The organism is Ferrimonas sp. YIN67, assembly GCF_057219095.1.
In genome coordinates, this window is the sequence record NZ_JBXVVJ010000003.1 from 142,342 (window position 1) to 200,012 (window position 57,671).

41 protein-coding genes and 1 pseudogene (1 of these 42 running past the window's edge) are annotated in these 57,671 nt (G+C 57.0%); 14 read left to right on the forward strand and 28 right to left on the reverse strand.

What is annotated here, in order from left to right; genetic code table 11:
* Positions 1–917: 917 nt before the first annotated feature.
* The 4 genes and pseudogenes from AC2D8U_RS07875 to AC2D8U_RS07890 all read left to right on the forward strand — a co-directional run bounded on the left by AC2D8U_RS07875 (position 918) and on the right by AC2D8U_RS07890 (position 4,217).
* Positions 918–2,068 (forward strand): IS3 family transposase gene (locus AC2D8U_RS07875; protein ID WP_484618498.1). Its coding sequence is split into 2 segments (ribosomal slippage): positions 918–1,149 and positions 1,149–2,068, totalling 1,152 coding nucleotides; the frame shifts between segments, so codons are not numbered across the junction.
* Between the two features lie 31 nt (positions 2,069–2,099).
* Positions 2,100–2,281 (forward strand): annotated as a pseudogene (locus tag AC2D8U_RS07880) (IS3 family transposase); the annotation flags it as partial.
* 164 nt (positions 2,282–2,445) lie between these two features.
* Positions 2,446–3,297, forward strand: a complete 852-nt coding sequence (locus AC2D8U_RS07885) for a hypothetical protein (protein ID WP_484618499.1) — start codon at positions 2,446–2,448, stop codon at positions 3,295–3,297.
* A 92-nt stretch (positions 3,298–3,389) separates the two neighbouring features.
* Positions 3,390–4,217: a hypothetical protein gene (locus tag AC2D8U_RS07890; RefSeq protein ID WP_484618500.1), complete on the forward strand. Its 828-nt coding sequence runs from the start codon at positions 3,390–3,392 to the stop codon at positions 4,215–4,217.
* A 123-nt stretch (positions 4,218–4,340) separates the two neighbouring features.
* Here the strand turns inward: AC2D8U_RS07890 and AC2D8U_RS07895 are convergent, their stop codons facing one another.
* The 7 genes from AC2D8U_RS07895 to AC2D8U_RS07925 all read right to left on the reverse strand — a co-directional run bounded on the left by AC2D8U_RS07895 (position 4,341) and on the right by AC2D8U_RS07925 (position 18,754).
* Complete coding sequence (locus tag AC2D8U_RS07895) at positions 4,341–6,083, reverse strand: hypothetical protein (RefSeq protein WP_484618501.1); 1,743 nt, start codon at positions 6,081–6,083, stop codon at positions 4,341–4,343.
* Positions 6,084–6,245: 162 nt separating this feature from the next.
* Complete coding sequence (locus tag AC2D8U_RS07900; protein ID WP_484618502.1) at positions 6,246–9,344, reverse strand: discoidin domain-containing protein; 3,099 nt, start codon at positions 9,342–9,344, stop codon at positions 6,246–6,248.
* Positions 9,345–9,487: 143 nt separating this feature from the next.
* On the reverse strand, positions 9,488–10,816 hold the full coding sequence (locus AC2D8U_RS07905; RefSeq protein WP_484618503.1) for a hypothetical protein: 1,329 nt from the start codon (positions 10,814–10,816) through the stop codon (positions 9,488–9,490).
* 101 nt (positions 10,817–10,917) lie between these two features.
* Positions 10,918–13,344 (reverse strand): beta-glucosidase BglX, encoded by a 2,427-nt coding sequence (gene bglX / locus AC2D8U_RS07910; RefSeq protein ID WP_484618504.1) that lies wholly within the window; start codon positions 13,342–13,344, stop codon positions 10,918–10,920.
* Positions 13,345–13,458: 114 nt separating this feature from the next.
* Positions 13,459–15,312, reverse strand: coding sequence for an alkaline phosphatase PhoX (locus tag AC2D8U_RS07915; protein WP_484618505.1), 1,854 nt, complete (start codon positions 15,310–15,312; stop codon positions 13,459–13,461).
* A 72-nt stretch (positions 15,313–15,384) separates the two neighbouring features.
* A complete protein-coding gene (locus tag AC2D8U_RS07920; protein WP_484618506.1) occupies positions 15,385–16,872 on the reverse strand; it encodes a hypothetical protein in 1,488 nt (495 codons plus the stop codon).
* 73 nt (positions 16,873–16,945) lie between these two features.
* On the reverse strand, positions 16,946–18,754 hold the full coding sequence (locus AC2D8U_RS07925; protein ID WP_484618507.1) for an alkaline phosphatase PhoX: 1,809 nt from the start codon (positions 18,752–18,754) through the stop codon (positions 16,946–16,948).
* Between the two features lie 808 nt (positions 18,755–19,562).
* Between AC2D8U_RS07925 and AC2D8U_RS07930 the strand changes: the two genes are divergently transcribed.
* Positions 19,563–22,319, forward strand: coding sequence for a TonB-dependent receptor (locus AC2D8U_RS07930; RefSeq protein ID WP_484618986.1), 2,757 nt, complete (start codon positions 19,563–19,565; stop codon positions 22,317–22,319).
* A 12-nt stretch (positions 22,320–22,331) separates the two neighbouring features.
* The gene (locus AC2D8U_RS07935; RefSeq protein ID WP_484618508.1) at positions 22,332–24,215 is read left to right on the forward strand and encodes an alkaline phosphatase PhoX; all 1,884 of its coding nucleotides are present in this window, start codon (positions 22,332–22,334) and stop codon (positions 24,213–24,215) included.
* A gap of 444 nt (positions 24,216–24,659) precedes the next feature.
* Here AC2D8U_RS07935 and AC2D8U_RS07940 read toward each other — a convergent pair whose 3' ends face one another.
* The 9 genes from AC2D8U_RS07940 to AC2D8U_RS07980 all read right to left on the reverse strand — a co-directional run bounded on the left by AC2D8U_RS07940 (position 24,660) and on the right by AC2D8U_RS07980 (position 35,295).
* A complete protein-coding gene (locus AC2D8U_RS07940) occupies positions 24,660–25,166 on the reverse strand; it encodes a DUF2878 family protein (protein WP_484618509.1) in 507 nt (168 codons plus the stop codon).
* Positions 25,163–26,401: a class I SAM-dependent methyltransferase gene (locus AC2D8U_RS07945; protein WP_484618510.1), complete on the reverse strand. Its 1,239-nt coding sequence runs from the start codon at positions 26,399–26,401 to the stop codon at positions 25,163–25,165. Before AC2D8U_RS07945 ends, AC2D8U_RS07940 begins: the two co-directional genes overlap by 4 nt.
* On the reverse strand, positions 26,398–27,153 hold the full coding sequence (locus AC2D8U_RS07950) for a DUF1365 domain-containing protein (RefSeq protein WP_484618511.1): 756 nt from the start codon (positions 27,151–27,153) through the stop codon (positions 26,398–26,400). The genes AC2D8U_RS07945 and AC2D8U_RS07950 overlap by 4 nt, the downstream gene beginning before the upstream one ends.
* Positions 27,150–28,439 (reverse strand): NAD(P)/FAD-dependent oxidoreductase, encoded by a 1,290-nt coding sequence (locus AC2D8U_RS07955; RefSeq protein ID WP_484618512.1) that lies wholly within the window; start codon positions 28,437–28,439, stop codon positions 27,150–27,152. Before AC2D8U_RS07955 ends, AC2D8U_RS07950 begins: the two co-directional genes overlap by 4 nt.
* Positions 28,436–29,167, reverse strand: coding sequence for an SDR family NAD(P)-dependent oxidoreductase (locus tag AC2D8U_RS07960; RefSeq protein WP_484618513.1), 732 nt, complete (start codon positions 29,165–29,167; stop codon positions 28,436–28,438). Before AC2D8U_RS07960 ends, AC2D8U_RS07955 begins: the two co-directional genes overlap by 4 nt.
* A complete protein-coding gene (locus AC2D8U_RS07965) occupies positions 29,164–29,619 on the reverse strand; it encodes a nuclear transport factor 2 family protein (RefSeq protein WP_484618514.1) in 456 nt (151 codons plus the stop codon). The genes AC2D8U_RS07960 and AC2D8U_RS07965 overlap by 4 nt, the downstream gene beginning before the upstream one ends.
* Positions 29,620–29,992: 373 nt before the next feature.
* Positions 29,993–31,711, reverse strand: a complete 1,719-nt coding sequence (locus AC2D8U_RS07970) for a sulfatase family protein (protein WP_484618515.1) — start codon at positions 31,709–31,711, stop codon at positions 29,993–29,995.
* 340 nt (positions 31,712–32,051) lie between these two features.
* Positions 32,052–34,094, reverse strand: coding sequence for an FUSC family protein (locus tag AC2D8U_RS07975; protein WP_484618516.1), 2,043 nt, complete (start codon positions 34,092–34,094; stop codon positions 32,052–32,054).
* A gap of 31 nt (positions 34,095–34,125) precedes the next feature.
* Positions 34,126–35,295, reverse strand: coding sequence for an FAD-dependent oxidoreductase (locus AC2D8U_RS07980; protein ID WP_484618517.1), 1,170 nt, complete (start codon positions 35,293–35,295; stop codon positions 34,126–34,128).
* A 263-nt stretch (positions 35,296–35,558) separates the two neighbouring features.
* On the opposite strand from AC2D8U_RS07980, the gene miaB reads away from it, so the two are divergent.
* The 5 genes from miaB (at position 35,559) to lnt (ending at position 41,176) form a co-directional block, all read left to right on the forward strand.
* A complete protein-coding gene (gene miaB, locus AC2D8U_RS07985) occupies positions 35,559–36,989 on the forward strand; it encodes a tRNA (N6-isopentenyl adenosine(37)-C2)-methylthiotransferase MiaB (protein WP_484618518.1) in 1,431 nt (476 codons plus the stop codon).
* Between the two features lie 211 nt (positions 36,990–37,200).
* Complete coding sequence (locus AC2D8U_RS07990) at positions 37,201–38,295, forward strand: PhoH family protein (RefSeq protein ID WP_484618519.1); 1,095 nt, start codon at positions 37,201–37,203, stop codon at positions 38,293–38,295.
* A complete protein-coding gene (ybeY, locus tag AC2D8U_RS07995) occupies positions 38,285–38,740 on the forward strand; it encodes an rRNA maturation RNase YbeY (RefSeq protein WP_484618520.1) in 456 nt (151 codons plus the stop codon). Before AC2D8U_RS07990 ends, ybeY begins: the two co-directional genes overlap by 11 nt.
* A 34-nt stretch (positions 38,741–38,774) precedes the next feature.
* Positions 38,775–39,659 carry a CNNM family magnesium/cobalt transport protein CorC gene (gene corC / locus AC2D8U_RS08000; RefSeq protein ID WP_484618521.1) on the forward strand — a complete coding sequence of 295 codons (885 nt, stop codon included), beginning with the start codon at positions 38,775–38,777 and terminating at the stop codon, positions 39,657–39,659.
* Positions 39,656–41,176, forward strand: coding sequence for an apolipoprotein N-acyltransferase (gene lnt / locus AC2D8U_RS08005; RefSeq protein ID WP_484618522.1), 1,521 nt, complete (start codon positions 39,656–39,658; stop codon positions 41,174–41,176). The genes corC and lnt overlap by 4 nt, the downstream gene beginning before the upstream one ends.
* A 246-nt stretch (positions 41,177–41,422) precedes the next feature.
* On the opposite strand, the gene AC2D8U_RS08010 is transcribed toward lnt, so the two are convergent.
* Complete coding sequence (locus AC2D8U_RS08010; RefSeq protein ID WP_484618523.1) at positions 41,423–42,235, reverse strand: enoyl-CoA hydratase/isomerase family protein; 813 nt, start codon at positions 42,233–42,235, stop codon at positions 41,423–41,425.
* Between the two features lie 154 nt (positions 42,236–42,389).
* Here AC2D8U_RS08010 and AC2D8U_RS08015 point away from each other — a divergent pair, with 154 nt between their 5' ends.
* A complete protein-coding gene (locus AC2D8U_RS08015) occupies positions 42,390–43,352 on the forward strand; it encodes a LysR family transcriptional regulator (RefSeq protein WP_484618524.1) in 963 nt (320 codons plus the stop codon).
* A 246-nt stretch (positions 43,353–43,598) separates the two neighbouring features.
* Here the strand turns inward: AC2D8U_RS08015 and AC2D8U_RS08020 are convergent, their stop codons facing one another.
* Complete coding sequence (locus AC2D8U_RS08020; RefSeq protein ID WP_484618525.1) at positions 43,599–44,252, reverse strand: DUF1349 domain-containing protein; 654 nt, start codon at positions 44,250–44,252, stop codon at positions 43,599–43,601.
* Between the two features lie 305 nt (positions 44,253–44,557).
* Entirely contained in the window at positions 44,558–45,925 is a 1,368-nt protein-coding gene (radA, locus tag AC2D8U_RS08025; RefSeq protein ID WP_484618526.1) for a DNA repair protein RadA, read from the reverse strand.
* A gap of 94 nt (positions 45,926–46,019) precedes the next feature.
* On the opposite strand from radA, the gene AC2D8U_RS08030 reads away from it, so the two are divergent.
* Positions 46,020–48,365, forward strand: a complete 2,346-nt coding sequence (locus AC2D8U_RS08030) for a PilZ domain-containing protein (RefSeq protein WP_484618527.1) — start codon at positions 46,020–46,022, stop codon at positions 48,363–48,365.
* A 12-nt stretch (positions 48,366–48,377) separates the two neighbouring features.
* Here the strand turns inward: AC2D8U_RS08030 and serB are convergent, their stop codons facing one another.
* Positions 48,378–49,298 carry a phosphoserine phosphatase SerB gene (gene serB, locus AC2D8U_RS08035; RefSeq protein ID WP_484618528.1) on the reverse strand — a complete coding sequence of 307 codons (921 nt, stop codon included), beginning with the start codon at positions 49,296–49,298 and terminating at the stop codon, positions 48,378–48,380.
* Positions 49,299–49,377: 79 nt separating this feature from the next.
* On the opposite strand from serB, the gene AC2D8U_RS08040 reads away from it, so the two are divergent.
* Positions 49,378–50,040 (forward strand): AhpA/YtjB family protein, encoded by a 663-nt coding sequence (locus AC2D8U_RS08040; RefSeq protein ID WP_484618529.1) that lies wholly within the window; start codon positions 49,378–49,380, stop codon positions 50,038–50,040.
* On the opposite strand, the gene deoD is transcribed toward AC2D8U_RS08040, so the two are convergent.
* From deoD to AC2D8U_RS08080, 8 genes are all read right to left on the reverse strand, one after another.
* Positions 50,015–50,719 carry a purine-nucleoside phosphorylase gene (deoD, locus tag AC2D8U_RS08045; protein ID WP_484618530.1) on the reverse strand — a complete coding sequence of 235 codons (705 nt, stop codon included), beginning with the start codon at positions 50,717–50,719 and terminating at the stop codon, positions 50,015–50,017. The genes AC2D8U_RS08040 and deoD overlap by 26 nt on opposite strands.
* 24 nt (positions 50,720–50,743) lie before the next feature.
* Positions 50,744–51,958 carry a phosphopentomutase gene (locus tag AC2D8U_RS08050; RefSeq protein WP_484618531.1) on the reverse strand — a complete coding sequence of 405 codons (1,215 nt, stop codon included), beginning with the start codon at positions 51,956–51,958 and terminating at the stop codon, positions 50,744–50,746.
* 17 nt (positions 51,959–51,975) lie between these two features.
* Positions 51,976–53,298 carry a thymidine phosphorylase gene (gene deoA / locus AC2D8U_RS08055; RefSeq protein WP_484618532.1) on the reverse strand — a complete coding sequence of 441 codons (1,323 nt, stop codon included), beginning with the start codon at positions 53,296–53,298 and terminating at the stop codon, positions 51,976–51,978.
* Between the two features lie 54 nt (positions 53,299–53,352).
* Positions 53,353–54,123 carry a deoxyribose-phosphate aldolase gene (gene deoC, locus AC2D8U_RS08060; RefSeq protein WP_484618533.1) on the reverse strand — a complete coding sequence of 257 codons (771 nt, stop codon included), beginning with the start codon at positions 54,121–54,123 and terminating at the stop codon, positions 53,353–53,355.
* A 270-nt stretch (positions 54,124–54,393) separates the two neighbouring features.
* Complete coding sequence (locus AC2D8U_RS08065) at positions 54,394–55,170, reverse strand: outer membrane protein OmpK (RefSeq protein WP_484618534.1); 777 nt, start codon at positions 55,168–55,170, stop codon at positions 54,394–54,396.
* Between the two features lie 302 nt (positions 55,171–55,472).
* On the reverse strand, positions 55,473–56,240 hold the full coding sequence (locus AC2D8U_RS08070) for an outer membrane protein OmpK (RefSeq protein ID WP_484618535.1): 768 nt from the start codon (positions 56,238–56,240) through the stop codon (positions 55,473–55,475).
* A gap of 277 nt (positions 56,241–56,517) precedes the next feature.
* Positions 56,518–57,303 carry an outer membrane protein OmpK gene (locus AC2D8U_RS08075; protein ID WP_484618536.1) on the reverse strand — a complete coding sequence of 262 codons (786 nt, stop codon included), beginning with the start codon at positions 57,301–57,303 and terminating at the stop codon, positions 56,518–56,520.
* Positions 57,304–57,585: 282 nt separating this feature from the next.
* Positions 57,586–57,671, reverse strand: the final stretch of a protein-coding gene (locus tag AC2D8U_RS08080) for a NupC/NupG family nucleoside CNT transporter (protein ID WP_484618537.1). Its footprint extends 1,162 nt past the window's final position; only the last 86 of its 1,248 coding nucleotides appear in the window; its start codon lies off the right edge, out of view; the stop codon is at positions 57,586–57,588.

Genomic DNA, 57,671 nt, shown 5'->3' on the forward strand with positions numbered 1-57,671 from the left:
TCCAGCTCCCGCAACCACATTCAACGAAAGAGCCAGCCTTAGCGCTGGCTTTTTTGTTGCCTTGAGAAAGGCATCAAAGGGAATTTGAGCTGCCTCGTAGCTCGTCGGGCTCAGCTCTTCATAAAAGCCGTGAAGGTCGTTACATCAAATCCAGCTCCCGCAACCACATTCAACGAAAGAGCCAGCCTTAGCGCTGGCTTTTTTGTTGCCTTGAGAAAGGCATCAAAGGGAATTTGAGCTGCCTCGTAGCTCGTCGGGCTCAGCTCTTCATAAAAGCCGTGAAGGTCGTTACATCAAATCCAGCTCCCGCAACCACATTCAACGAAAGAGCCAGCCTTAGCGCTGGCTTTTTTGTTTCCTTGAGAAAGGCATCAAAGGGAATTTGAGCTGCCTCGTAGCTCGTCGGGCTCAGCTCTTCATAAAAGCCGTGAAGGTCGTTACATCAAATCCAGCTCCCGCAACCACATTCAACGAAAGAGCCAGCCTTAGCGCTGGCTTTTTTGTTGCCTTGAGAAAGGCATCAAAGGGAATTTGAGCTGCCTCGTAGCTCGTCGGGCTCAGCTCTTCATAAAAGCCGCGAAGGTCGTTGGTTCCCTATGTTGAAAAGCAGCGGCTTCCACAACCACATTCAACGAAAGAGCCAGCCTTCGGGTTGGCTTTGTTGTATCTGCAAGAAAAGACTACAAAAGCTCTATCGGCTCGCAATCGGTTCCCCCCCCACAACGTTTCCTCGACTTCTCGTGAACTATACGAGTTTTCCCCTTCGGGCAGTTCGGTCACACAGACCACAAAATGCTCACCGGTTTTCTCGCCTAAGAAACGACACCAAAATTTCCTCACTAAGGACGGCTACTGAATAGCTATCACTTCCATAGACACCTCAATGCCGTACTATGCGGCTCGCAATCGGAGGTGTTATGTCCAGCAATCGTTACCCAGAAGAATTCAAGAAAGAAGCCGCCAAACAGGTCATCGGTCGGGTCCGCAGCGTCGCTGACGTTGCCCCGTCTCTTGGAGTGTCAAATCACAGCCTGTATGCCTGGGTAAAGCGCTACCGCAAACCAGAACCACAGCTGCAAGAAGACAACCGCCTCCAAGCTGAGATCCGGAAACTTCGGGCTGAACTACGCCAAGTAACTGAGGAGCATGACATTTTAAAGGAGGCCGCCACGTACTTTGCAAGCGAGTCAAGGAAGGGTATGCGTTCATAAAGTCTCGACTCGAGCGCTTCGGCGTCCTTCCCTTGTGCCGAGCCATGCAGGTCAATCGCAACGGTTTCTACGCCTGGATGAAACACCCCAAGTCGGCACGTGAGCAGGAAGACGAGCGACTCCTTAGTCACATCAAGCAGTTCTGGCTGGAGAGCGGCGGCGTATACGGATATCGGAAATTCTACGACGATCTTCGTGATGAGGGCGAAACGTGCCGGTGTAACCGCGTTTACCGCCTCATGAAGCAGGAAGGCCTGCGCTCTCAAACCGGCTACAAGAGGCGCAAGGGGCACTACGGTGGCAGATCCACAGTTGTTGCGCCCAATACTCTGGAGCGACAGTTCAATGTCGACGAACCCAACAAATATTGGGTAACGAACATCACCTATATCCGCACCAGCGAAGATTGGATTTATCTAGCAGTGGTGCTCGACTTGTTTTCCCGGCAAGTTGTCGGGTGGTCGATGAAATCCCAGATGACCGCTGACTTGGCGACAGATGCACTGCTGATGGCAGTGTGGGGACGACGACCGAAGTCAGAAGTGCTGCTCCACTCGGATCAGGGCAGCCAGTTCACCAGCGATGAATGGCAGCGCTTCCTGAAACAGCATAACCTGGTGAGCAGTATGAGCCGCCGTGGAAATTGCCACGACAACGCCGTTGCTGAGAGCTTTTTCCAGTTGCTGAAGCGGGAAAGGATCAAGCGTCGAATCTATCGAACCCGGGATGAAGTGCGAAGTGATGTGTTCGATTACATCGAGATGTTTTACAACCCCAAACGCCGGCAAGGTTCCAATGATGGCCTGTCATCGGTAGAGTTTGAGGCCCAGTATTTTTCTAACCAATCGAGTGCCTAGAAAGCTGGGGGCTATTCAACATAGGAGCGTCAACGCACCTATGGAGCGACTGCTCCGGAGCCTAAAGACAGAATGGATCCCATCAACAGGGTATATGACCGAACGCGAAGCCCGTCTTGACGTCGCCGCTTACCTGATGGATTACTACAACTGGCAGTATTCCATCAACATAATGATGGAATACTGCCTGCGGAAACCGAGAATCGCTCTTAGCAGGTCTCCGAATAAAATTGACCGCTACACACGCCAGTGCCTCAGCGCTAACCACTTGTGATTCCATCACGCTTTTGGGGTTGAATAATCAGAGTTTGAACACTAACAAAAATTTATAAAGTATGTTTCAATGCCCACTTCCGAACCAGTCATTAAGCTAAAAAGTGATAAAAATAAAACAGCTGGCAGGACTCGTTATCGTTGGTGGCCTAATTGGGGTCGCCGTTGCTATCGCCTTGGTTGGTCACCGGGAGCAACAAGTGTGGCGCTGCCCGCACGGACACCTTATAACCGCCCACCAGCATGATCCCAATCCAACCCTTTTTGGCGGGCCCTATCACCACTATATCGGTCGCCCGGTCGATGCGGATACCAGTGATCTTAAGCCCGGCAGTGCCATCATCAAAGGCACGGCGACGCTTGATGGTCAGCCCTTGGCGGGCTTACCCCTACGCCTGAACCTGAATCTGTCACTGCTTAGCCACTGGGCCATCACCGACGGCCAGGGCCACTATCGTATCCAGGTTCCACCGGGCGAATACGACATCAACGGCTTTGAATTGGACCGCGAACATGCGGATGCGCTGCTCGCAGGCCGGGTACATCAACGCCTTCATGAGTTTCGCCGGGGCGTCATTGCGACGGAACAACAACCCAGTTCTGGGCCCGACTTTAGTTTTGTCCGCTCACTGCAGCCCACCATGAGTCAGCAAAACTTCGACAAAGATGACACCATTATGCTGAGTTGGGAGGCTTACGATGAAGCTGACCACTATCGGGTGCAAGTCTGGGAGATCATCGATCCCTTTGAGCATCACTCCCCGCGGCAGGTCTTTCAGTGGGATCAGCGACTGACCAGCACCGAGCCCTTTGTCGCACTGTCCGATCACTTCCGCGACTTCAAACCCGGCTACTTCTACTCTTACAGCATCCTGGCCTATGACCACAACAACCGACCGCTCACAGAGTATCATCGAGACCATCTGTCGGTTCAGTTCCGCATTAACCCGATCTAGCCCAAGCGTGTTGCGAGGTTGAGTGCTTTTGCACATCCAATCTCCGGTTACGAAGGAAATCGTCACGCTGTTGCCAAGGATCCCCCAAAGTTATGTTTAAGCAGATCACCTTAACCCTAATGTGCGCCGGACTGAGTCTGGGACTGTACTTCTATGCCCAGCCTGCGCCTTGGCGCTGTCCTCACGGACACCAGGTTAACGCCTATCAATATCACCAATATCCACGCTACTTTCTCGGCCCTTATGCCCTGTTTGACGGCAGCGCGATCGATGCCAGCACACATCTGGTGCAATCCGGTCCCGCCAAGATCCACGGCAGTGCGATCCTGGATGGACTCCCCCTGGCCGGACTCAAGTTGCGATTGAATTTGGACCGCACTCACATCACGCAGTGGGTCGAAACCGATGAGTTAGGGCATTACCAGATCCCGGTGCCAAAGGGGCAATACCAGCTCACTGGCTTCGAGCTGGACCGCGACAGCGCCAACCGCACGCTGGCAGGGATGATCCACTGGCACAACCACGCCTATCACCGCACGATTGATGCCAAGGCGGAAACCAGTGCATTCGCAATGGACTTTAACTTTATTGCGCCTGTCGAGCACTACTTGGATAAGCAGGAATTCCAACTGGGGGAGCCCATCCGGCTGTACTGGGATCCCTACCTGGATGCCGCTTACTATCAGGTGCAGCTTTGGGAGATGAACGATCCCTTTGAACACTCAGAGATGAAACGTCTGTTCAGCTGGGCCTCGCCAATCGAAACCTTCCTTATCGAGGTGGATCTGGCCGAGCATTACCAGGATTTCAAGCCCGGTTTCTTCTATGCCTACAGCGTCATCGCCTTCGACAAACTGGGCAATGCCATCACCAATTACCATCGCGATCATCTGGTGGTGAACTTCCGCATCATCGAGTAGGACGCCTGCACCGGAACCGGTCAAAACAAGGGAGGCGCATCTCGCGCCTCCCTTTCTCATGATGCCGCGCCCCATCTGCCGGCACGGCTTCGCAGCCTGACGATACCGTGGCGCCCCACAAGCCTAATCCCTGTCCACACTCACCTGCTCGAGGGTCATGGGGTTAAAGCCATTTTGAGCAAACAGATACCAGGCGGCGACTGAGGTAAAGCCCCGGCTTGGATCGACCCACTCATAGCCCCCCCGGTGGTTGGCCGTGTAGGGCAGCGCACGGGTAGCGACCCCACCGATCTCTCTGTCCATCAACAGCTTGCCCAACTGGTTGGTGTAGAAGTAGCCGCGCTGCTTATCGCCGTAGAGCAGGTAAGCACAGGCAATATGCCCGGTGCCATCGAGCCAGATGTTGTCGATCTCGATGTCGGGCCCATGATAGAAGCCACGGATGGTCTGGCCGTTGTGCTTGATGGTTTTGCGAAAGCGCAAGTCGTACTCCGGCACATTGAGCAGCGCTGCCGCCTCGGCGCCGTATGCCAGCACCCGCCAGGTGTAGAGATCCAGCGGCAGATTGTTATTGCCATCCAGTTCCGAGTCCAGCCAGATCCGGATCTTGTTGGCCATCTCCGGCTTATCCACCAGATGCATTACGGCATAGGCGTCGATGTTGCCTTCATGGTGCCCTCGGTCCTCGTGCAGATAGCTGTCTCCGCGCCGCCAGCCATGGCCGAGGTAGCCGCCCGAGCTGGCCTCATCGTCGATGTACCATTCGACCAGCAGATCGGTCAGTTTGCCCACCATGGTCTCGTAACGCTCGCCGCCAAACACCTTTTCATAGTGCTTGTAGGCCATCAGCAGCCAGGTGAGATCCCCCATCCAGCGATCAGACATCGTGGTTTTATAGGGGGCGACACCATCTTGCTCGACAATGCGCACCGACTGGTAAAACCCGCGCGCTTCACCGTTGAGGTAGAACTGCTGCAGGTGCGGATCATCGTTGTCGCGATCCGTCGCTAGGGCAAAGAAATCGAGGATCCGCTGCGCCCGCTCCTGCTCATCCTCGACGATAAAAGCCATTGCCGCCAGGGCGTTGTTGAAGGTGTGGTATTCGTTATCCAGTCCCTCCTGCGAGGCCAGCAGCGCCTGCTCCGGAGAGAAGCTATCCTGCACCTGCTTCAGATAAGCCAGAACACCGGGATCCTTGGGATCCATGGTGGTATCTCGGCGCTGACGAAAACCGATCCCTTCCAACTCGCGATCCGGATCCAACTGCGGCCCGGCCGGTGGGAAGGTGGCAGGCAAACCCGAATGAGCCAATCTTGGCTGCGTCAATCGCGCCATGCCCGCATCCTTTTTACCGGCGATCACCACCTCGACACGGCGGATATCCTGCAGCAGATCGTCCTCCCCGCCCCAGGCGTAATCCATGCTGTCAGCGTAGATCACCAAAGGCTGTGGGCTTGAGTAACGGTCTTGTAGGTCAAACACCTTCCAGAACACCGAGCCGTCAGAATCGACGAACTTCACCTCCATCTTGCTGTGGGAGTCTGCCTGCAGATCGAACACAAACGGTCGCTCCCGTGACACCGGCTCGGCCAGATCGGTGGCCATCATGATCCAGCCCTGGTGGGTCTCAGACATCAGTTGGTAATCCATCAAGACGCCAGGCTTGCCAGCGACCTTATCCTCAAACGCAGCCAGCGTGAGTTGGTTGACGCTGTCGGTCTCCACCTGCCAGACAGAGGCGTCTAGCATCAGTGGACCCGTCGCTGGCTCGGAGCCCAGCCCTCCACAACCACTGAGTAGCAGCGCCACGCTCCCCAACAAAGCGCCGCCTAGGCCTTTGTAGGTCAGATTCTTATTTCCCACCATATTTTTTATTCCTTACTATCTCTATGAACTGCTTTGCATCCAATAAAGCGTTAGGGCGGACTCGCGGATCACTCCACGAGTCCGCCCCAATCCATGCAAACGCTCTGGTCACTGCACCCATCTTGGAGGCTGGAGACCGGCCCCTTAATGGCTGTCAGGGCGTTACCAGCGCGCTTTTACCTCGGTCACGTCGGCCGCCAGCAAGATCTGGCTATCGTTGTAGTCGCTGACCGCCTTACCGTTCACCCATACCTGGCTGGGACGGCTATCCACCGGCCAGTTAAGGGTGATCCCGTTGAGATCGGCAAACCGGTTATCCAGCACCACGGTCAGGGTGCTGTCGACATACTCCATGGTCATATTCACCGGGCCAAAATGAGACGGCATATCGGTCAGGCTAATCCCGCCGTTCTCCAGCCAGTGCAGCGGTGCGGCACTGAGCAGCTCGATACGATGGTCGACATCGTTCTCCATAAAGATCAGGCCGCGCACCGAGTTGACGTAGCCAGAGCCCACCCAGGTGTGGGGCATGTCACCAATGTAGCTGCCCAAGCGCTCACGGCTGGCCACCAGCTCCACCCAGTGGTTCCAGCCCGCAGGGCGGCGATCGGCGAACACCACATCGTGGATCTCCTGCGCCTCTTTGCGCATCCCCAACTTTGCCAGCGCCAGGATGTTGCGGTTCTCATAGGGCACATAGCTGTAGGTGCCGCCGCTGGCCATGCGCTCACGCACGCTGTCCACGTATTGGGTAAAGGTTTGCACCACCAGATCGCGCGGCACCACATCCAGTGACTCACAGGGGAACAGGCCGATGGCGATGGAGGTCGGGTCAAAGTCACCGAGATCCGCCGAGCCGGGGATATAGTCTATGTCAAAGTGCTCCGAGGTCGCCCGCATCGAGCCGGAAAGGCTCACCGCCAGTTTGTCGTACTGGCTCTGCCCCCATTCGGCCACTTCCTCGTTGTCCAGCTCCATGGCAGCGTAGATCCCATCGAGCCAGCCGCGCAGCGACCAGAAATCATCCCAGTAGGAGTGGGTCGGAATGGAGTAACCCTCGTGGCTGATGGAGGGCGGGATGATCCCGGCGAAGCGCTCCGGGTTCGTCTGTTCCGCCATGTAGCCCGCTTCCAGGGTCTGATCCCGCAGCACCACCATGTACTCCATAGAGCCCTTGATGGCGTCAAAGTGCTTGCGCAGGAACGCCTCATCCTTGGTGAAGCGGTAGTACTCCATCAAGCCGTAGATCAGTTGCCCCTGGGCATCCCACTCGATATCGGCACCGAAGCCACTGTAAGTGCGGCCATCGTTATACAGAATGGGCGGCACCATGCCGTTTTCGTAGACCCGCTCGGCATACCACTCCAGGTATTCCTTGGCCTCGTCAAACAGGCCCATCCGCATCATCGCCGAGGAGGTCATGGCACCGTCGCGGATCCAGGTGCGGTTATAGTTACGCGAGCCCGGCTGGATCACCAACCCATCCTGGTTTAGCAGGATGTAGGCCATCTGCGATTTGACCGTGTGCTCGACTTCCTTGTCACCCAAGCTGAAACCGATGCGGTCCAGCTTGTCGTGCCAGAGCTCGGTCAGTTCGCTCTGACGCTGCGCAAAACTCTGAGCAAAAGGCGCCTGCAGCGGGCTGTCATCGTGCAGCGGCAGCACTACGCTCAGCGGCTGGGACGCGGCACCGGCCTCGGCCCGCACATTAAACGCCATGGCACCGGACAGCAGCCCATCTTCGCTGTTGAGACTGTGCTGCTCGGGCAATTCGCCCTTGAGCAGGTGCTGAACGATGGGCTCCTGCGCAAACAGGACGCCGCCCATGCGCTGGGGGGCCTGATCAAACAGGAAGGTGCGACGACCATTAATGACGATCTCGCTTTGGCCGTTATCGGCCCGGTAATCAAGCTCGTGGATCGGTGCCAGGCCGCCAAACTGCCAAGGTGGATTGATCTGCACCGGGTGGGTTACCAGCAGCAACTCGGCATCCAGCGTGGTATCACCATGGTTGTGCAGCTGATAGCGCAGCTGACCCAGAGACTGGTTTACCTCGCCATAGGCTAAGCCGTCGATCACCAGCTCAAAATCATCAAATACCCATTTCACTTGGGGCAGCGGCAAATAGCCACTGACCAAGCTCTGCTCCAGGCGCACGGCGTCAAAGGCGGAGTAAAGCTTGTCACCCACTTTCAGCAGCGGCATCAGGATGTTGCCACCGGTAAAGGGCTCGACGTTGCCGTATTCGTCAAACAGCGCTTCTTCGTCGTCCACCGGCAGACCCAGCAGGGTCCAGTAGGACTGCATATCACGCAGCTGTGTCGGGTATAGTCCCACCGGCATCTTGCGGGCAAATATCTCATATTGGCCGTAGGGGGTCAGCTCGGCTTTCGGACCGTACAGGCGAATATCATTGATGGTGAACTGAGGCTGGCCTGCCACCAAGTCGTCCATTTCCAGCTTAAGGAAACGGGCATCGCGGCGCTCATGTTTAAGGATCTCAAACTCGCCGATCCCCTGCTCCACCACGGGGCCGGCTTGCCACTGTTCACCGTCGTTTGAAGTGTAATAGCGCAAGGTGTGGGCATAGCCTTCACCCCAGTCCAGATGAATGCCGGACAAGGCGTGCGGGCTGCGCAGATCCACTACCAGCTCAGTGGCTGCATCGGTCTGACTGTACCACTGGGTTTGAGCTTCCTCATCCAGCAGGACCAAGGCGTTTTCCACTTCACTGCCGTTTTCCACTGCGATCACGCGGTCATCACTGCCCTTGAGCATGATGTCCTTGATGGAGAAGCCCCAACCGGTGGCGCGCACCGCCAGGTCAAACTTCACATAGCGGGCCGCATGCGGCTCTATGAAGATCTGCTGCAGCCCGCCGGGCGCATCGTCGGTAACATACACGGTCTGCCACTGCTCACCGTCCACCGAGGTCAGGATGCTGTATTGGCTGGCGTAAGCCGCTTCCCAGTCAATGGCCAGGCCCGTCAGTTCAAACACCTCACCGGTGTCGATCTGCAGCCAGTGATTGTCCTGTTCGCTGGAGCTCCAGCGAGTCTCCCCCTTGCCATCAATGGCGTATTGGGCAGCAAAACGGATCTCCTGGATCTCCGACGAAGTGGCCCGCCATTCACCCTTAACAGGCACGATGGAAGATACGGGGTTCGAAGAGAGGTTACAGGCGCTTACCCCCAGTGCCAGCAAGCTTGCGCCTACCGCCTTGGAGTAACGGAAAAAGGGAAAGTGCTTCATGGTTGTCATTGGCTTGTTCTTCTTGCTGACTTGGTTCGGCCCAAACTGGCGTGGGAGCCATCGTCACTCTGATGGGATGCATGTGGTTGTCATGCCCCGTCACCGCTGGTCATCTCGTTCAAGGGCTAAGGGGCACAACCCGGCGCAGTCGATCAGATCTCTTCACCGAAGTAGTTGTTATGCTTACGGAAGAACGCCATCCCCAGATGCTCATCCATGGCGGCGAGGCCAAACAGCATGGAAGAGTAGTCCACCGCTTCGATCGCTCGGGCACGCCACTTCGGGTCCTTTAAGCTGTAGCGCCACAGCAGGGTGTGCCCCTCCTTCATCTCGTAACGCGCCAGCCCCCGCTCATCCCGGTACATGGCGATCAAGTCATCCTTGGCATGCTCGGAGTAAGGCAGGAAGCCCGCCACAATATGCGGCGTCACTACGTGAAAGTCGTTTTGGATTGGATTGCCATCCAGAGTGATGCGATCGACGCAGTAACCGCGCTGACAGGCCCCGGCACCGCTGCCCCATTCATAGCGGCGCTGGCCCCAGTCACGGTCCTGCCACCAGGCGTAGTCCGCCCCTGCCGCATTGCGGATCGCCTTCTGGTAGATCGGCGAACTGGCAAAGTGATGGATAAGGAAGTTGTTGAATTGGTGATTAAACTTAGACACGAACCACTGTTCATTTTCCGACGGCACGGCATAGCCCTGATAGGTCGCCTTGGCCACGCTCTCCATGTCGGCGTACCAGGTATCCCAGAAGCGACGGGCATCGTGCTCTGGCCCAAAGCCCTTATCGATCGCTTGCTGGTTGGCCAGGTTGGCGACGATCATGTACTCGTTGTAGGCCTTGGTGCGGTGCTCCTTGAATCGGCCATCCGCATGGGTTGCCAGCCAGATCCAGCCGTCGTCGGCATCGGCGATAAACTGGATCATATCGGTGGTGTCATACACCTCGTCCGCCAAGGCGGCGATCTCAGCATTGGCTGGCCAGTAGTTGGCGGCAAACAGCGCACCGGAGATCATGATGGCACTGTCGATGGGACTCCAGTCGTCACCGACGGTCTCCCCGGTGACGGTATCGTAGAAGTGGATGTAGGTCCCCGACTCAGTACGGGGCACACTGATATCGGGGTCTTTGCCCGCCATCACCCGCAGAGTCTGCAGCGCCAACTGCTCCGCCTGTGGCTCCCAGCCCATGGCATGACCTATGGTCAACGCCACCAGCCCCATGCCGGCATTGGCGATGGAACCCCGGGGGGAGCCCCCTTCCAAAAAGTAGCCATCCAGATAGGTGCCATTGGGCTGACGGATCGCCTGCCAGAAGTGGTAGTTGTTCTTGAACTGCTCGGCGATGATCTGTTGATCGCTCATGGCAGTGCTGTCCACGGCGGGCACCGCCTGAGCGGGCGCCTTTGATCCCATGGGATCACAGCCAGCCAGCAAAGCCACTGCCAAGGTGATGGCCACCTGTGTTTTGTTAAACATTGTTGAAGCACCTTTCTCGGATTAACGCGCTGCCTCAGCTCAGGCAGCGAAAGATCGGAGCAGCAGCACCGCTCCGACGGTCTTAAGCGGTCAAGCTCGGCTTACCAAAGCTTCCACCAGGGCTTGGCGGCGGCGATGGGCTCTGCCACCTCCAGCACAAAGTCTTTACGTTGAACCTGATTGGAAGCGGTGCCCACCATCACCTGGAAGTCACCGGCTTCGGCACCCCAGCTCATGTCGGCGCGGTAAAAGGCCAGATCGTCCTCGCTCAGGGTGAAGCGGATGGTCTTGGTCTCGCCCTTGTCGAACGCCACCTTCTGGAAGCCCTTCAGCTCCTGTACCGGACGGGTGATGGAGCCCACCAGCTGACGGGTGTACAGCTGGATAACCTCTTCACCGGCAACGTCACCGACGTTGGTCACGTCGACGGAAACCGTCAGCTCACCGCCAGCGGCCAGAACGTCGGAAGACAGTTTCAGCTCGCCGTATTCGAAGTTGGTGTAGCTCAGGCCGTGGCCGAAGGCGTACAGCGGCGAGTTTGGCGCATCGTTGTAGCGGGTGGTGTACTCCTCACCCCACAGGTTGTCGCTCCACTCCTGGTGTGGACGACCGGTGTTTTTGTGGTTGTAGAACACCGGCACCTGTCCGACGTTATAAGGGAAGGTCATTGGCAGCTTGCCGGACGGGTTGTAGTCACCAAACAGCACATCGGCAATGGCGTGGCCGCCGGAGGTGCCCGGATACCAGGCATGCAGGATCGCATCCAGATTTTGGCTTTCCCAACGCAGATCGTTCGGACGACCGGATTGGATCACCGCCACCATGGGCTTGCCCAGCGGCTTCAGCGCCTTCATCAGCTCGATCTGGTTGCCCGGCAGTTTCAGATCGGTTCGGGAGGCGGCTTCGCCAGAGAAGGCTTCCTGCTCACCGATGGCCAGCACGATCACATCGGAGCGCTTTGCCACCTCAATGGCCGCATCGATCTGCTGCTGCAGCGCCGCATCGTTACGGGTTTCACGGGCCACGTAGTTGAAGCGATCGTGAGCAAACGGGCTACCCTCTTCACGCATAAAGGCGTAGGTGGCACCCTTGGCCACGTTGACCTTCACCTTGCCTTCCAGGCGCGCTTCCAAGCCCTGCTTCATGGTAATCACATGGTCCAGGTGAGCCGGGCCAGCACCCGCCCAGTTACCGATCATGTCACGCTGACTGTCCGCCAGCGGGCCAATCAGCGCGATGGAGCTCAGTTCATCCTGGTTCAGCGGCAGTGCTTTGTTGTCGTTCTTCAGCAGTACCATGGAGCGACGCGCCGCGTCACGAGCCAGTTCCTTGTTCTTGTCGGACAGGATCTCTTTCTCGGCGCGTGCGGTGTCGAAGTAGCGGTACGGATCTTCAAACAGACCCAGACGCCACTTCATCTCCAGGATCAGGCGTACAGAGTGGTCGATCTTCTTCTCATCAACCTTACCTTCGGCAACCAGCTCTTCGAGGTAGTCGATGTAGGTGCGGCCAACCATATCCATATCGGCACCGGCATTAAAAGCCAGTTCCGCCGCGTGCTTATCATCACGGGCGTAGCCATGGGGCACCAGTTCGTTGACAGCGGTATAGTCCGTCACCACAAAGCCTTCGAAGCCCCACTTATCGCGCAGCACGTCGGTCAACAGGAACTGGGAGCCGGTGGCCGGCGTGCCGTTAAGATCGTTAAAAGAGGTCATAAAGGTGGCGACACCGGCATCGACCATCGCCTTAAACGCCGGCATCTGGCTGGTCCACAGCTCATGCTCGGAGACGTCTGTGGTGTGGTAATCACGCCCGCCTTGAGCCAAGCCATAGCCGACAAAGTGCTTGGCAGTGGCCAGCATGGTGTCGTGCTTGGACAGGTCCTCACCTTGGAAGCCCTCAACCCGGGCCACCGACATCACGGCGTTGAGGTAGACGTCCTCCCCCGTCGCCTCAGATACCCGGCCCCAACGCGGATCGCGCACCAGATCCGCCATTGGCGCAAAGGTCCACATAATGCCATCTGCCGTGGCTTCTCGGGCAGCCACTTGAGCGCCCTTTTTCACCAGTTCCACATCCCAGGAAGCCACTTCACCCAGAGACTGGGGGAAGATGGTCTTGTGACCGTGGATGATGTCGTGAGCGATCATCAGCGGCACACCCAAACGGGTCTCGTTTACCGCCATCTCCTGCAGGGAGCGGGCAAAATCAGCACCGTAAGAGTTGAATACCGCACCAACCTGGCCACGTTTGATCTGGTTCTCGTAGTCTTCGTTGACGAACGGGCCTGTGTTGTTACGGAAACCCGACTGCAGATCCAGCTGACCGATCTTCTCTTCCAGCGTCATCTTGCTGATAAGCTCAGAGATAAAGGCGTCCATTTTGGCGCTGTCATCGTTCCAGTGGGCCACAGAGGCAGGTTGCTCCGCCTTGTGTGGGTTGAGGTAGTGGCCAGCGTCAGCGGCCAGGGTGGCAGGCATCGTCAGGGCGGCGGCGACCGCGATGGAAAGTAGATGTTTGTTCATAGTCAGTATCTTTTTTCTGAGGTTAAAAAGGGGGACAAGAAGAGCGGGCGGCCAGCCTGGGCAGGCCACCACGCACTTTGCGTCTAAAGGATTAAGGGTTAACTGAGAGAAACCTTAGCGTCGGCTCGGATCAAACAACCACATGGCGGCGTGTTGATCCTGACGGTGTTCCTCATTGCCGCTGTAGGATTCGGTGATCACCAGGCGGCCATCATCCAACACCAGCAGGTTATTGGGCTTAACGACATGGTCAGCAGAGCATTGCCCATCCACCATCTCACCGGTCAGCACCGGCTCCACCCGAAACACATCGTAGTCGGCCTCCAACTCCATCCGGTACACACCACCGCAGAACAGGGCAGAGTGATCCATCCACATGTTGGCCCAGTCACCCCATACCATAAAGCCGTCGTACTGCTCCAAGGTGAAGTAGACGTAGGCTTTGGCCACATCGTCGATATCGCCAGTGCCATCCACCGCCTTCGCAGCGCGGGACTGGTTTACTGCCAATCCGCGAATGCCGCCCCATTGGGTGGCATCGGTCAACCGCTTGGCTGCACGGCGGGTCTCCAGGAAGGCAGCACGATCATCAATGGGCAAACCGGCGGTGATGGGGTTGCCTCCCTCCATCACGCTGGGGAAGCGGCCGTCGGCTGTGCCATTAGCCCAAGCAGCAATGTCGGCATCGGTGAGGTAACTGCTGTCGCGACGGCTGTTGTCGTTGCTGTAGTTCCAGTTGTAATCGAAGGTATCGATGTTGTCCCAATCGGCGATCCAGGACTCGATCTGAGCATCACTGGCGGTGGCCAGCGGCAACCACTCCATCCGCAGCACCGCGTTTAACGGGTGACCACCCCGAGTCAGCGGCGACTCGTGACGCATCTTGGCGATATACAGGGTGCCCTCGCTCAGATCCCCGGCTGTATGAGCGACAAACTTGTACAGCCCACTGTGCTGATGGTTCTGCGCCAGGTAGACGGTTTTCTGATCCGGCATGATCACCGCACTGTCCTGCTCAAAACGGCCCAGGGTGTAGTGCTTCTTCGGCACCGCCTCGCCGGTGGGATCGGTGATCTCCACCTGATAGCCGTAGCGGTAAGGGTTGGGGAAGTTATCCGCGCCCAGGTATTGATTCAGACGCTCAACCGCAGAGTCCTCCGCCTGATCCTGAGGAAGTCCTGGGCGGTTCCAGTTGCCGTCGGTGGTGCTATCAACATTGCTGCGCACCACCAAGCGCTCGCCATACATCGGCGTGCCCCAAGGGGTGAGGCTACCAGAACCCACGGTGGCGGTGCCTTGCACGGCGCTAAAGTCGACCAGTTCAATCTCGCCAGGCTGCCACTGCTCCGCCATATCGCGCTGCATCGCCACCCGCTGCACGGTGCCCGGATAGCCGTCCCAGCCGGTTAACAAGACCGCTTCATTCTCAGAAACCTTATGCAGGGTACTCATACTTGGGCGGCCCTGTTCATGCCAAGCGGCAAAAGGCATGCTACCGTAGTCACTGCCATCAGGCCGCAAGATAGCGCGATGTTCGCCCACCGCGGTTAACACCCCCCAATTAGTCCCATCCGGCAGCGCCACACTGTGCGTCGGATCGACCTTGAGGACATCCAAACGCACACCCTCGAGCACGGCGCTGGCGGCCAAGTCAACGCCGCCATGAAAATTTGAGTGCTTGACGTTGTAATGCAGTTGACCATCGAGCACGAATGGCGAGTTGAATTGGGTTTTATGCGGCGCCAACGCCAGACGCATCAACGCCCCCTCAGCTTCCGGTGGGCGCTGCTCACCATCACAATCTCTATCGCACGGCGGCTCTGGCGGCAGGATAGGTACCCCTGGGTTGCCGTCGATGCAGGTGATGCCATCGCACACCACCTTATCTTCCTCATCACTCGTGCTGCAGCCCACCAGGCCCAAGCCCAGCATCGCTAACATCAGACCTGATAATCGAAACTTATCCATTTTCTGTTTCTCTCTTCGCATTCTTGTCAGGAAGGGGCAACGCCCCTTCACAGGAAACTCTACTTTTGGGGCCTAGTGACAGCTGCCCGTAACCTCAACACTCTCACGCTGGCACCAGCGATCCGGCGTAAAGCTTGAGTACATCTGCTCCACCAGGTGGTAGTTGCCCAGTGAGGATTCGATGTAGTGGCGTACATAGCCCTGCAAGCGATCGGCAAAGAAGGCGGTGACGAACATGCCCTGATCCAGCGAGATCATCTTGGTGGCGATGCGGCCGCGGTGATCCACCGCGTCATACCAACCAAAGGGGGTCGCGATCTGAGGGAAGGTCTCTTCGACACCCTTGAGCAGCTCCACGGCGTGGTCCTGATCAACGATGGCGTAAAGGGCCGTGGCATGAGGGGTGCCAACGGAGTCTTGCTTATCCCAGGAACCCTCGGGTGCGTATTCGTACCAGTGCTCAGACATACGGGCGACACCAAACTCGTCATAGCCGTTATTGACGGTGGCCGAGGAGGACAGAAACGGAATGCCATGCTGCTCGGTGTAGTCCAGTTGCACTTCAAACAGGTTGTTGATGTAGCGGGTATCCGGGATCAAAGCCTGTTCATCAAACCAGATCCCCGGCAGCATCGCCTGAAACACGGTGCCATACCAGGTCACCAAGGTTTCCACCTCATCGCCGTTTTGCAGTTGCACCTTGGCTCCGGTGGTTGGCATCGAGGTAAAGGTCTCCTGTGGAATGGCGTCGTCCCCCAGATGCTCGGTCAACAGCACGGCCCACAGTGGCGCCAACCGGCTCTCATTGGCCTTACGATCAATGTGGTAACCCACAAAGTCACCGGCATACTCGTTTTCTTCCTTCTTCCAGCCCGCTCGCAACCAGGGCAGTTTCGGGTTGTCCTGAAAGTCATACAGTGCCAACCAGCCAGGGGCAGAACGACGGATCATCACGTCGCAGCGCTGGGCAATATCCTGTAGGCGCGGATCCTCGCTGTCCCAGAAGGCTCCCGCCACCGCCGCCAGGGCCGACAGCAGGTTGGCCGCATCCACGGCGGAGATGGTGCCGGTATCAATATCGGTATCGTCCAGGGTTGGTGGCTTCAAAGCACCGCTTTTCAAGTCATAGATCCAATAGTGCAAGCCCTCCCAGGTCGGGGCATTGAGCAGCGTGGTGGTCACCACATCCATACGCTCGATGATCTGATCCGCATGTTGCTCATCCTCGGCGGCATTGAGCACCTCAATCAGCACATTCAGATACAAACCGATGCTGCTGCTGTTGGCAGTACGTACTGGGATGATCCGGTCTTCGGCCGGCACCAGAATGTTCTCCCAGGGCAGCTGAGTGTGGAAATCCACGCCGATATTGTCCTGGAAGAAGTCCAGGTTGGCTTGCAGTTGCTGCTCAAACCCTTCCGGGTAAAGCTCGGCGGGCAACCGTAACTGGGTTAAGGGCACCCGGAAATGTTCATCGCTTTTTTTGTTGTCGTCGCCACTACAGCCCAGCAAAGTCATACTGGCCATCGCAAGCGCGATCAGAGATTTGTTGTAAGACACATCGACCTCATTATTCAAATGGGTTCACCGCTCATACAGGAGCCGTTCATCACATAGGGTTAGGATTGGGCAATCATTGCCCGCCGGCATCGATCGTCATGGGATGATGCAGCCAGATCCCGTGATTTAATTGCGCCCCGTTGCCTTGGGTATCGTCCTTCTCAACGATGATCAGCATGCCGTCGTCGCGCACCAGCAACTCACTGGGCTTGGTCGGTTTATCCCAATCACAACGCTCTTTGTGATGCTCAAACGGCAGGTCGCCGCCTTGGAAAGTGGAGTGGATAGTGCTGACCTGATAGTCCGCCTCCAGCGCCATGTGGAAGATCCCACCGCACTTGTCGTTGATAGGACTGAGCTGAATATCGCCGCTGGTTTCGGTCATCGCGCCCAGGTACTGCGGGATGGAGAAATAGAGGTAGGCTACGTCCACGTTCTCACTGTCGCCGGTGCCGGTGATGGCCTTCTCTGCCCGCTTTAGGTTTACCGCCAAGCCGCTCATCTGGTTCCACTCGGCAGTAGCACCCAATGCAATGGCCGCCGCCCGGGTCTCCAGGAAGGCCACACGGTCATCCATCGGCTGACCGGCGGTTACCAGGCCACCGCCCTGCTCAAGCCTTGGATAGTGCGACTCCCCTGCAGCCCAAGCGGCTACGTCGGCGGGGCTCAGATAGCTGGTTTGACCCAGCTCAAAGTCGCCCAGGCCAATGGTGTCAAAATCACGGATCCAGCCTTCCAACTCAGCCGCATTGGTCAAGGTCGCCAGTTCCAGCCACTCAATCTCAAACACAACATCGTCAGGATGAACCCCATTGACCGTCTCACCAGCCTCATTGGTCTCGTGTTCAATCACCTGCTGGGTGATCTTAGCGGCATAAAGAGTGCCGGTACTCAGATCCCCCGGGGTCAAGGCATCAAAGCGATAGAACACCCCATCCTCACGATTTTGTGCCAGGTAAACGGTCTGCTGGTTGGGCATGATGGCGGCGGTGCCCTGCTCAAACCGGCCCATGGCGTAGTGCTTCACCATGTTAGGCTGCGCGGCAGTAACATCGGTCAGTTCAATCTGATAGCCATAACGATAGGGATTCGGGAACTGGCCCTCGCCCAGTAGTTCGTTCATCAGACCAATGCGGGAGTCAACGGCGTTGCTGCCTGTGTCATTGGGCCGATTCCAGCCTGCTGAGGTGACGTTGCTGGCATCGGTCATCACGATGCTGTGCTCGGCCACCAACGGCGTACCCCACGGAGTTGTGCTGCCAAAGCGGGTGCCAGCAGTGCCATGGATCCCGGCATTGAGATCAACAAACTTATAGTGGTGCGACCGCTTAGGCTGCCAAGTCTGGCCATCCGCAGAGTGCATCTCCAGGCGCTCAAACGCACCGGGGAAATCATCCCAGGCAGTAAACATAAAGCCACGGTGCGCCTCACCGAGCGACACAAAGAAGTTGTTATCCGGGTTGTTGCTCAACACGATATGATCGGGTTCGTTAGGATCGGGCCGGTGTTCGTATTCCTGCGCTCCCCAAGGCCAATCGCCGTGCCATGCACCAATGCGGATGATCACATTGTTGTCACCCTGGGCCTGACGCACCATCTGACGCTCACCACCGACAAACTCCGGGATATTGGTGCTCTTATGGCGGTTCACCTCAACCCGGTTAATGTCCACCCCGGACATCACTGTCATGCTGGCACTGGAATAGAGGCCGTCAAGCACGCCTGTATTGTCGGGGCTGGGGTGCTTCACATTCACAAACAGCTGATCGTTGTGGATGGTGACTCCGGAGAACTTGGCCCGCAGCGGTGCTGTGGCGAAGCGCATCACAGTTCCGGGACCGGTCGCTTCGATGGGAAGCCCGGTTTTACAGTCATACATCATGGAATCGCACTGCTCCGGTGGCAGTGGCGCAATCGCACAATCCCCCAAGCACGGTTCGACACTGGACCGGCTATCACTGTCACAGCCGCTCAATGCGATTGCTAACGTAGCAAGTACGAAGGCAGATCTAATTCTTATGCCCATTTATCTATTACCTAATTCCGGCAGATAGAACTCATCTGCTTAAAACAAATTATTGAGTTTTGTTAGTGTCCACAATCTTGTTTCTTATATCGCTGAGTAATAGACGCGCAAGCCAAGCATTCTCAATTCAGGCAGCACAACCAAAATTAAAGATGTGTAAACGAATATCAACAGGAATGGCGTTCACCACGGCAATCTGTGACACAGATCACAATCCCGGGTTCAAAAACCCGACTCGCCCTGTATTTTTCCAACGAAAATTTACGATCGTCACTACGAATCACCAGCTAAAACAACTCTTTTAGGCGGCTTGATTATACTGTCGGCGCATTAATGAATGCATGAATTACATTCATTTTGAAAATAAACAAGAAACCATATTCGCAAGCCAAGTCGCTTGTCACCATTCGTAAGAAAGTGTAAGGTTTGTCTCGTTAGTGTCTTCTTAAATTGTGCCATCCCAGTTTTGGCACCCAAGAGAAATAGATTCAATAGCCACCTTTATTTATTAAGTGGTGCGCCTTATACGTTATTACTTCGTCAGGCCGCATTACTTTTCCTCAGCAGCAAATACATAGCTGAATTTTTAGCTGTTGTTATTCATGAATATGAACTGAGGTAACAAATGAGGTTTCCACCATCGAAAGTCACCCGTACAGCTGCAATGATCGCCGCTGTACTCGCTAGCGCGCCTACGGCGTTTGCTGAAGAGGCCCCAGAGCTACCGCTAGAGGAGGCCCAGGAAGACGTTGAGGTCATCCGAGTAACAGGAACACGGGCGAGCTTGACCGAAGCCTTGAACGAAAAGCGCTTTAACGACGCCCTGGTCGATGTGATCGCCGCCGAAGATATCGGCTCCATGCCCGATCCCGATATCGGCGACTCCCTGGAGCGGGTCGCGGGGGTGCAGATCGCCCGTGGGCGCGGCGGGGTGGCCAGCGAGGTGAATATCCGGGGCATGCCCGGCCACTTCACCAAAACCCTCTACAACGGCCGAACCATCACCACGGCACTGAACGCCAACCGCAACTTCTCCTACGACATCATGCCGTCCGCGTTTATCGGTAAGGTCACGGTGCAAAAGAGCACCTCGGCGGATCTGATGGAGGGGGGGATCTCCGGCACCATCGACATGCAAAGCCATCGCGCCTTGGATCGCGATAAAGCCCATACCAGTCTGGCCCTACGCGCCTCTTCACAGAGCAATGCGGGGGAGATTGGTCCGGACCTGTCCTTTATCCACGTCAATCCCATCATCGAGGATACCCTGGGGGTGGCGTTCGGGGTTAACTACCTGGATCAAGTCAATGCCAGTCAGGAGGTGAGCAACTCCGATTGGGGAACGGCCTACTACCGCTATAACGGTGACAACCGCGTGTTTGGCACCAATGAAACCCGTGCCCAGGTGCAGGAGAACATCCGTGAGCGTAAGGCCGCGTTCGTCAACCTGGAATGGAAACCCGGCGACAACTGGTCAGTTTGGTATGAACTGCTATACACCGACTACAAGACCCGGGAAAACCGCCAGCGCCACCGCTTTAACAACTACGGCGAGACCATGGAGTCCTGGGAGGGCGTTGAGTTCCGCGACCGCACCTATGTCACCAAAGCAGAGTTTCTCGAGGCGCGCAGTGAGGTGGATGACTCCCCCATCGCCCGGGATACCGACATCCTGCTCAACACCTTGGATCTGAAGTACGAAAGCGGCAACTGGCAAGTGAACTTCGGCCTCAGTAGCTCTCGCTCCCATCAGGAGTGGCGCGAGGTGCTGCTGCAGACCGGCACCGGCAACATGCATATGACCTTCGACTGGGATACCGGTCGCGACAACCCGATGGAGTTCTACTACCACGGCGATAACATGTCGGACTACCTGACCAATCAGGCCAACTATGGTCGCTATGTCGAGGGCAGCCAAGATTACCGGGGGATCCGCCTCAATGGCTGGAACATGGGCAGTTTGCAGGACACCAACTCCTCAGCCGCCAATATCGATGTGACCTACGAGCTCTATAAAGAGCTGGGCATGCTCAGCGTGGATCGGATCCGCTTCGGTGCCATGTACAGCGAAGAGGAGTCGATCACCCGTGTACGCCGTCTGTCCGGTGTGATGGATCATCAGCAGTACTTGGGGCTGCTCTCCTACTACGGCTACGAGCAGAACATGCTGGGTTGGATCAACGCTCAGCCCGGCCGCGGCAGTTGGCTCTCCTCCAGCAGCAGCAATGGCTTACCCTACTCCTGGCTAACCCCGGACACCGAACGTTTCCTCGACCACATCTCGGTGGATGACATTCTGGCCTACGCCTCCACCATCCATCTGGACAACAACCGTAAACTCTATAACGGCGAGCAGGAGTCCACCCTGAAAGAGGACAGTTGGGCCGCCTATCTGCGTACTGACTTTACTCTGGGCTATGACTTGCAGGGCAACATCGGAGCGCGCTTTATCTATACCGACCAGTTGCAACAAGGCTACGGCACGGATCTGGAGAAGGGGCTGCTGCTCAACGCTGACGATACCCTCTCCTTGGCGTCGGTGAATGAAGACTTTATCGAGCGGAAACACGACTACTGGTGGGTATTGCCCAGCTTGAATCTGCGCTATCAGCTCAGTGAAGAGATGCAGGTGCGTTTTGGTTGGGGCCGCACCCTGTCGCGTCCCAACAAGGACGACCTGACTCTGAATGCTGGCTTTGACTTTAACAACGGCAACCCCAAGGTGTGGACCACCGATCCCTACCTGATGCCCTTTACTTCGGACAATATCGACGCCAGCTGGGAGTGGTACTTCACCCCCTCCTCCCTGCTGTCGGCGGCCTACTTCCGCAAGGATGTGGACAGCCTGATCGAACGTACCGAACAAAACTACATGATGGACGTTTACAGCAACACCGGCGCCTTGCTCGATCCGAAGTCGGTGACGCTGATCGGGGCCAGTAATGGCGATGGGGTGGTGCTGGAAGGGGCCGAGTTGATGTTCCAAACCCCATTCCGCGCCCTGCCAGGCTTCCTGGCCAACACTGGGATCGACGCCAACTACACCTATACCGACAACTCCAACCCGGAAGCGTTGCGGGCCGCATCACGACATAACGCCAACGTGACCCTGTACTACAACGTACACAAGATCGATCTCCGGGCTTCCTACAACTACCGCTCTGGACGTCTGGATAATCCCTTTATGTTCTGGGAGCAGAATAACCTGAACCAAGCGGATCGCCCCGCCACCTACCTGGCACCAGAGCACCGCTTGACGGTGAGCCTGAACTATCGCCCCACCGACCACCTGCACTTTAACCTCTCGGCCAGCAATGTGACCGAAGGCGGCATGGCCCGTAACACCCTGGATAATCGGGTCTCACAAACCTACGCCGATTATGGCCGCACCATTAATGCCGGTGTGATCTTCAATTTCTAAAGGACCAGAATCATGACTAAATTGCGATACCCCTTGCTGGCCCTAGCGACAAGCGTGGCACTCACCGGTTGCTGGCAAAGCGATCAGGATCAGCCGCCCCCAATGGAAGAGGTGCAACCGCCGCAGTTTGAACTGCCTGGGGACAAAGGCACGCTGATGCGCCTGGCCTCCGCACCGCTGCGCGCCGAGTTTTCCGGCATGCAGGTCACCCGCGATGGCCTGCTGCATTTTAATGTCAGCGGCGCCAATGACGAGAACTTTACGGATGATAAGCGCCATATCCTGCCAACCTTCGGCACCATAGAGCACTTAAACCTCTATCAAGTCGCCGCTGATCCTGCCAACCAGTTGGTGCAAGGCCGTTACGACTGGGCCGTACGCAAAACCATTAACCTGTTCGGTGGCCAACGCTATGCCTTCAATACCTGGGGCGGCAACAACGGCTTCGGTGAAATGGACGGCTTTGTCGACAGCGATTACAAAGACGATGCGGATTTGATCAGCCACCGCCCCCGCGGCAACGTGCTGCTGGAAACCGGTGAGGACACCGCCATCATGTACACCGCCTGGGGCGATCTGCCCGGCGGGATCAGCCGCATGGCGATGACCCGCAACCCCCTTACCGGCGGTTGGAACACTGACGAAACCGAGTATCTGGATCTGGCCGATATCGAGGGCACCGCAATGGGCGTCATGGGCGTTCTCAGCCCCTGGGGCACGCCGCTGTTCTCAGAAGGGCGTGGCATGGGAGGCGAGCTCAATAACCCGTCGGAGCGCACCGTGATCAAAACCGGACGCAACGCCCCCACCCTGCCGGAGTGGAATATGCGTCGCTTCGATGATCCCAGTATCCCAAGCTACGATGAAGCCGCCCGCATGGACATTGCCTTGGGGGCGGACACCTTCCCCAACCCCTACCGTTACGGTTATGTACTGGAGGTGCTCGACCCGCTGGGCACCCCGAAGGTGGAGAAGCGCCTGGCGCTGGGCCGCTTTGAGCACGACAGCCTGATCATCATGCCGGATCGCAAGACCGTCTACCTGACTCAGAACACCGCCGGTGCTTTGATGCTGAAGTTTGTTGCCGACGAGGCGGACAACCTCACCGCCGGGACCCTGTTCGCCGCCAAGGTGTACCAGGATGAAGGCAAGTGGCGCGCCCACCCCGCCGTCACCGGATTTGATCTGGAATGGATCGAACTGGGCCACCTGGACGAGCAGGTGATCCGCGCTGAGGGCTGGATCGAACAATACGACCACATCGACCTGTTTGATTATGTCGAGGAGCAAAGCAGCTACCTGACCCCCTTCGATATCGAAGCCTGGGCGCGCGGCGATGCCTTCTACCCGACCCTCGCCGAAGGGGGCAATGCCATCACCTCAGGTCACCCGATGGACGACCGCATTCTCTACCTGGAAACCCGCCAGGCCGCGGTGATGCTGGGCGCCTCAGCCGACTGGGTCAACCTCACCGGCCTGACCCACAACTACCAGCGCAACAAGAAGGCGCTGTTGGACACCGGAGAACTGGAGCAGGAGGTGGATCGGGCGGTGGCCTACGTCTCCGTGCCAAGCTTCAGCAAGAACATGGTGTGGAGCAGCGGTGATATCTACCTGTGGGACAAGAACGGTCAATGTGGCGGGATCTACGAGATGGAGATCGACGCCAACTTTGATATCAAGCGGGTTGAGCCTGTGGTGATGGGCGGCGACTACCCCCACTACAGCGATTTCGCCGCCTGTAACGAAGACCGGGTGTCCCAACCTGGGGAGATGCTGGTGATGGACGACGGCCGGGTGTTGATCTCCGAAGTGTTCGCCCCCATCGGCGACGGCGGTCAGTTCAACAACTTCCTCTGGTTGTGGGACCCCAAAGGCCTGAAGTCCAAAGACTGAGCAAGACCCTATCAAGGCCCCTTCAAGGGGCCTTTCTCCTTTCAAAACACTTAGAGTTCGTATGACATACGCCTTACCATTGCGTACTTCAACGCTGCCGTGTGCTGCCACCGCGCTCGTACTAGCCGCCCCCGCTCTAGCCACACCGGCCCAACGCCCCAACATCATCCTAATCTACCCCGACGTTCAGGGGATGGGCGATGTGGGTTATCACGGATACAAGGACGTGATAACCCCAATATTGATACCTTAGCAGCCAGTGGCATCCACTTTCCCCACGACTATGTATCCGCCTAGGTCAGTGCGCCATCGCGAGCCGAACTACTCACCCAGGTCTAACAGTAGCGGCTGGGGATCTACGGCAACAATCACATAGAGATCGGCCATGATCAGCCCTTTCTTATGAACATGGTCAAGCTCCCGAGTGGAACTTCAGTCCTGCTGTCATCCGCCCACAGCCCCTTGGCCTGGGCTACGCCCTCCCCTGGCCTGGATTCGAAGGAGACTGTGGATCAGGTAGCCCAGCGCTCCCCAGATCACAAACAGCAGCATGAAGGTCGTCTCCCAGCCATGGGGCCAGATCACCGCATCTAGCCGCCATCCAGCCAGGTAACTCAAACTGCCACCCAGGGCCGAGCCCAGCATCAGTAACCAGCCCGGATAGCGCAGCAGCGTATCTCGCATCCACCATACATAGGTGGCAAACCCCAACCAAAGAAATGCCAACCACAGGGGAAGTTGAGGAAACGCAAACAATCCCAATACAGTGAGAACAGCATCGACGGCCATCCCGACCGAGCCCAGCAGCAAGGTAAAAGGCAATGCCGATGGCTGTACCATCCAGAGCAGAACCAGGGTAATGAACAGGGGAACCGGCCACCGCCCCCAGACCGCCATCAACCAAAACAGGTTAAACCCCAGTGAGAGTAGTAATATGGCGCGCCCGCTCATGGCCGGCCACCGGTTCGGCTCAGCAGGAGCTGCACGGCGCTTACCGTACGCTCTTCGAAACCGCCCTCGCAATAACACAGGTAATAGCGCCACATTCGAACAAAGCGTTCATCGTATCCCAGAGCCGCAAGCTCACCCTGATGCTGATTGAAGCGGTGGTGCCAGTCCGCCAGCGTGCGAGCATAGTCCAGTCCCATATCATAAAGATCCCGTATGACCAGATCAGAGTGCTGGGTGAATACCTGGGTCAGTCGGGTGACGCTCGGCAAGAACCCACCGGGGAAGATATGCTTTTGGATGAAATCAACGCCCTGGCTGTACTTTTCATCTCGCTGGTCGGCAATGGTGATGGACTGCAGCGCCATCAGGCCACCGGGCTTCAGTAGGGAATGGCACTTGGCCACATAGGTATTGAGGTAAGCCTTGCCGACCGCTTCGATCATCTCGATGGAGACCAACTTGTCGTATTGCCCCACCAGATCCCGATAATCCCGCTTGAGCAGGGTGATCCTATCCGTCAAACCCGCTTTAGCTACCGCCTCTTTGGCCCAGTCATACTGTTCTTGCGATATGGTGGTCGTGGTAACTCGACAGCCGTAATGCTGCGCAGCATGGATCGCCATGGCGCCCCATCCCGTACCGATCTCCAACAGATGGTCCTCAGGCTTGAGCTGCAATAGTCGACACAACCGCTCCATCTTATTGAACTGTGCCTGAGCCAGGTCATCTTCCTCGTTCTCGTACAGGGCGGAAGAGTACAACATGCTGGGATCCAGGAATCGGCGGTACAACTCGTTGCCCAGATCATAGTGGGCCGAGATGTTCTGAGCGGCTTGCTCCTTGTGGTTGCGGCGACGCCAGTGTTGCCACTGCTCCTTGGCTCGCACCAGCCATCCCATGCGGCTCTCCAGCCGGTCGATCACGGCCAGGTTACGAGCCAATACGCGAATGACCCGCGTGAGATCCGGTGAATCCCACCAGCCATCGATATAGGCCTCGGCAGCGGCAATGCTCCCACCACTGAGCAGTCGGCGATAGAGTTCCGGATGATGGACAACCACTTGTCCCATCAACTCGCTCTCCTCTCGCCCAAATTGGAACATCTCGCCATCGGCCTCCCGCCAATGTAACCGGCCGAACTTCAGGCCCTTCAATAACCCCAACACCAGCTCTCGCGCCAGGCGCTGTGAGCCACTGATCGGACTGAACCAGGGTGACGTCTCACTCTTAATCATCTTAAAGCCTCGTCATCTTTGCTGGAGGGATGGGGATAAAACGGCACTCGCTTGCACCATAACTTCAACGCCTGCCAGTAGATCCCGAACACGACCTTGGCAGTGCTGATCGGTGTCCGTACCATCAATCGGCCCAGCGTGGCGCCATCGAAGGGGTGCGCCTTGAGTTGCAAGGTGGCATCGAAGACCAATCTCTCCTGCTCTTCGACCTTGAGATCGAGCAGTACCCCCTTACCGGGCGCCTGCAGCCGCCATCGGTACTGCTGTGCCATGGAATTAAAAGGAGAAACGTGAAAGGCCTTCTCACACTGGTACCCTTCCTGGGGCCAGCGATGGGCCGCCGGCACCACATAACAATGACGTTGATTCCAGGGAGTATTACTGACCTCCACCAGAGTCTGTTGCCAGGTGCCGCTCTCGTCATACAGGTAGTAGAGATTGATGGGGCTGAAATACAGGCCAAAGTAACGCAGCTGACACAGCACCATCACCTTGCCAGTGAGTCGCTCACCTGTGAGTTCAAAGACCCTGTGTTGGGCCTCTTCTTTGAGCCCACGTCGACTGTTCAGGTAATCGCCACGCCGAAAACTCGCCGGCGCCCAGCGCCCCAGGCCAAACCCCCTTACGGTACTCTCCAGCTGTTCTAGCTCGTCAAGATCCAGTAAGGCCATAAAGAGTGGATAGCGAAACTTGTGTTCCGCCGGCACAAAACGCCGATGCCGAACCCATCCCACGCAAAGTCGGCTGTTCATCCCTGTGCCTCCTGAACGCCCGGTGAAGCAACCTGCTGCTGGATCGCATCCACCACATCCAGCGCACTGCGCACCCCATCTTCATGGAAGCCGTTATGCCAGTAGGCACCGCAAAACCAGGTGCGATCTCGGCCATTGATCTCATCTCGCCGCCTGGCCGCCGCAATGCTCTGTGTGGTAAAGACCGGATGAGCATAGGTAAAGCGCCGCAAGACCTTATCCGGATCGATCTTGCTGCTCTGATTCAGGCTGACGCAGAAGGTTTCCGGCGCATCGATCCCCTGCAGGATATTCATGTTGTAAGTCAGCGTGGCGCGACGCTGCTCCCGAGGGATCCCCTGCTCCACCTTCGCCCCCAGATGGTAATTCCAGGCCGCCCAGGCACGCCGATATCGTGGCAACAGCGATGTGTCTGTGTGCAGCACCACCTCGTTGTCCTGATAGGTCATTGCCCCAAGAATGGTCTGCTCAGCCTCACTGGGTTTCGCCAACAGTCGAAGCGCCTGATCGCTGTGACAGGCAAATATCACCTGATCGAAATCGTGCGTTCCCCGGGAGGTTTCCAGGTGAATGCCATCCGGTCTTCGAACCACTTTGGACACGGGCGTGCTGCACTGCACCCGAGCGCCCAGCACCTTGATCATGCGCCGGACGTATTCTCGTGAGCCTCCGGGGATCACAGCCCATTGGGGACGATCACGCAGATCCAGCAGGCCATGGTTGAGGAAGAAGCGCAGGAAGAACCCTAACGGGAAGGCACGCATGTCCGTCAGGGTGGAAGACCAGATCGCCGCGCCCATGGGCAGCAGGTAGTTTTCACTCAGATCTTCACTGAAGTCGTGCTGCTTGAGAAACTGGCCCAGCGTCCCCAGTTGAGTCGTTTCGGCAGCCTCTCGCGCCAGACGGTTAAACCTCACGATCTCCCCGATCAAGCGGTAGAACCGCGGACGGATCAGGTTTCTCGGCTGAGCAAACAAAGTCGTCAGACTGTGTCCGTTGTATTCCAGGCGTTCATCGTCGTTGCGCACGCTGAAACTCATCTGGGTTGGCTGACCATCGATCCCCAGTTCGCCAAGCAATCGCTCAAAGCGCGGGTAGGTTCGATCGTTAAACACGATGAATCCGGTGTCGATGGCATAGTCTCCGCTTTCCACAGACACATCCACGGTTGCCGTATGCCCCCCAACATAGTCGTTAGCCTCGAACAGGGTAATATCGTGCTCTTTGTGCAGGTACCAGGCGCAACTCAATCCCGAGATCCCACTGCCGATAATAGCGATCTTCATGCCGTTTTCTCCCTCAAACGCATCGCGATCGCACGCTGCCATGAGATCGGTAAGGTGGCGATAAGTTTCAGTAACAGGGTAAAGCGCCGTGGAAAGTGGATCTCCGCTGCGCCTCGTTCGATGCCACGTCGGATCCGCTGTGACGCTGAGGCCACATCGGTCAACATCGGCATGGGGAAGTCATTACGGTCAGTCAGCGGCGTCTTGACGAAGCCGGGACTTGCCAGAGTAACCTTGATCCCGCGGGAGGCCAGGGTCGCCGCCAGGGTATTGGCCAGATAGGCCAGGGCCGCCTTGGAGGCGCCATAGGCTTCCGCTCGAGGCAGGGGAAGGTATGCAGCGCTGGAGCCGATAAACACCAGGCGATCACCGCGCTTCATTCTGCCCTGAAGAGCCTTGAGTACCTGCAGTTGGCCAAAAAAATTGGTCTCGAATACCCGCCGAAACAGGTCAACGTCTACCTCACCATGCTCAATGTACTCACAGGTTCCGGCATTGAGGATCATCAGTTGTGGCCAGGGCTCAAGATCAGCCAGAGCGGTTTCCACCTGCTCGGGCTGACAGATATCAAAGACCAGGGGCGTGATACTTGCCTCCGTCTCGGTTAACCGTGCCAAACGTTGCTCATTACGTCCACAGGCCAAAACCTGCCAGCCACTGGCCGCGTAGTCCCTCGCCAACTGCTCGCCAATGCCTGAGCTGGCCCCGGTGATCAGCACCCGCTTCATTGCCCCAACCTCGCCTTGATGCGCCGGATCAACCCACCGAGTAGGGGCACACCTTCGTACAGCATCTGGCCGAGATCAAAATGGTCCCTGTGCTCAATCACCAACCCGTTTTCAAAGCGTAAAAAGCTCGCCCCGGGGATCGCGCGAACATGGCCCGCCGCCAGGCTGGGGTGGGCCAGATGCAGCGTCCATTGCAGGGCTGCCTCATCACCCTGCTCCAGGCTCTGATGCACCTCGAACCGGCAACTCTCGACGCCTTGGTAGAGACCGGCAAAGTATCTCTTCAGGGGCTGGAGCCCTTCAATATGGTGGGCCGGATCGATAAACCGGACTTGAGGGTGATACACGGAGTCCAGCAGATGAAGATTGTCGGCATTGAGCTGCTGATACAGCCCGATAAACCTTTTGACCGGGCTGTCTTCAACTGGACGGGGTCTAGCCTGAGAAACCATTGAACCTCCTGCGAATGCTTATCCCATCGATGCAGTGCTGCTTTACGCTCCTTGGCAGCCATCTCCTCAGCCTGTAATGCGCGACGCTGGCACTGAGTTGTTTTCTACTACGATGCACAAGGTGATACAGATCACACCTATAAGAGAATAAAACAAAGCAACGGGTTATCTCAGCCCCCTCGATTAAGTCCTACAGAAGCAAACTTGTTGCCATCACCCTGTGTCATGACGGGCTCCCAAGTCCTTCGCTAATCAAGATGGAAGGAACAAGTATGAAGTACCCCACAGCGCCAACTCTTTTGGGTACAAAAAAAGCCGGCAGGTGCCGACTTCATTCGTCGACACCTGCCGGCCCTGTGATCCGAAGGAAGGCTTACTTGATCAGTCGCTTGATCTTGCCGTTCTCATCATAGCTGTGCGGGAACATCTGTTTCAGATCGTATTTCGCGCCCTTGTATTCATCCAGCACCATGTCACGCCACTCCTCCATCGGCGGTACGTCGTACTGAGCTTCCAGCGCTGTAAGGCTGGCCTTCAGGCGGGCGATCTCACCGGCGTATTCCGGGTTATCGATGGCGTTGTTGATCTCCAGAGGATCTTTCTCCAGATCGTAAAACTCCCACGCATCCCCAGGGTGGTAGAAGTGCATCAACTTGTAGCGGGTATCCCGAACACCATAGTGACGATGCACCGAGTGGAAACCAGGGAATGCATAGTAGTGGTAGTAGAGGGCGTCACGGGCCTGCTCGTCGTTACCGGCGAGCAGATCAACCATAGACTCACCATCGATCTCCGCATAAGGCTTAACCTCGGCGTACTCCATAAAGGTCGGAGCGTAATCGATGTTCTGAACCATGGCATCCACCACGGTACCTGGCTTGATCTTGGCCGGGTACTGGATCACCAGCGGAGTACGCAGGGACTCCTCGTACATGAAGCGCTTGTCGAAGAAGCCATGTTCACCGGTGTAGAAGCCCTGATCCGAGGTGTACACCACGATGGTGTTCTCGGTCAGGCCGTTGGCATCCAGGTAATCCAGTACCTCACCGACGGACTCGTCCACCGAGATAATGGTGGCCAGGTAGTCCTGCATGTAACGCTGGTACTTCCACACCGCCATCTCTTCATCGGACCAGTTCGCTTCGTTGGCGTTCATGTAGTCGTTACGTGCCTGGTAAGCATCATCCCACTCTTTGCGCTGCTCTGGAGTCAAACGGGCCAGCAGGTGTGGCCAGATGTCCTGACGCCACTCGGTCTCGCCCACGCCCGTGGTCATCTTCAGATCGTGACCTTCCTGCGCGTGCAGGTAGATGGTCATCTCCTGAGCTGCCGCGGCCTCACGCCCCTCCCAGTTGTCGAAGTAGGTCTCAGGCACCGGGAACTCGACGTTCTCGAAGGTACGGGTGTGGCGCGGTGCCGGCATCCAGTTACGGTGCGGCGCCTTGTGGTGCATGATCAGGGCAAACGGCTTAGACGTATCGCGCTGCTTATCCAGCCAGGTGATGGTCTTCTCGGTGATCATGTCGGTGGTGTAACCGTATTCGGTATGCACCCCCTCCTCGGTGATCCAATCCGGGTTGTAGTATTCACCCTGATCGTTGAGGATCTCCCAGTGATCCAGCTTGAAGCCTTCCGGCGTCAGGTTGATGTGCCACTTGCCGATGGCCGCCGTGTTGTAGCCGGCATCGTGCATGGCGTTAACCCAGGTATCCTGAGAACCATCAAAGGTTTGGCCGTTAAAGTTAAAGCCATTCTTGTGGCCGAACTTACCGGTAAACATGGCGGCACGGGAGGGGCCACAGATGGAGTTGGTCACGAAAGAGTTGGTAAACAGCGCACCATTTTGAGCAATGCGATCGATGTTCGGGGTCGGCGCCAGCTCTGCCAGATCGGCGCCATAGGCGCTCAGCGCGCGCACCGCGTGATCATCGGACATGATGTAGATGATGTTGGGCCGCTCAGAGGCGGCCGCCGCGGCCGGAACCTCGGAAGACTGCTGGGCTGGGCTACAGGCACTAAGGCTGACGACACTCAGCGCGCTCACGGCAGCACCACTGGCGCGTAGCGGCCAGGACGTTTGTTTCGGGGACATATCTTTTCCTTGAGAAAAATGGCCGCCTCAACAGCCCCACTGGAACCATCGAAGTGGCAATCGCTTTCTTGTTATTTGAATACCGAGCTAGAGCCATGGCGGGTGACCTGCGAAACAGCGCTCCCCCCAGTCAAAGCAGCCCTTATAAGTTCTGCTCTCATAATCAAGCCAGTAAACCTCTTGTGGGAAAAGTACAAGTAACCAAGTTCGCAAACAAGATCAACAAACTAATTCAGAAAACGCTGGCATTGTCATATCTGCGCTTGCCCCCCAACGCTGGCCTGAACTACGCCGCCTCGAGTTGAATAAATGAAGAAAAACAACAACGCCTTCCTGCCGTTCAGCCCTCTTTCTGGGGCGGTACGGCTTTAACGATCTCATGCATCGCCTGGTAGCGTTCCAGCACCAAGGAGAGCTGGTAAACAGCAAACCCGCGGCGATCCGCCGAGCTCTCCTCGAGCCACTGGCTAAGCCACTGCTGCTCGCTCGACAACGCCGCACTCCAGCCTCCAGCCTTACCCGACATCACCTGACCCAACTGGCCATAGGCGCCATCAAACAAGGTTATAAGCCGTTCAGCCTCCGTGGGCGAGAACTCAAAACCCTTCAATGTCTGGGGAAGCAAGGCATTGATATGGCCCATGGCCCCTTTATAGAGCGCCAGCAAAGCGGTGCTATTGGCCGCATCCGCATAACCGGGCTCCTGCTTCATCTGGGACAGGCTGGCGGTCAAGGCGATCCCCTGTTCGTAGGCAAGACGCCGGGCGCGGGCCAGTTGCACCGGTTCCACCGGCTTACCAGACAGACGCGCCAGCAGCAGTTGCAGATAGCGATGCAAGTTGGCCAGGGCGACACGACGCAACTGAGCCTGACGTCCACCCTGCCACTGAGGCCAGAGGTAACGGTAAGCCAGGAAGATCAGGGCACAGCCGAGCAAGGTGTCGATCAGGCGCGCAAACAGGACTTCGTAACTGGCGAGCCCAAGATACTCAAACGCCAACATCAGGATCAGGGTCACCCCGGCGGTGGTCATCCCATGATGGACCTGCACCAGGGTCAGGGTAACGGGTATCAGCAACAGGATCGCCAACAAGGCTCCATCCCCCCTCAGTCCCAAGGCGATGGCAGCCCCGGCGACCAGGATCCCAATCAGGGTACCTGCGGCCCGTTGCCATACCCGGCTGCGCGTCGCCACATAGCTGCTTTGACGCACCATGATGATGGTGATCAAGATCCAGTAACCATTGTCCATTGGCTGGGCAGCGGCGATCATCATGGCGGTTCCAAGGATCAACCCCAGGCGAACCGCCCCCCGCAACACAGGACTGGACCAGTGCATCATCTTGCGCCATTGGCCCCACCATGACTCTCGCTCCTGGCCCAACAACTCCCTCTGATACAGAGGCGCAACCCGACTGACCAGGCGGGTGATCCGCTCCGCGTTATTGGCCAAATAACGAGCCACCAAACCCTCCCGATCTGCCCTGGCACGCTCCTTCAGGGCTTGATGGAGGGCTTGGCTGGCTGCTTCCGCCGCATTCCCCGGACGGATGTCCCGATTGGTCTTAAGTGCCAGGCTCAACCTCAGCAACTCGGCAGACACCTGTTGGGTCCACGCTTGGTACAGAGGCAACATGGTGTCATTAACCAGGACCCGCTTGGCCAGCTCAGGCTCGGGGATCGCCTGCAGTCGCTCCTGCAGATCCACGGCCGCCATCAGGGCACTGCGCAGCGGCGCCACCCCTTTTTGCTTCTGCACCGCCGCGAGTTGGCGCCGACTCGCGGCCAGGAGATCCCCCAGGGTGTCATCAAAATGGGCAGGCAAGGTGCCCTGGCGAAGTTGCTCTGGTCGTTCCGCCATCATTCGAGCCAGGTGAGCATAAGTCTTGGCCAGGGCCTGTCGCAGGGGCAGTTGCCGCCATAGACGATACCAGAGGGCCGAATAGGCCATCAGCCAGAGATTGGCCAGGAGAAATCCTAGGGCAAGCTGCCAGGGGGGGTAGAGCTCGGCTGTCGCCAAGCCAGTCACCGCCATCACCAGCACCCCCATCCCCAACCGCCCGGCCAACTCTCCCCAGGCGGCAAAACTGGCCATTAGAAGGCCGGCCAGGGCAAACCAAAGGGGCAGCCACTCGGGACAGTGGAGTGCTATCGAAGCGCTTGTCAGGCTGGCGATCCCAAAACCCAGGCTGCCCAGGACGATGCGGCGCAGCCAGAAGGAGGAGGGCTGATCCAGTGCCGAGACCAAAATAGCCGATAGCATCAACAGGGCCACCGCCGTCCGCTCGGCCTGGCCAATGGCCAGACCGAACAGCATTGCCAAAACCATGCCCGATGACAGCCTGAGTGCCTGGTTGATATGGGGATTAAACCAGAAGGTCACAGTAACTCCCTGTTAACCGACGTCCGCACGATCAGGAGAGCCCCATGGCGTAACGCATCACCTGAGTCTTCACCGGCCCACTGCGCTGGGCAACGCCCAACGCCAAATTTCGGGCCAGCTTCAGCGGCAGGAAGTCGTTGGAAAATGCGTTATAGAAGAGATCCATTGCCGACTGCATCATGAGGTTGTCCGGCCGTCGGCGACACTGATACTGAGCCAGAACATCCCGGTGGCACCACGCCTGCTCCTTGTTTTTCGCTTCCGATAACACCCGGGCCAGGGCCGAAACATCCTTAAAACCCAGATTCACGCCCTGTCCGGCCAATGGGTTGATGGTGTGTGCCGCATCCCCCAGCAGCACCATGCGACCGGCAAAATAGTCCTGGGCATGGCGCCGAACCAGAGGGAAGGAAGCCAGTTCGAGGATCTCAAAATCACCGAGGCGCTCGGGAAAATTGTTCTGGATCTGAGCCTTTAGCTCGGCTCGAGCAAGACGCTTAAGCCCGGCTATCCGCTCGGGGGTGTCATACCAGACCAGGGAGCCGTGCGGTCCGACCAGGGGCAAAAACGCCCGAGGTCCATCGGGGGTAAATTCCTGCCAGGTGATCCTCTGCTGTGGACACTCGGTGCGTATGTTGATGGCCAGGCAGTGGTGCCGATATGCCCAGCCGGTGAGCCCGATCCCCGCCGCCTGCCGCACACGGGATTCGGCCCCGTCACAGCCCAGCATCAACTGGCCCTGAAGGGTACGTTCACCCAGGGTCACATAGGCGCCCTGCTCATCCTGCCAGAGGCGCTCGGGCGCTTCCCCCACCAAGAGTTCAACCCGATCATGGGCGGCCAGCGCCTGCCACAAACCCAACTGGACCACCCGGTTTTCAATGATATGGCCCAGGTGCTCATGACCGATCTCCTCGGCCCTGAACGCCACTTCGCTCTGTTGCCACTCCCAAGTCGCCAGGGTGTCATAGGGTGCCAGACGCATACGCTCAATATATGGCCAGGCCCCAAGCTCTTTGAGCAGATGCTCAGACGCGGCACTGATGGCGCTGACCCGCAGATCCATCGGTTGCTCGGGCGCGTACGCCTCCGGTGCCCGGGCTTCGATCAGCGCGATGCGAAATCCATGTTGGGCCAGGGCGCAAGCGGTCGCGGCCCCAACCATGCCGGCTCCGACGATCAGCAGATCGTATTTTTCCATCTCGGTGGACTCCTATACTTCCATGACGCCAGTGTACGCCACAATCCACCTCAGGATCAGCCATCAAGGCTGTTGCGAATGCTTTGGGTGGACGCTTTTTTCATCCCATCCACCGTGCTTTTTTTGAGCAACATAAATCTGTTAGCAAGAAGCGAAAAAAAAGGCCCGGCGCCTGAGGCGTGGATCCCTAGTCATGGCGGGCATTCGGCGCTAAAATGCACGGCTAATTTTTTTACACCCACTTTTTTGAGCGACGCTGATTGATGAGCAAAAAACTGCACATTAAAACCTGGGGCTGCCAGATGAACGAGTACGACTCGGCCAAGATGGCGGATCTGCTGGATGCCTTCGGTAACTACACCCTGACCGAAGAAGCGGAAGAAGCCGACGTGCTGCTGCTGAACACCTGCTCCATCCGCGAGAAGGCCCAGGAAAAAGTCTTCCACCAGCTGGGCCGCTGGCGTCCGCTCAAAGAAGCCAATCCCGCCCTGGTGATCGGCGTGGGCGGCTGTGTTGCCTCTCAGGAAGGGGACGCCATCCGTGAGCGTGCCCCCTTCGTCGACATCGTCTTCGGCCCGCAGACCCTGCACCGTATTCCCGAGATGATCACCAAGATCCAGGCCGGTGAGAAAGGGGTGGTGGATGTCTCCTTCCCGGAGATCGAGAAATTCGACCGCCTGCCGGAGCCCCGTGCCGAAGGCGCCACCGCCTTCGTCTCCATCATGGAAGGCTGCAACAAGTACTGCTCCTTCTGCGTGGTGCCCTACACCCGTGGCGAGGAAGTCAGCCGTCCGCTGGATGATGTGCTGTACGAGGTCGCTCAACTGGCCGAACAGGGCGTGCGTGAGATCAACCTGCTGGGACAGAACGTTAACGCCTTCCGTGGTGCTACCCACGACGGTGAGATCTGCTCCTTCGCCGATCTGCTGCGCTATGTCGCCGCCATCGATGGCATCGATCGCCTGCGCTTTACCACCAGCCACCCGGTGGAATTCACCCAGGACATCATCGACGCCTACGCCGATGTGCCTGAGCTGGTCGACTTCCTGCACCTGCCGGTGCAAAGCGGCTCCGATCGCATCCTGACCATGATGAAGCGCAACCACACGGCACTGGAGTTCAAGTCCATCATCCGCCGCCTGCGCAAGGTGCGCCCTGAGATCCACATCAGCTCCGACTTTATCGTGGGTTTCCCCAACGAAAGCGATCAGGATTTTGAAGACACCATGAAGCTGATCGAGCAGATCAACTTCGATATGAGCTTCTCCTTCATCTACAGCCCGCGCCCAGGCACCCCGGCTGCCGATATGGTGGATGACGTCACTGACGAGACCAAGAAGCAGCGCCTGTATATCCTGCAGGAGCGCATTAATCAGCAGGCGATGCAATACAGCCGTCGCATGCAGGGCACGGTTCAGCGGATCCTGGTCGAGGGCACCTCCAAGAAGAACGTGATGGAGCTGCGTGGCCGCACCGAGAACAACCGGGTGGTCAACTTCGAAGGTCAACCTGAGCTGATCGGCAGCTTTGTCGATGTGGAGATCACCGATGTGTTCCCCAACTCCCTGCGTGGTACGCTGATCCGTACCGAAGCCGAGATGGATCTGCGGCGCGAACTGCGTCCGAGTGATATCCTCAAGAATCGCCCGAACAATATGCCCGACGAACTGGGTGTGGCGACTTTTCAACCTTAACAGGGACGCTGCGCGGCTCAATAGCCGGTGCTAGGATCGCTGCGCGGCCAGGTTCTAACAGCAAAAGCGCGCGGCGCAAGAGCAGGTTCTAGGATCGCTGCGCTACTGGGTTCTAGTTCCTACAATCAAGAGCCTAGGCTCGATAACCTAGAACCTAGAAACCTAGTGCCTAGAACCTAGAACCTAGTGCCTAGAAACCTAAGGAAAGAGATTGAGTAACAAACTGCTGACCCTCGAGGTCTATCTGGAGCCTGCACAAAACCAGCGCGTCGCTGCCCTGTGCGGGCCTTTTGACGATAACCTGAAGCAGATCGAGCGCCGCCTGGGTGTGGAGATCAGCTACCAGAACAACCACTTTATCGTGGTGGGCCAGCCCGCTCAGGCCAAGAGCGTGATCGATCTGCTCAAGACCCTGTATGTGGAGACCGCCGCGGTCAAGGGCCAACTGCCTGATCTGGATCCGGAGCAGGTGCACCTGGCGATCCAGGAAACCGTACGCCTCGAGGCCGAGGACACCAGCGCCCTGGGCGATGAGGTGTTCCTCAAGACCAAGAAGGGGGTGCTCAAGCCACGCAACCCCAACCAGGCCCAGTACATTCGCAACATCATCGCCCACGATATCTGCTTCGGCGTCGGCCCTGCTGGCACAGGTAAAACCTACCTGGCGGTGGCCGCTGCGGTGGATGCCCTGGAGCGCCAGGAGATCCGTCGCATCCTGCTGACCCGTCCTGCGGTGGAAGCGGGCGAGAAACTGGGCTTTTTGCCCGGTGATCTGAGCCAGAAGGTCGATCCCTACCTGCGTCCGCTGTATGACGCCCTGTTTGAGATGCTGGGTTTCGAGCGGGTCGAGCGCCTGATCGAGCGCAATATCATTGAGGTCGCCCCACTGGCCTACATGCGTGGCCGTACCCTCAATGACGCCTTCATCATCCTGGATGAGAGCCAGAACACCACGGTGGAGCAGATGAAGATGTTCCTGACCCGTATCGGCTTCAACAGCCGGGCGGTGATCACCGGTGACATTACCCAGGTGGACTTGCCCCGCGGTACCCGCTCTGGCCTGCGCCACGCCATCGAGGTGCTGCGCGATGTTGAAAGCATCAGCTTCAACTTCTTCCAGTCTCAGGACGTGGTACGGCACCCAGTCGTCGCCCGTGTGGTCGAAGCCTACGAGAGCTTCGAGCGCAAGGAGCAGACCAAGAAGGCGCTGCAAGAGAAAGAGCGTCGAGCCGAGCGGGAAGCCCTGGCCGCCGCTGCGTCCACCCCTCAGGCACACATCAAACCGGAGAGCAACGATGGCCAATGAATTGGATCTGCAGATCGCCGTGGAAGACTCCAGGCTACCCAGCGAGGCCCAGTTCCAGCAATGGGTCGATACTGCCCTGCAGGGCCGTGAGGTCGACGGCGAGCTGACCATCCGGATCTGCGACAATGCCGAGAGCCAGCAGCTCAACCACGACTATCGTGGCAAAGACAAACCCACTAATGTGCTCTCCTTCCCGTTCGAGGCACCTCCGGGGATCGAGCTGCCCCTGCTGGGTGATCTGGTGATCTGTGCAGATGTCGTAGCCCGCGAAGCGGACGAGCAAGAGAAGGCGTTAATGGATCACTGGGCCCACATGGTGATCCACGGGTGCCTGCACCTGATCGGCTTCGATCATATCGACGATGACGACGCCGAGCAGATGGAAGCCCTAGAGCGCCAATTGTTGGCCCAACTGGGCATTGCCGATCCCTACCAAGAGCGGTAATCTGACCCTGAAGACCCCAAGCCCAAGAGAGACTATGAACGAAGACCAACCTCCCTCGAGTAGCGCAACCAAGGGAAAAACCGGCCTGCTGGAGCGCATCACTCAACTGTTTGCCGGTGAACCTCAGAATCGACAGGAATTGGTGGACGTCATTCAAGACGCCCAGGAGCGTCACCTGATCGACTCAGATACCAAAGAGATGATCAATGGTGTCCTGGATGTCGCCGAGTTGCGTGTTCGGGATCTGATGATCCCCCGCTCGGCGATCATCGCCATCGAGAAAAATCAAACGGTTGAAGAGTTTCTTCCCATCGTCATCGACTCGGCCCACAGCCGTTTCCCGGTGATCGATCGGGACAAGGATCATATCGAAGGGATCCTGCTGGCCAAGGACCTTCTGGCCTGGGGCTTTGGCAATCAGGACGAACTGACTCTGGAGAAGATCCTGCGCCCTGCTGTGGTGGTTCCCGAAAGCAAGCGCGTGGATGTGCTGCTCAAGGAGTTTCGCTCAGAACGTTACCATATGGCCATGGTGGTGGATGAATACGGCGGTGTCTCCGGCCTGATCACCATCGAAGATATCCTCGAAGCCATCGTCGGCGATATCGAAGATGAAACCGATCTGGAAGAGGATACTCAGGAGCATATTCGCAGGATCAGCCGCCAGGTCTGGTCTGTCGCCGCCCTGACGCCCATCGAGGAGTTCAATGAACACTTCGATAGCCGCTTCTCCGATGAGGAATATGACACGGTCGGCGGCCTGATCAGCCACGCCTTCGGTCACCTGCCGGAGCGGGGTGAGAGCATCGAACTGGGTGAGTTTGAATTCAAAGTCGTCAGCGCCGATACCCGCCGCCTGGTACAACTGCAGGTACGCAGTACTAATTCAGCAAGCTTTAAGGATCATTCCGCCGCGTGAAGCCAAAGCAACACACCAGTGCGGGGCTTATCAGCCCCGCTTTTCATTACCTAGCCGCCATCGCCTCGGGTGCCCTCGCTCACCTGGCCTTCGCCCCGTTCAACCTCTGGCCTCTGCTGCCCCTCACCCTGGCCCTGCTGCTGTGGCAAACCGAAGGTAAAACAGCACGCCAAGCGGCCAAACTGGGACTGGCCTGGGGCTTTGGCCTGTTCGCCGCTGGCATTCGCTGGGTCCATGTTAGCATCGACAGCTTTGGCGGCATGCCACTGGTGGTCTCCCTCGGCCTGATGGCCGGGCTATCATTCTATCTGGCGCTTTACCCCGCCCTGGCGCTTTATACCCTCAACCGCTGGTTCAGCCGCAGCCTTCTGGCCCGTACCTTGGCGTTTCCCGCCCTCTGGCTGATCAGTGAGTGGATGCGCGGTCGCATGCTCACCGGGTTCCCCTGGCTCTGGTCCGGCTACAGCCAACTGGAAGGCCCCTTATCTGCCCTCGCCCCGCTGATCGGTGTGCTCGGGATCGGCCTGCTGGTCAGCCTGCTGGCCGCCAGCCTGGTGCCCCTGGCACGACGTCAGTGGAACTACCTGGCGATCCCCTCGCTGCTCGCGGTGCTGACGCTATTGGCCGTTCAGGTACCCGGTGTGACGCGTGACGGTCGCAGCCTGGACGTAGCCCTGGTTCAGGGCAACATCGCCCAGAGCATCAAGTGGGAGCCACAAAACCTCTGGCCCACCCTGATCAAGTACCAGGATCTCTCCAAACCCCACTTCGATGCCGATCTGATCGTTTGGCCCGAAGCCGCGGTGCCGGCCCCCGAAGCCATGGTGCAGGAGTTTCTGGTCCAGTTGGATCACGGCGTCGCCGAAGCGCAGACCCGACTGATCACTGGGATCATCTCGATGGATCCCATGCAAACCTTCTATAACTCACTGATGACCTTGGGTGAATCTGATAACGGTGCGCCGCTGCTGCCCACGGATCCCGGCCGCTACCACAAGCATCAACTGCTGCCCATCGGGGAGTTTGTCCCCCTGGAGTCGCTCCTTCGTCCCCTGGCGCCGCTGTTTAACCTGCCCATGTCCTCCTTCGCCCGGGGCGATGCGGTACAAGAAAACCTCATGGCCAACGGGGCCAGCCTGGCACCGGCCATCTGCTATGAGATCGCCTTCCCCGAACTGGTGCGAAGCAACGTCCACGCCGATACGGATCTGCTGCTGACCGTCTCCAACGACGCCTGGTTCGGGGACTCCATCGGTCCCCATCAGCATATGGCCATCGCCCAGATGCGCGCCCTGGAGCTGGGCCGCCCGCTGCTACGCGTCACCAACAACGGCATTACCGCCGTGGTGGATGAAAAAGGCCGGATCACCGAGCAATTGCCCCAGTTTACCGAAGGCGTGTTGCGCACCGAAGTGGCGCTGACAAATGGACAGACCTGGTTTAACCGAGTCGGCCAGTGGCCTTTGTACCTGCTCAGTCTGCTGTTGCTGGCTGTTGCCTGGCGCATTCGAGACTAAGCCAAGGGATTTGGCTCAAAGAAAGCGGCAGCCGAAAGGCTGCCGCTTTACTCTGCCGAGATCGTTGTTAGGCATTGGCCTTCATTAGATAGACTCCTAAAACCGCACACCTCGACCTATCGGGCAAGCAGGAGGCGGAGCCCCAACGTCGGCAAAGGTGCTTGGCAGAGTCTCGCTGTGGAAGACCCCTGTTTTTCACAGCCGTCACTGGGATCCTTTTCAATGACTCTTATCCTTGGGCCATGCCTATCCTTTCAACTCATTGGCCGTATCAATAAAGATCCCTTGCATATCCTTAGCCTCACGCTCGGTCTGGCCACCATGCTTAAGAAAGGTATTGATGATCGTCTGTGTTTTCTCTTCTTTCGCTCGCTCAAGAAAATAGCGCAGTTCGAGTTCCGCTCCGGCACTTTCATCCCTGATTGAGACAGAAACAATCTCCTTATACATAAGGATATCCCGCACTTCCCAGCCACCGACGATAGCCAGAAGTTGGGCGAGAAAAGTCTCCATCTCCGCTTTGGGTACATACTGGGTAATGATGTTGAGTGCTTCGGCTTGCTCCGCACTGTAGTCCGCCCCGGTCAGCAATGCTTGCAGCGCCTTATTTTTGCCCATGCGCCGAGCAAACTGCACCGCTCCCTGGCCACCGGTCGGAATATTGATATACAGCTCAGGTTGAGCAAAAGCCGCATTTTCTGTGCCATAGGCCAAGTCACAGGCCATCACGAACTCATTACCACCACCACGGGCGACACCGTCAATCACGGCGATAGATAGCTGCTTCATCGACTTGATGTTGTTGATCATGTGGCTGAATTCTATGCTGCCCGCCTGGCCACCAGGAGTCCCATTGATCAGAGTAATATCCAGATGCGCCAGGAAGAAAGCAGGATGATTAGATCTGAAAACCACTGCCTTGGTGTCGCGATCATCTTTCAATGACAAAATGAACGCATTCAGTTCATTGATGAGATCAAGTGTTAATAGGTTGATCGGGGCGTTGTCGATACAAACATGGGCGATCCCGTCGGTTTTACTTACAGTTAGCTTGCTCATCATAACTCTCCTCATCGGATATTGGGTTTAGGCTTCTGACACATCATGTCCGACACCATGGGAGCAATATTAGGCGCGAATTGTAGGTTGATAAATGCACTATAGGGCATCATATAGGTGCCATATGGGCAACAATCAATGAAGTGGAGGACGAATGGAGTTTGCAGATCGCTTGCTTTTACTGCTCGACGTTACAGAGTCAGGTTCCTTTGTCGGTGCCTCGGAGCATCGCCGAATCAATCGTTCGGTCGTCTCTAAACAGATAAGCAAACTCGAGGCCGAACTGGGAGTAAGACTGCTAAACAGGACGACCCGCTCCCTGTCATTAACAGCGGCTGGTCACGAAGTCTCTCAGCAGGCCCGACGCCTGCGCACCCTTCTCGACGAAACCCGCAGGCTCGCGGAACATTTTCATTCAGAACCACAAGGCTCTTTGAGGATCGCCAGCACCATTGATTTTGGCAGACGTTATGTGCAGAAAGCCGTTATTGCCTTTCAACATCGATACCCGGCCATCGACATTGAACTTCGACTGGACGATCGCATGCAGGACCTTGTCGCAGGCGGTTTTGATCTCGGTTTTCGCACTGGCGTACCAAAAGATTCAAGCCTGATTGCCAGAAAGCTGGCCAGAAATAGACTTCTGATCGTGGCGTCACCGGGTTTTCTACAAAGGCATGGTGAACCCAAAACCATCGCCGAGCTCGAGCGACTGCCTGCGGCGGTCTATGCATCCGATAGCCTGAAGATAGACAAAATTAAATTCCATGATCCTCAAGGAAAAGAAGCGCATATTCGCCTCAATGTGGTCTATAAGGCTAACGAACTGGATATGCTGAAATACGCTGCGACAGAGGGAGATATGATATCCGTCGTGACGGCGCAGACGATCGGTAACGAGATACTCGAAGGCAAACTGATCCCTATCATGACACATCTGCATTTAGCCGATTTTGGCACTTTCTATGCGGTTTATCCCCATAGAGACTTGCCATCCAAGACCCGATTATTTCTTGAAGTGCTCAAAGAATTTATTGGTGAAGAAACGCCGATATGGGAGCAGCGGATCCCAAATTTTGAAACTATGTATCAAAGCACTTTGGGTTCTAGGAGCTAGACTCATTGAAGCTGTTAAGAAGGGTCCAAGAGATCAACAAGGTAGATACATCGAGATCTTAGGGCTCAGCAACAGAATACGCATCGAATGAGTCATTAGCCCTGTCTCAATCGGCCAGCTCACGTGCCCACAGCACGAGGAAAGATCTGTCGAAATAGGGCTTGTCGGGATATCGATGCTTGCTCGGTTTGCTCGGTTCAGATGGGCCAAGCAAGCATAAAAAGGTGGACGCTTACTCTAAGACGCCTACTGTTCAAGCTTGATCTCATCGAAGACCACATCCAGTGTACCGCCGGTTCCATTGACCGAGAAAAAACCCACCTCAACGGGCTCCGTCGCTTCATCCGTCAGGCGGAACCCCTGATGGCGTTGCCAGATTTGCCCATCACTGCTGGAGTAAAAGGCAAAGTGCTTGCCTACCCGATCAACCCGCATAAAGTACTGCTCCTCATCCACCGGGACTTGCTCCCAGGTGACGGGATGACCGTCCCGAAACAACTCAAACCAGAAACTGGCGGGATCCGACGCCATCCGCTCGAATCGGGCAAAATCATCGGGACTGTGCCAAACCGTCACCCCTCCGGTGGCAAAGCGCAACCGATTACTGTCGGGATCCTGTGCCTTTTCACGCTGAATTTCGACGTGTGCCTGCAGGGAAAAATTGCCTTCAACCGAGCGCATGACGCGCGGGGCATTCAGCACAGGTCCGCTTGGAGTCAAGGTGAAGTCGTGTTTGTGAGCGCCAACGTGTAACTTAACGACCCCCGCTTCTTGGGAAACCAGGCAGTCATCATCAAGACTGATCGGCTCTCCAAACTGCCAGCGCGGATCGGCGGCGACCCTGGCTATTGAGACCAGCATCAAGAGAAGGGGAAGAAACCAACAGAGTATCTTTTTCATAAGAAGCGCATGCCACCCGAGCGTTTACAGAATAGGACGCCCACCAATACTGCCGTGCATCAAAGTCACATTCGGAAGGCCATTCCCTAACCTACAAGCAAACGGCAAAGAACGAAAGTGTATAAAAGGATTAAAGAAACCCTATGGCTCAAGGAGTTAGGTCTGATGAATGCCATCACATTTAAAAGGTCGAGCCGCTATCCTCATCACCATTTGGTTTTCCCCTGTGCTTCCACTCTCGAACCACTTGGCTCGAACAAAAACGGCAACCCTTGGGCTGCCGTTTCACATCAACTATCTCGGACTTACATCGCATCCAACGCGTCGGCCAGTTTGCTAACCGCCGTCACCTCCATCCCCTCGATGGGCTGACGGGGCGCATTGCCCTGAGGCACGATGGCGCGTTTGAAACCGTGCTTGGCCGCCTCGGAGAGGCGCTCCTGGCCGTTGGGTACCGGGCGGATCTCCCCGGATAGGCCCACCTCACCAAACACCACCAGATCCTGGGACAACACCACGTCCTTGAAGCTGGACACCATGGCCAGCAACAGGGCCAGATCGGCCCCGGTCTCGGCCACCTTGACCCCACCGACGACGTTGGCAAAGACATCCTGATCGGACATCAGCAAGCCCCCATGACGATGCAGCACCGCCAGCAGCAGGGCCAGACGATTGTGATCCAACCCCACCGCCACCCGGCGGGGATTGGACAGTGGACTGTGATCCACCAGGGCCTGCAACTCGACCAGCAAGGGCCGCGAGCCCTCCCATACCACCATCACCACAGATCCCGCCGAGGGCGTGGCGCTGCGGGAGAGGAAGATCGCCGAAGGATTGGTGACCTCCTTAAGTCCCTGCCCTGTCATGGCGAACACACCCAGCTCGTTGATGGCGCCAAAACGGTTCTTGTGGCTGCGCATGGTGCGATAGCGGCTATCCCCCATGCTGTCGAGCATCACCGAGCAGTCGATGCAGTGCTCCAGCACCTTGGGGCCAGCCAGGGTGCCGTCCTTGGTGACATGTCCCACCATCAGGATGGCCACGTTATTCTGCTTGGCGAACCGGGTGAGGTAAGCGGCGCTCTCTCGTACCTGAGCCACACTGCCCGGCGCCGACTGGATATCCGCCATGTGCATCACCTGGATGGAGTCGATCACCATGATGGCGGGCTTCTCCTTCTCAGCCACCAGGCAGATCTGCTCCACCGAGGTCTCCGACAGCATCTTCAGCTTATCGGTTGGTAGAGACAGGCGATTGGCCCGCATCGCCACCTGCTGCAGAGACTCCTCGCCGGTGATGTACAGCGCGTTCATTTGCTGGGACAGACGGCACATCACCTGCAACAGCAAGGTGGATTTACCGGCACCCGGGTTACCGCCGATCAGGATCGCCGCCCCCGGCACGATGCCACCGCCCAGCACCCGATCAAGCTCCGAGTAACCGCTGGAGAAGCGCGGCACCTCGGTCAAGTCGATCTGATCCAGAGTCTGCACCGCACTGGAGCCTGCACCGGCATAACCGCTGTAGCGCTCCGCTCCTCGGCTGGCCTTGGCGGCCCCCAGGCGTACCTCCGTCAGGGTGTTCCAGGCACCACAGGCGTTACACTGCCCCTGCCAACGGGGATGATCGGCGCCACAGTCGTTACAGACGTAGGCGGACTTTGCTTTTGCCATGTTCAGACCAATGATTTTCAATAAGATTGCAGCATTATCACCGATGCAGGATCCCGGTTACAATGAAACCTAGCGAATATCAGGTGAGCTAGGTATGGATCACAGCGCCTTTATCGAACAACTCAAGCCCTTGATGCAGAGGCCAGACTTCGAGCAGATGATGGAGCAGTTATGCGCCGACCTGTCTCGCTCGGACCGCTTCCTGCTTAAGATGGAGCTCAACCGCCTTAACCAGGCCACCCATCAAGTGCTGGATCTGCGAGGTCATAGCAGTGAGCCCTGTCACGAGGTGGAGATCGGAGGCTGTCACCACTTCCTGCCTCGCCATAAAGCCGAAAAGCTGGAAGAGTTGGTTCGCCTCTATGGTAACCGCTTGACGGTGGGCGCCATCGAAGCATTGCAGTCCGAAACACCGACCCCACCTCCGCGTGGCCTACCCAACACGACCCAACTGCTCGAAGGCCAATGCCGAACACTGGCCCTGGGGCACTATGTCACCCGCCAAGAGCCGCGCCGGACCTTCTCCACCGAGATCAGTCTCAGTCAGGGTGGGGAACCCGTTGCCGGCCTGACCCTGGATCTCTCGGTAGGTGGTAGCAAGGTGCGCACCGATCCTCAGGCACGGCTAGATCCCAAGGAGCCAGTACGGGTTCATTTTGATGCCATCTGCAAAGAGTTCCTCGCCAGTGCACTGGAGCAGGGAGTGGCCTACCAGATCTTGGAGAATACTCATGAAAAGGGTTATCTCTACCTGAGACTCAAACGTCTCAATCCGGACATGACGCAAAGCCGGGAGTTGGCCCGAGTCCTTCAGGCCAGCACGCTGCGCTCCAAGCTGGACCTCAATCACCTGATCGCCACGGCGCGCAGTCATGGCTATGAACGTCACCTGCTGCCGAATCTGACCACCCTGCCCATCACCCTGGAACACCGTGATGGACAGTGGTATCCCAGCGCGGTCCTGCTCACCGAAGCCAATCAGCAACACTGGGAACACTGGGTCAATGAGCAAGGTGTAAGTCAGCTATCGGCCGTGATCAGCAACTCACGCATCAGTCGCCTGCAAAGCGATCCCAATAACGGGGCCCACGCCCTGCTCTACAGCTTCAGCATTGACCAAAGGGATCAACGCCTGTTTTTCAGTGCCACACTCAGTGAACTGATGCACAGCGGCCATGTCGACACCTTCCTGCACCTGGCCGCACAGCAACCCAGCTTCCGTATCCATCGGCTGAGCTTGCAGCCTCTGGAGAATACGGATCGACGCCGCGCCTTGCGGGATCCCCTGAGCAATACCGCCTTTGAACCCCTGGTATGCCAACAGTTTCAGGCCACGGCCATGCTACTGACCCTGCAAGCGCTGGCCAATGACACCCCTGCGCTGTATGTCAGCCGCCCCCTGACACAAGATCCCAACGTCCTGCGCCGTTACGGTATGAGCCGGGTCGGCCAGGATCCTATCCGGCCCCATCTGATGAAGTTTCAGGATCGTCGAAGAGAGCCCAGGTTTCAGTTGGCCTCTCAGGTGATCATCAGCCAGGGACGAAAAAGCTGGTCCGGTCTGACACTGGACATCGCGCCCAGAGGGATCCGACTCAAAGTCAACGAACAGACGCCTCTGACCACGGGGGATCGTGTGATGCTGGCCCTGCCGAGGCTGCAATCCCTAGCGGGCAAACTCAAACTCAGTGGCATGGCCTATGAGGTGGTCGGCGTACTGCCGGACGAACGCACCCTAAGGCTCAAAGTCTGTAACAGCCAGAACCACACCGGGGTGCTGTTCCTATCCCACCTGATCAGTAAAAATCGCAGTAAACTGCCGGAATTGGGATCGGCAGGGCAGCATCATCAATTGATCGAGGGGATGAAGAACTTCACCTTGAGGCAACTCCAGGCCCTGCCCCTGTTTGTCCACCAGCACAAGGGCCGATGGATCATCGATCTGGTCGGTTGCAGTGCCCAACCCGGTCCACTCCAACGTCGGCTGATCCAGCCCGAACAGGACGTTCAAGATCTGAGCTGGTTACTGGGCCACACTGAGATCGGTAATGCCTTGGCCAGGTTAAAATCCAGCCCAGACCAATCCCCCCGGCTCGAATTGGCCATTAAGCTGCCACAGGATGACGAGCCAGCCCAGTGCCTAACACTGACCGAGGACACACAAGCCCTGCGGGGCTTCATTCTCGATGCCATGGTGCGTCGACGCTTCCTCGGCCTGAGGATCGAGATGCGCGCCGCCAGCAAACCCGATCTGGATTATCTTCAGCAAGATCTGGCGGCGATCAGCGGTCACGCCCTCCACCGAGCGCGAGAGCTGGAAGAGGTGTTATGGCAGGTGCGAGGCTGTGTCCAGCTCTACGAGACCAGCCATGAAATGATGGTGCGAGCCGGACTGGAGAGCCTGGTTCCCTCACTGTATGACCACCAAAGCACAGACTGAAACAACGAATATCTAGGGGCGAAGCATGCCCAACACTGCGTCCAGCCCCAGGGTCCCCAGGTGCGCATCTACCTGGGCAGCGACTGCGGGCTTGGCCCGAAAACCGACGCCAAGCCGGGCCTGGGCCAGCATCGGAAGATCGTTGGCCCCATCACCCAGCGCAACCCACTGACTTTGAGGGATCCCAAATCGCTGCCCCAGCTCCGCGAGGATCGCCGCCTTACGCGCCGCATCCACGATGGCACCATCCACTTGCCCTGTCAGGATCCCATCCTGTTCAGCCAGGTCATTGGCCTCGAAATAATCCAGTTCCAATTGCTCAGCCAATACCGAAGCGATCCGATTAAAACCACCGGAAGCCAATGCCAGCCTCCAACCTCGGGCTTTTAAGGTTCGACAGAGGGTTTCCAATCCTGGATTGATCGGCAATTCGGCGGCAATCTCTTCGAGAATGGACGCGGGCACCCCCTGGAGCATGGCGACACGACGTCGCAGTGATTCGGCAAAATCCAATCCACCCTGCATCGCCAACTCGGTGATCTCGGCAACCTGCTCATACACACCGCCTCGCCGGGCGATCTCATCGATACACTCGATGGCAATGGCGGTTGAATCCATGTCCATCAGCAGTAGTCCCGGAACGCTCAGCTGAGGGACATGCGCAGGCAGCTCCAACAGTTCACAGCCCTTGGGTGCCATCGATGGTACTTCGCCGAGATCCCCTTGCCAGCCAACCCGCTCCAGCCCACCATCCAGGGTATCGGCCACGACAGACGTTACCACGCCCGAACCTGGCAGCGCATGCTGCCCCTGTGCTACCGTCAGAGCCGAGCCCAACAGGATACGGATCGGCTGGGCTGGCTCCCAGGGCAGGAGATCGGCACCCAACTGGGCAATCAAAGAAGCGTTAGGCTCAGCCTGAGAAGGCAACATAGCATGTCCTTGTTTTGATTCTGTTGCTAAACGGGCTCATTATAAGATCAGCTCACACGAAAGGAACCGATAAAACAGGATGTTGTGGAAACATCGGCTTCGCCTTATCAGACTATTCCAGATCGCCATCGCCCTGGCGTTGATCATAGCCGTGCACCTGCTCTGGCGGGCACAGCAGCATGACAGCCAAGCCCTGCTGGCCGCACAGAGCCAGGATCTGGCTGTCAACATGATCTCCCACGCCGCGCACAGCAGTGCCGTCGCTCTGAAACTCGATGACGACGATCTCATGCAATGGGTGGTGGAACGACTGGTGGCCGATCCCAAGGTGATCTCCGCCTCCCTCTTCAACTATCAGGGCCATCGTCTGGCCTTTGCCCAGAGTCTGTTTCCCGAAGAGCAACTGCCTGAGGAAAGCACCCTCAACAGCGCCCTGCGACACTTTGCCCCCATGACCACACCGGTATTGCACCGGGACGAAGCCCTGGGTTACCTGCGGATGCGAGTCAATCGTCAGCTATTCTTCCGGCCCCATAAAGCCTTGCAACGAGCTCAACAACGCCAATTTGGCCTGCTGATCCTGATGAGCGGCCTGGTAGGCTGGCTGCTGGCACGAACTCTCTCCTTTAAGCGAGCCAGTTACAGTCATCATCTCAGGCAAAAAAAACGGGCACCGTCCGAAGAGGTGCCCGTGACAAAAACCAGCAAGCGTCGCCTTACAGCAGAGACTCCAGAGTCATGACCAGCATCTCATTGAAGGTGGTCTGACGCTCGTCAGAGGTGGTCGCCTCCCCGGTGCGGATATGGTCGGACACGGTCACAACGCACAGGGCGTTGGCACCGTATTCCGCTGCCACACCGTACAGGCCAGCCGCTTCCATCTCGACGCCCAGGATCCCCATCTTCTCCATGACGTCGAACATCTCAGGATCCGGCGTGTAGAACAGATCAGCGGAGAAAATATTGCCGATCCGCACCTGGATACCGGCTTTATCGGCGGCATCAACCACATTGCGAAGCAGACCGTAGTCGGCAATCGCAGCAAAATCGTTATCTTTGAAACGCAAACGGTTGACCTTGGAATCGGTGCAGGCACCCATACCGATGATCACGTCGCGCACCTTCACGTCGGTGGAAACCGCGCCGCAGCTGCCCACGCGGATCAGGTTCTTCACACCATATTCGGTGATCAGTTCCTTCGCATAGATGGAGCAGGACGGAATTCCCATCCCTGAGCCCATCACGGAAACGCGCTTACCTTTATAGGTACCGGTGAATCCCAGCATGTTGCGAACGTCGGTGACCTGTACGACGTCTTCCAGGAAAGTTTCAGCAATATATTTGGCACGCAGCGGATCACCGGGAAACAGTACCGTTTCGGCGAACGCACCGGCAGGTGCATTAATGTGAGGAGTTGCCATCAATAGACCCCATTTGTTGATGTTTTACAAAAAGGAAGTACCGTACGACATCGGTGCCAGGCCCAAATGTTTGGCCAGGCTTTGACCGATATCGGCAAAGGTTTCCCGCTTACCCAGATTTCGGGCCTTGATACCTGGCCCAAACAAGATCACCGGAACATGCTCTCGAGTATGGTCCGTCCCAGTCCAGGTCGGATCACACCCGTGATCGGCGGTAATAATGACAATGTCATCGGCCTGCAACCGTTCAAACAGTTCCGGTAAACGGGTATCAAAATACTCCAGCGCTTGCGCATAGCCATTCAAATCACGGCGATGCCCATAGGCGGAGTCAAAATCGACGAAATTGGTGAACACCAGGCTACGATCGCCTGCCTCATCAACCGCGTTCAAAGTCGCATCCCACAAAGCCTCCAGGCCCGTGGCCTTGAGCTTTTTACTGATCCCCCGGTGGGCATAGATGTCCGCGATCTTACCAACGGAAACCACCTCGCCCCCCGCCTCCACCAAGCGATCGAGCACCGTTGGAGCCGGCGGCTCAACCGCATAGTCTTTGCGATTGCCGGTGCGGGCGAAATCCATGGCACTGGAGCCGACAAACGGACGAGCAATCACCCGACCGATGTTGTAAGGCTCAAGCTCCTCGCGGGCGATCCGGCATAGCTCATACAAGCGTTCCAGGCCGAAGGTCTCTTCATGGCAGGCGATCTGAAACACGCTGTCCGCTGAGGTATAGAAGATGGGCGCGCCACTGCGCATATGCTCTTCGCCCAACCGCTCAAGGATTGTGGTCCCGGACGCATGGCAGTTGCCCAGGAAACTCTCCAGACCTGCACGCTTGAGGATCTTGTCGGTTAACTCTTTTGGAAAGCTGTTCTGCTTATCAGAGAAATACCCCCAATCAAACAGCACAGGTACCCCAGCCATCTCCCAATGACCGCTGGGAGTATCTTTACCGGACGACAATTCTGCGGCAAACCCATACGCACCAGTGACCTCGGCTTCCACATTGAAGCCCGACGGCACCTGGCCCGTGCTATCAAAGGCCAGGCGAGCCAAACCCAGACGAGTCAGGTTTGGCAAAACCAGGGGACCGGAGCGCCCTACCTCGGCACCGCCTTCTGCACATACCCGGGCAATGCTGCCAAAGGTATCGGCTCCGACGTCACCAAATTTGTCCGCATCGTCAGCGGCACCGACGCCAAACGAATCCATCATCAACACAATGGCACGAGCCATAGTGACCTCCTCGTTGTTCAGTTTCGGATCACTCGGTACACCTCGCGGGACGGAGCCGGCGAACTGTCGGTGATCACGATGGCCTGACGCAGCGCATCCGCAGCGTCTTGCCATTGTTGTTCGTCCTGTGCGTGCAGTACAGCCAACACAGACTCTGGGGTCACGGCCTGACCCAGGGTACAAAAAGCCTCGAAACCGACACTGTGATCAATGTCGTCACTGGCAACCTTACGGCCTCCCCCAAGGTTGACCACCGCCATGCCGATGGCACGAGTATCCATGGATGAAACATAGCCAGATTGCTGGGCCAGAACCGGTTTTATGACGTTCGCCTTGGGCAGATAGATCTCGTAATTGTCGACGAAATCACCTGGGCCCCCCAGGCCTTTGACCATCAGGCCGAAGCGTTCGAGTGCGGTACCACTGTCCAGTGCCTGCTGAAGTTTTTCACGGCCCTGCTCCGGCGTCTCCACCAGCTTGCCCAGCACAAGAAGCTCAGCCCCCAGAGCCAGGGTGATCTCATGCAGACGAGGGTTACGATACTCCCCGTTGAGATAGCGAACCGCTTCACGGATCTCCACCGCATTCCCCGCACTGGAGGAGAGCACCTGGTTCATATCCGTTAGCAGGGCAGAGGTTGGTACACCGGCGCCATTGGCCACCTCCACGATGCTTTGTGCCAGCTCCTCGGACGCTTCATAGGTGGGCATAAAGGCACCGCTGCCCACCTTGACATCCATCACCAGGGCATCCAGTCCGGAGGCCAGTTTTTTGGAAAGGATGGAGGAGGTGATCAAGGAGATGGAGTCGACCGTGGCGGTCACGTCACGGGTCGCATACATGCGTTTGTCCGCGGGAGCCAGATCACCGGTTTGGCCAATGATGGCAACGCCCGCCTCTTTAACCACTCGGCGGAAGGTATCGTTATCCGGCACAATGTTATAGCCGGGAATGGACTCCAACTTATCCAGGGTGCCGCCAGTATGGCCCAGGCCTCGCCCGGAGATCATGGGCACGTAGGCACCACAGGCGGCGATCATCGGCCCCAGCATCAAAGAGACGCCGTCGCCCACCCCGCCGGTAGAGTGTTTATCCAGTACCGGGCCGTCAAATTGCATGTCGTCCCAGTTCAGTACCATGCCGGAGTCGCGCATCCCTTCGGTCAGCGCCACACGCTCAGGCATGGTCATATCATTAAAGTACACCGCCATGGCGAAGGCAGCGATCTGCCCTTCACTGATCTGGCCCGTGGCGATCCCCTGGCAGAAGAAATGGATCTCCTCGGCGCTCAGAGGCTGATTATCCCGCTTTTTGCGGATGATCTCTTGCGGTAAAAACATCGAATCCCTCCCGAATGCTAAAGCCTGGGGCGGCGAGCCGCCCCAGGCTGTCGCTCAGTAACCCTGGCCTTCGGCCGGCTTCTCACCGTGCCCCAGCGTCGCCAGCAGGCTGGCCAACAGGCTGGATGCGCCAAAGCGGAAAGTACGCGGGCTAACCCAGTCATCCCCAAGGATGGAGGCAGCCAGATCCAGGAACTCTTTGGCCTGTTCTGCATTGCGCACGCCACCGGCCGGCTTAAAGCCTACCTTGGTGTCTTTAGCCTTGATCACTTCCATCATGATGCGAGCCGATTCCAGGGTCGCATTGACCGGAACCTTGCCGGTGGAGGTCTTAATAAAGTCGGCACCGGCATCGATGCTGATCTCGGACGCCTTGCGGATCAACGCTTCCTCTTTCAGCTCACCACTTTCGATGATCACTTTCAACAGTACGTCGCCACAGGCTTCTTTACACGCCTTGACCAGCTCAAAACCCACCTCCTCATTACCGGCCATCAGGGCACGGTAGGGGAAGACCACGTCCACTTCGTCCGCACCATAAGCCACGGCAGCTTTGGTCTCGGCAACCGCGATCTCGATGTCATCGTTGCCGTGAGGGAAGTTGGTCACTGTTGCGATCTGCACCTGTTCGGCGCCGATCTCACGGAGGGTCTTTCGAGCAATAGGAATAAAGCGAGGATAGATGCAGATGGCGGCGGTATTACCGGCCGGGGACTTGGCCTTATGACACAAGTCAATAACCTTCTGATCGGTATCGTCATCGTTCAGAGTGGTCAGGTCCATCAAGGTCAGTGCACGAAGTGCCGCCGCGTTCAGTTCGCTCATGGTGATCTCCAATATCCGGGAGTAGTAGCAGTATAGATAAGTTCACCCGCCACGACCGCGATAATCAGAGATGCTGTAGGTATTTAGGCACAGCAAGCCCGTCTCGTCACGGCTAGGCGACGCGGACTTGGTTCCTTGAAGATCTAAGGTGGAAACTCGAATGAGCACCAATCCTCGCGAAAAATCCTTTTCCCCGCAAAAATCGCGTTCAGCATAGCAAAAGGGTCTGCCAATTGGCAGACCCTTTTTCAACTCGCTAACGATTTTTGATCAAAAGTTGTACTTGACCGTGTAGATCACACCATCCTGGTACTGGGAGTTACCCAGTTTGTGGTCAGCATAGCGGTACTGCAGACCGGCAGTCAGGCTGTCTGTGGCGTGCCACCACAAAGCGACGGCGCCCTGGTGACCTGTGTTAGAGCCGTGTACACCCTCTTTACCGTAAGCGTCATCACGAGCAAATTCGGTTTCGTGCCACTGGGACAGGGAGAACTTCTGGCCACCAGCCTGGAAGTCATAACCCAGGACATAACCCGCCATGCCACCGTTCCAATCCGCAAAACCGAAGTTGTTCGCGGCATAGTGAACACCAACGAACGGCTTCATCCACAGACCAAAGTCGGTAAAGATGTTGTAACGCACACCGTAGACCTGGTTGTTCTCGTAGAAGCCTGAGCTGTCCATGATGGAGTAGTTCTGCACGTACAGCTGCACGTTCTCAATACCGGTATTGATCCCCATGGTGCCCTTCAGCGCAACACGGGTGGCATCACCACTGTTGGATTTATCGGAGCCGGCAAACGGGTTTTCCAGATCGATAAAGCCGTAAACGTCGCCCCAGCTAAAGCCGGCGCCGCCTTCCGCTTCCAGGAACAGGAAGTCGGTTTTGGTATAGCCACCAAACTCATCATGGTAGTTACGATCTTCGGTTTTACTGGTCCAATCCAGGTAGTTCACGGAAACAGAGCCAAAACCGTACAGGTATTCAGCAGAAGCGGGAGTGGATAAGGTCAGGGCAGCAACACCAGCAGCAACCAGGGTTTTCATTTTATTCATCATTAACCTAATTCAAAGACAGTTCGTTTTCTACTCAATGCCGTCGTCCCTGCTGGCGGAACCGAATTGTATGGCCATGTGAAACTGAGGCAATCCCGAATGTGAATTTGCGTTAGGATTTGTGCGCACCTTCGCATTTTTCTCACCAGCGACTCACTCTACTGCCGAAAATACAGCCAGTAACGCATTGAGAGGCAGTTTGAAAAAATGGGAAACATGAAAATGGGAAACATGAAAAAGCCGTCACTCGCGAGGAGCAACGGCTTTACAGATAGCGAACGATTGCGGGTGTACTAGAAGTTGTACTTCATCGTGTAGATCAGCGCATCACCATAGTTGGCATCACCCAGCTTCTGATCGTAGTAACGATATTGGAGACCTGCCGTCAGCTGACTGTTAGGCAGGTGCCACCACAAGGCCACTGCACCGTTTTGACCATAGCTATCGAGTTGACGGCCATCTGCGCCGCCACGGAACTGGTCCTTACGGGCGAATTCGGTTTCATGCCACTGGGACAGGGAGAGTTTCTGACCCGCCATCTCGAAGTCATAACCCAGCACCCAGCCCGCCATAAAGCCGTTGAAGCCATTGCCGGCAAAGGTCTGGTTCTCAATATGAGCACCAATGAAAGGCTTCATCCAGAAACCGGACTCAGTGAAGATGTCATAACTGGTGCCGAGCACGATGTTGGTGTCTGAGAAGCCTGTATCTTCGAAATGATACACATGGCTGTACAAGTTCCAGCTCGACTCCCCCAGGTTCACAGCAACCGATCCTTTGGTCGCGATACGGAACCCTCGACCATCGGCATCCTCATCTCCCAGGCTATGCGGGTTTTCGATATCGAAGAAACCGTAAACATCACCCCAGGAGAAACCGGCTCCCCCTTCCGCTTCGATGAAGTAGAAGTCCTTCTTGCCGCCGAAGGAAGCGCGATCTTCAGCTTTATCAGTCCAATCCAAGTAATTCACGGACACTGAGCTGAAGCCGTAAAGATAGTCTGCAGAAACCGGAGCTGACAGGGCGAGAGCGGCGGCGCCAGCAACGGCCAGGGTTTTCATTTTTTTCATCATTAACCTACTAAAAAGACAATTTTTACAATCCTTCATGCCGTCATCCCTGCTGGCATGATGGATTGTATTCAAATGCCCCCGCGAAACAATTGCAGAAGTGACTGCATGTGACGAGTTGTGCACTCACTCACACTTTTTTTTTACAAGCGCTCAACCTGACAACCTTGCCATTAACGGGTTAAGCAGGTCGACGAACGCCCCGAGCTGCTCTCAAAAACAAAAAAACCGGCCATTTTGGCCGGTTTTTCTGCTCAAGGAGCGCTGCTCAGAAATTGTACTTCGCGGTGTAAATCACCGCGTCGCCATAGTTGGCATCGCCCAGTTTGTTATCAAAGTAGCGGTACTGGATACCAGTCGTGACTTGGCTATTGGGAAGGTGCCACCACAAGGCAACCGCGCCATTTTGCCCATAGCTGTCGAGTTTGCGCCCATCGGCACCGGAGCGGAACTGATCCTTACGGGCAAACTCGGTTTCATGCCATTGAGATACAGAAAACCTCTGACCCGCCATCTCAAAATCATAGCCAAGCACCCAGCCGGCCATGTAGCCGTTGAAGCCGTTACCGGCAAAGGTCTGATTCTCGATATGCACGCCAATAAAGGGCTTCATCCAGAAGCCAGCTTCGGTAAAGATGTCATAGCTGGTGCCAAGCACTATGTTGGTATCGAAAAAGCCAACATTCCCATTGCCACCATTCCCATCTTCAAAGTGGTATACGTGACTATAAAGGTTCCAGCTGGATGCGCCCAGATTGACCGCAACAGATCCCTTCGTCGCAATACGGAATCCCCGGGCGCCCGCATCGTCGTCACCGACATTATGCGGGTTTTCAAGGTCGAAGAAGCCATAGACATCCCCCCAGGAGAAGCCGGCCCCCCCTTCCACTTCTAGGTAAAAGAAATCTTTCTTACCGCTGAACGAGGCGCGGTCCTCCGCTTTGCTGGTCCAGTCTAGATAGTTAATGCTGACGTCTGCAAAACCGTACAGGTACTCGGCCTGAACGGGCATGGATAGGGCGGCCGCAGCCAATGCGATGGGTACTAACCTCATGTCTCACTCCTGCTCAACAGAACGTGGCCACGAAGAAGGACAGGCAGTGGTGGCCACTAACTTGATAAACCCTAGTAAAAAATCAGACATTTTCCATAAAAAATCGGATATTAGCCTCCCTACCCCTTTCGCACCCTGAGCCACGAGCAACCACAGCCCCACCATAGCTATCGGCTCCCCCGTCCCGGCTTCCCCCGAAAAAAGCCGATTCCTCCATACCGCAGAACTTACCCAACAAAAAAGGCCGCCCGAAGGCGGCCTTTTCACAACACAGAAGTGCGATTACATGTTCAGACCCAGGAACAGGCCGGCCAAGGTGGCACTCATCAGGTTGGAGAGGGAGCCTGCCACAACAGCACGCAGACCCA

Bases quoted from the DNA above. Each gene is read 5' to 3' on its own strand.
- AC2D8U_RS07890 (WP_484618500.1), top strand. From the start codon at position 3,390: ATGTTTAAGCAGATCACCTTAACCCTAATGTGCGCCGGACTGAGTCTG.
- AC2D8U_RS07895 (WP_484618501.1), bottom strand. From the start codon at position 6,083: ATGGTGGGAAATAAGAATCTGACCTACAAAGGCCTAGGCGGCGCTTTG.
- AC2D8U_RS07900 (WP_484618502.1), bottom strand. From the start codon at position 9,344: ATGACAACCATGAAGCACTTTCCCTTTTTCCGTTACTCCAAGGCGGTA.
- AC2D8U_RS07905 (WP_484618503.1), bottom strand. From the start codon at position 10,816: ATGTTTAACAAAACACAGGTGGCCATCACCTTGGCAGTGGCTTTGCTG.
- bglX (WP_484618504.1), bottom strand. From the start codon at position 13,344: ATGAACAAACATCTACTTTCCATCGCGGTCGCCGCCGCCCTGACGATG.
- AC2D8U_RS07915 (WP_484618505.1), bottom strand. From the start codon at position 15,312: ATGGATAAGTTTCGATTATCAGGTCTGATGTTAGCGATGCTGGGCTTG.
- AC2D8U_RS07925 (WP_484618507.1), bottom strand. From the start codon at position 18,754: ATGATGTATGACTGTAAAACCGGGCTTCCCATCGAAGCGACCGGTCCC.
- AC2D8U_RS07930 (WP_484618986.1), top strand. From the start codon at position 19,563: ATGATCGCCGCTGTACTCGCTAGCGCGCCTACGGCGTTTGCTGAAGAG.
- AC2D8U_RS07935 (WP_484618508.1), top strand. From the start codon at position 22,332: ATGACTAAATTGCGATACCCCTTGCTGGCCCTAGCGACAAGCGTGGCA.
- AC2D8U_RS07940 (WP_484618509.1), bottom strand. From the start codon at position 25,166: ATGAGCGGGCGCGCCATATTACTACTCTCACTGGGGTTTAACCTGTTT.
- AC2D8U_RS07945 (WP_484618510.1), bottom strand. From the start codon at position 26,401: ATGATTAAGAGTGAGACGTCACCCTGGTTCAGTCCGATCAGTGGCTCA.
- AC2D8U_RS07950 (WP_484618511.1), bottom strand. From the start codon at position 27,153: ATGAACAGCCGACTTTGCGTGGGATGGGTTCGGCATCGGCGTTTTGTG.
- AC2D8U_RS07955 (WP_484618512.1), bottom strand. From the start codon at position 28,439: ATGAAGATCGCTATTATCGGCAGTGGGATCTCGGGATTGAGTTGCGCC.
- AC2D8U_RS07960 (WP_484618513.1), bottom strand. From the start codon at position 29,167: ATGAAGCGGGTGCTGATCACCGGGGCCAGCTCAGGCATTGGCGAGCAG.
- AC2D8U_RS07965 (WP_484618514.1), bottom strand. From the start codon at position 29,619: ATGGTTTCTCAGGCTAGACCCCGTCCAGTTGAAGACAGCCCGGTCAAA.
- AC2D8U_RS07970 (WP_484618515.1), bottom strand. From the start codon at position 31,711: ATGTCCCCGAAACAAACGTCCTGGCCGCTACGCGCCAGTGGTGCTGCC.
- AC2D8U_RS07980 (WP_484618517.1), bottom strand. From the start codon at position 35,295: ATGGAAAAATACGATCTGCTGATCGTCGGAGCCGGCATGGTTGGGGCC.
- miaB (WP_484618518.1), top strand. From the start codon at position 35,559: ATGAGCAAAAAACTGCACATTAAAACCTGGGGCTGCCAGATGAACGAG.
- ybeY (WP_484618520.1), top strand. From the start codon at position 38,285: ATGGCCAATGAATTGGATCTGCAGATCGCCGTGGAAGACTCCAGGCTA.
- corC (WP_484618521.1), top strand. From the start codon at position 38,775: ATGAACGAAGACCAACCTCCCTCGAGTAGCGCAACCAAGGGAAAAACC.
- AC2D8U_RS08010 (WP_484618523.1), bottom strand. From the start codon at position 42,235: ATGAGCAAGCTAACTGTAAGTAAAACCGACGGGATCGCCCATGTTTGT.
- AC2D8U_RS08015 (WP_484618524.1), top strand. From the start codon at position 42,390: ATGGAGTTTGCAGATCGCTTGCTTTTACTGCTCGACGTTACAGAGTCA.
- AC2D8U_RS08020 (WP_484618525.1), bottom strand. From the start codon at position 44,252: ATGAAAAAGATACTCTGTTGGTTTCTTCCCCTTCTCTTGATGCTGGTC.
- radA (WP_484618526.1), bottom strand. From the start codon at position 45,925: ATGGCAAAAGCAAAGTCCGCCTACGTCTGTAACGACTGTGGCGCCGAT.
- AC2D8U_RS08030 (WP_484618527.1), top strand. From the start codon at position 46,020: ATGGATCACAGCGCCTTTATCGAACAACTCAAGCCCTTGATGCAGAGG.
- serB (WP_484618528.1), bottom strand. From the start codon at position 49,298: ATGTTGCCTTCTCAGGCTGAGCCTAACGCTTCTTTGATTGCCCAGTTG.
- AC2D8U_RS08040 (WP_484618529.1), top strand. From the start codon at position 49,378: ATGTTGTGGAAACATCGGCTTCGCCTTATCAGACTATTCCAGATCGCC.
- deoD (WP_484618530.1), bottom strand. From the start codon at position 50,719: ATGGCAACTCCTCACATTAATGCACCTGCCGGTGCGTTCGCCGAAACG.
- AC2D8U_RS08050 (WP_484618531.1), bottom strand. From the start codon at position 51,958: ATGGCTCGTGCCATTGTGTTGATGATGGATTCGTTTGGCGTCGGTGCC.
- deoA (WP_484618532.1), bottom strand. From the start codon at position 53,298: ATGTTTTTACCGCAAGAGATCATCCGCAAAAAGCGGGATAATCAGCCT.
- deoC (WP_484618533.1), bottom strand. From the start codon at position 54,123: ATGAGCGAACTGAACGCGGCGGCACTTCGTGCACTGACCTTGATGGAC.
- AC2D8U_RS08065 (WP_484618534.1), bottom strand. From the start codon at position 55,170: ATGAAAACCCTGGTTGCTGCTGGTGTTGCTGCCCTGACCTTATCCACT.
- AC2D8U_RS08070 (WP_484618535.1), bottom strand. From the start codon at position 56,240: ATGAAAACCCTGGCCGTTGCTGGCGCCGCCGCTCTCGCCCTGTCAGCT.
- AC2D8U_RS08075 (WP_484618536.1), bottom strand. From the start codon at position 57,303: ATGAGGTTAGTACCCATCGCATTGGCTGCGGCCGCCCTATCCATGCCC.